Source organism: Blastococcus haudaquaticus, from assembly GCF_900230285.1.
Classification (GTDB): Bacteria; Actinomycetota; Actinomycetes; order Mycobacteriales; family Geodermatophilaceae; genus Blastococcus_B; species Blastococcus_B haudaquaticus.
This window is the reverse complement of the sequence record NZ_OCNK01000004.1, coordinates 281539-336839: the sequence shown is the minus strand read 5'-3', so window position 1 is coordinate 336839 and position 55301 is coordinate 281539. Positions and strand designations below refer to the sequence as shown.

The 55301-nt window shown below is 72.9% G+C and carries 58 protein-coding genes, 1 tRNA gene and 1 pseudogene (2 of these 60 only partly in view); 37 read left to right on the top strand and 23 right to left on the bottom strand.

Annotated elements, in window-relative coordinates; genetic code table 11:
• The 6 genes and pseudogenes from hsdR to CRP30_RS17730 form a co-directional block, all read left to right on the top strand.
• Positions 1-1342: the 3' portion of an EcoAI/FtnUII family type I restriction enzme subunit R gene (hsdR, locus tag CRP30_RS17750; RefSeq protein WP_097185311.1), read on the top strand. The gene continues 1133 nt to the left of window position 1, outside the view; the window shows 1342 of its 2475 coding nt (coding positions 1134-2475); its start codon lies off the left edge, out of view; the stop codon is at positions 1340-1342.
• An 82-nt stretch (positions 1343-1424) separates the two neighbouring features.
• Positions 1425-2021, top strand: a complete 597-nt coding sequence (locus CRP30_RS17745) for a type IV toxin-antitoxin system AbiEi family antitoxin domain-containing protein (RefSeq protein ID WP_097185310.1) — start codon at positions 1425-1427, stop codon at positions 2019-2021.
• 142 nt (positions 2022-2163) lie between these two features.
• A pseudogene (locus CRP30_RS23380) lies at positions 2164-2571 on the top strand (nucleotidyl transferase AbiEii/AbiGii toxin family protein); the annotation flags it as partial.
• Between the two features lie 62 nt (positions 2572-2633).
• Positions 2634-2864: a hypothetical protein gene (locus CRP30_RS23120; protein WP_097185309.1), complete on the top strand. Its 231-nt coding sequence runs from the start codon at positions 2634-2636 to the stop codon at positions 2862-2864.
• 75 nt (positions 2865-2939) lie between these two features.
• Entirely contained in the window at positions 2940-4388 is a 1449-nt protein-coding gene (locus tag CRP30_RS17735) for a class I SAM-dependent DNA methyltransferase (protein ID WP_200814833.1), read from the top strand.
• Positions 4385-5530: a restriction endonuclease subunit S gene (locus tag CRP30_RS17730; protein ID WP_097185307.1), complete on the top strand. Its 1146-nt coding sequence runs from the start codon at positions 4385-4387 to the stop codon at positions 5528-5530. The genes CRP30_RS17735 and CRP30_RS17730 overlap by 4 nt, the downstream gene beginning before the upstream one ends.
• 6 nt (positions 5531-5536) lie before the next feature.
• Here the strand turns inward: CRP30_RS17730 and CRP30_RS17725 are convergent, their stop codons facing one another.
• Positions 5537-6202, bottom strand: a complete 666-nt coding sequence (locus tag CRP30_RS17725; protein WP_097185306.1) for a JAB domain-containing protein — start codon at positions 6200-6202, stop codon at positions 5537-5539.
• 96 nt (positions 6203-6298) lie between these two features.
• Between CRP30_RS17725 and CRP30_RS17720 the strand changes: the two genes are divergently transcribed.
• Positions 6299-6616, top strand: coding sequence for a DUF3024 domain-containing protein (locus CRP30_RS17720; RefSeq protein WP_439647027.1), 318 nt, complete (start codon positions 6299-6301; stop codon positions 6614-6616).
• 114 nt (positions 6617-6730) lie between these two features.
• On the top strand, positions 6731-8158 hold the full coding sequence (locus tag CRP30_RS17715; RefSeq protein ID WP_097185304.1) for an ATP-binding protein: 1428 nt from the start codon (positions 6731-6733) through the stop codon (positions 8156-8158).
• A 3-nt stretch (positions 8159-8161) separates the two neighbouring features.
• On the opposite strand, the gene CRP30_RS17710 is transcribed toward CRP30_RS17715, so the two are convergent.
• The 8 genes from CRP30_RS17710 to CRP30_RS17675 are packed head-to-tail and all read right to left on the bottom strand — an operon-like array spanning position 8162 to position 14673.
• Positions 8162-9280 carry an NAD-dependent epimerase/dehydratase family protein gene (locus CRP30_RS17710; protein WP_097185303.1) on the bottom strand — a complete coding sequence of 373 codons (1119 nt, stop codon included), beginning with the start codon at positions 9278-9280 and terminating at the stop codon, positions 8162-8164.
• Positions 9281-9319: 39 nt separating this feature from the next.
• Positions 9320-10606 carry an MFS transporter gene (locus CRP30_RS17705; protein ID WP_159961784.1) on the bottom strand — a complete coding sequence of 429 codons (1287 nt, stop codon included), beginning with the start codon at positions 10604-10606 and terminating at the stop codon, positions 9320-9322.
• Complete coding sequence (locus CRP30_RS17700; protein ID WP_097185391.1) at positions 10603-11184, bottom strand: winged helix-turn-helix domain-containing protein; 582 nt, start codon at positions 11182-11184, stop codon at positions 10603-10605. The genes CRP30_RS17705 and CRP30_RS17700 overlap by 4 nt, the downstream gene beginning before the upstream one ends.
• A gap of 53 nt (positions 11185-11237) precedes the next feature.
• Positions 11238-11432: a helix-hairpin-helix domain-containing protein gene (locus tag CRP30_RS17695; protein WP_097185301.1), complete on the bottom strand. Its 195-nt coding sequence runs from the start codon at positions 11430-11432 to the stop codon at positions 11238-11240.
• Between the two features lie 18 nt (positions 11433-11450).
• The gene (locus CRP30_RS17690; RefSeq protein WP_097185300.1) at positions 11451-11783 is read right to left on the bottom strand and encodes a cytoplasmic protein; all 333 of its coding nucleotides are present in this window, start codon (positions 11781-11783) and stop codon (positions 11451-11453) included.
• A gap of 53 nt (positions 11784-11836) precedes the next feature.
• Positions 11837-13189 (bottom strand): MFS transporter, encoded by a 1353-nt coding sequence (locus CRP30_RS17685; RefSeq protein ID WP_097185299.1) that lies wholly within the window; start codon positions 13187-13189, stop codon positions 11837-11839.
• A 7-nt stretch (positions 13190-13196) separates the two neighbouring features.
• Positions 13197-14027: an alpha/beta fold hydrolase gene (locus CRP30_RS17680; RefSeq protein WP_097185298.1), complete on the bottom strand. Its 831-nt coding sequence runs from the start codon at positions 14025-14027 to the stop codon at positions 13197-13199.
• A gap of 37 nt (positions 14028-14064) precedes the next feature.
• The gene (locus tag CRP30_RS17675; protein WP_097185297.1) at positions 14065-14673 is read right to left on the bottom strand and encodes a TetR/AcrR family transcriptional regulator; all 609 of its coding nucleotides are present in this window, start codon (positions 14671-14673) and stop codon (positions 14065-14067) included.
• 52 nt (positions 14674-14725) lie between these two features.
• On the opposite strand from CRP30_RS17675, the gene paaA reads away from it, so the two are divergent.
• From paaA to CRP30_RS17630, 9 genes are all read left to right on the top strand, one after another.
• Complete coding sequence (gene paaA, locus CRP30_RS17670) at positions 14726-15718, top strand: 1,2-phenylacetyl-CoA epoxidase subunit PaaA (protein ID WP_235003510.1); 993 nt, start codon at positions 14726-14728, stop codon at positions 15716-15718.
• The gene (gene paaB, locus CRP30_RS17665; RefSeq protein WP_097185296.1) at positions 15715-16077 is read left to right on the top strand and encodes a 1,2-phenylacetyl-CoA epoxidase subunit PaaB; all 363 of its coding nucleotides are present in this window, start codon (positions 15715-15717) and stop codon (positions 16075-16077) included. The genes paaA and paaB overlap by 4 nt, the downstream gene beginning before the upstream one ends.
• Positions 16078-16171: 94 nt before the next feature.
• Positions 16172-17083: a 1,2-phenylacetyl-CoA epoxidase subunit PaaC gene (paaC, locus tag CRP30_RS17660; protein ID WP_097185295.1), complete on the top strand. Its 912-nt coding sequence runs from the start codon at positions 16172-16174 to the stop codon at positions 17081-17083.
• Positions 17080-17619: a 1,2-phenylacetyl-CoA epoxidase subunit PaaD gene (gene paaD / locus CRP30_RS17655; protein WP_235003509.1), complete on the top strand. Its 540-nt coding sequence runs from the start codon at positions 17080-17082 to the stop codon at positions 17617-17619. The genes paaC and paaD overlap by 4 nt, the downstream gene beginning before the upstream one ends.
• Positions 17619-18716 (top strand): 1,2-phenylacetyl-CoA epoxidase subunit PaaE, encoded by a 1098-nt coding sequence (gene paaE / locus CRP30_RS17650; RefSeq protein ID WP_235003508.1) that lies wholly within the window; start codon positions 17619-17621, stop codon positions 18714-18716. Before paaD ends, paaE begins: the two co-directional genes overlap by 1 nt.
• A 40-nt stretch (positions 18717-18756) precedes the next feature.
• Positions 18757-19287, top strand: a complete 531-nt coding sequence (idi, locus tag CRP30_RS17645) for an isopentenyl-diphosphate Delta-isomerase (protein WP_235003507.1) — start codon at positions 18757-18759, stop codon at positions 19285-19287.
• A 129-nt stretch (positions 19288-19416) separates the two neighbouring features.
• Positions 19417-20247, top strand: coding sequence for a polysaccharide deacetylase family protein (locus tag CRP30_RS17640; RefSeq protein WP_097185293.1), 831 nt, complete (start codon positions 19417-19419; stop codon positions 20245-20247).
• A 78-nt stretch (positions 20248-20325) separates the two neighbouring features.
• Positions 20326-21105, top strand: a complete 780-nt coding sequence (locus tag CRP30_RS17635; protein WP_097185292.1) for an SDR family NAD(P)-dependent oxidoreductase — start codon at positions 20326-20328, stop codon at positions 21103-21105.
• A gap of 22 nt (positions 21106-21127) precedes the next feature.
• Positions 21128-21466 (top strand): hypothetical protein, encoded by a 339-nt coding sequence (locus CRP30_RS17630; RefSeq protein WP_235003506.1) that lies wholly within the window; start codon positions 21128-21130, stop codon positions 21464-21466.
• A 63-nt stretch (positions 21467-21529) separates the two neighbouring features.
• Here the strand turns inward: CRP30_RS17630 and CRP30_RS17625 are convergent, their stop codons facing one another.
• Complete coding sequence (locus CRP30_RS17625; protein ID WP_097185291.1) at positions 21530-22159, bottom strand: biliverdin-producing heme oxygenase; 630 nt, start codon at positions 22157-22159, stop codon at positions 21530-21532.
• 45 nt (positions 22160-22204) lie between these two features.
• Positions 22205-23335: a PucR family transcriptional regulator gene (locus CRP30_RS17620; protein WP_097185290.1), complete on the bottom strand. Its 1131-nt coding sequence runs from the start codon at positions 23333-23335 to the stop codon at positions 22205-22207.
• Positions 23336-23505: 170 nt separating this feature from the next.
• Between CRP30_RS17620 and CRP30_RS17615 the strand changes: the two genes are divergently transcribed.
• Entirely contained in the window at positions 23506-24435 is a 930-nt protein-coding gene (locus CRP30_RS17615) for a proline dehydrogenase family protein (protein WP_200814832.1), read from the top strand.
• 56 nt (positions 24436-24491) lie between these two features.
• Positions 24492-26117 (top strand): L-glutamate gamma-semialdehyde dehydrogenase, encoded by a 1626-nt coding sequence (gene pruA, locus CRP30_RS17610; protein ID WP_097185288.1) that lies wholly within the window; start codon positions 24492-24494, stop codon positions 26115-26117.
• A gap of 33 nt (positions 26118-26150) precedes the next feature.
• Here pruA and CRP30_RS17605 read toward each other — a convergent pair whose 3' ends face one another.
• The gene (locus CRP30_RS17605; protein ID WP_097185287.1) at positions 26151-26672 is read right to left on the bottom strand and encodes a DUF488 domain-containing protein; all 522 of its coding nucleotides are present in this window, start codon (positions 26670-26672) and stop codon (positions 26151-26153) included.
• Between the two features lie 54 nt (positions 26673-26726).
• Between CRP30_RS17605 and CRP30_RS17600 the strand changes: the two genes are divergently transcribed.
• On the top strand, positions 26727-27896 hold the full coding sequence (locus tag CRP30_RS17600) for an MFS transporter (protein WP_097185286.1): 1170 nt from the start codon (positions 26727-26729) through the stop codon (positions 27894-27896).
• Here CRP30_RS17600 and CRP30_RS17595 read toward each other — a convergent pair.
• From CRP30_RS17595 to CRP30_RS17575, 5 genes are all read right to left on the bottom strand, one after another.
• Complete coding sequence (locus CRP30_RS17595) at positions 27818-28243, bottom strand: hypothetical protein (protein ID WP_200814831.1); 426 nt, start codon at positions 28241-28243, stop codon at positions 27818-27820. The two genes, CRP30_RS17600 and CRP30_RS17595, sit on opposite strands and share 79 nt — an antisense overlap.
• A gap of 50 nt (positions 28244-28293) precedes the next feature.
• A complete protein-coding gene (locus CRP30_RS17590) occupies positions 28294-29127 on the bottom strand; it encodes an ABC-2 transporter permease (RefSeq protein WP_097185285.1) in 834 nt (277 codons plus the stop codon).
• Positions 29124-30059 carry an ABC transporter ATP-binding protein gene (locus CRP30_RS17585; RefSeq protein WP_097185284.1) on the bottom strand — a complete coding sequence of 312 codons (936 nt, stop codon included), beginning with the start codon at positions 30057-30059 and terminating at the stop codon, positions 29124-29126. The genes CRP30_RS17590 and CRP30_RS17585 overlap by 4 nt, the downstream gene beginning before the upstream one ends.
• 144 nt (positions 30060-30203) lie before the next feature.
• Entirely contained in the window at positions 30204-31283 is a 1080-nt protein-coding gene (locus CRP30_RS17580; protein ID WP_097185283.1) for an FAD-dependent oxidoreductase, read from the bottom strand.
• Positions 31284-31333: 50 nt separating this feature from the next.
• Complete coding sequence (locus tag CRP30_RS17575) at positions 31334-32497, bottom strand: MFS transporter (RefSeq protein ID WP_159961782.1); 1164 nt, start codon at positions 32495-32497, stop codon at positions 31334-31336.
• 81 nt (positions 32498-32578) lie between these two features.
• Between CRP30_RS17575 and CRP30_RS17570 the strand changes: the two genes are divergently transcribed.
• Genes CRP30_RS17570 through CRP30_RS17560 form a run of 3 tightly spaced genes read left to right on the top strand, consistent with a single transcriptional unit; the run spans position 32579 to position 35122 of the window.
• Positions 32579-32965 (top strand): DUF6394 family protein, encoded by a 387-nt coding sequence (locus tag CRP30_RS17570; RefSeq protein ID WP_097185281.1) that lies wholly within the window; start codon positions 32579-32581, stop codon positions 32963-32965.
• Between the two features lie 12 nt (positions 32966-32977).
• The gene (locus tag CRP30_RS17565) at positions 32978-34816 is read left to right on the top strand and encodes a potassium channel family protein (protein WP_097185280.1); all 1839 of its coding nucleotides are present in this window, start codon (positions 32978-32980) and stop codon (positions 34814-34816) included.
• A 9-nt stretch (positions 34817-34825) separates the two neighbouring features.
• Positions 34826-35122: a hypothetical protein gene (locus CRP30_RS17560; protein WP_097185279.1), complete on the top strand. Its 297-nt coding sequence runs from the start codon at positions 34826-34828 to the stop codon at positions 35120-35122.
• A gap of 6 nt (positions 35123-35128) precedes the next feature.
• Here CRP30_RS17560 and CRP30_RS17555 read toward each other — a convergent pair whose 3' ends face one another.
• Entirely contained in the window at positions 35129-35368 is a 240-nt protein-coding gene (locus CRP30_RS17555) for a hypothetical protein (protein ID WP_097185278.1), read from the bottom strand.
• An 88-nt stretch (positions 35369-35456) separates the two neighbouring features.
• A tRNA-Lys gene (locus tag CRP30_RS17550) sits at positions 35457-35529 on the bottom strand.
• Positions 35530-35707: 178 nt separating this feature from the next.
• Here CRP30_RS17550 and CRP30_RS17545 point away from each other — a divergent pair.
• The 4 genes from CRP30_RS17545 (at position 35708) to CRP30_RS17530 (ending at position 38866) form a co-directional block, all read left to right on the top strand.
• On the top strand, positions 35708-36877 hold the full coding sequence (locus tag CRP30_RS17545; RefSeq protein WP_235003505.1) for a L,D-transpeptidase: 1170 nt from the start codon (positions 35708-35710) through the stop codon (positions 36875-36877).
• Between the two features lie 75 nt (positions 36878-36952).
• Positions 36953-37369 (top strand): hypothetical protein, encoded by a 417-nt coding sequence (locus CRP30_RS17540; RefSeq protein WP_200814830.1) that lies wholly within the window; start codon positions 36953-36955, stop codon positions 37367-37369.
• A gap of 136 nt (positions 37370-37505) precedes the next feature.
• Complete coding sequence (locus CRP30_RS17535; protein ID WP_097185276.1) at positions 37506-38588, top strand: WD40/YVTN/BNR-like repeat-containing protein; 1083 nt, start codon at positions 37506-37508, stop codon at positions 38586-38588.
• Positions 38585-38866 (top strand): ubiquitin-like small modifier protein 1, encoded by a 282-nt coding sequence (locus CRP30_RS17530; protein WP_097185275.1) that lies wholly within the window; start codon positions 38585-38587, stop codon positions 38864-38866. The genes CRP30_RS17535 and CRP30_RS17530 overlap by 4 nt, the downstream gene beginning before the upstream one ends.
• Before the next feature lie 100 nt (positions 38867-38966).
• Here CRP30_RS17530 and CRP30_RS17525 read toward each other — a convergent pair whose 3' ends face one another.
• Together CRP30_RS17525 and CRP30_RS17520 are read right to left on the bottom strand one after the other, a co-directional pair.
• Positions 38967-39209: a hypothetical protein gene (locus CRP30_RS17525; RefSeq protein WP_097185274.1), complete on the bottom strand. Its 243-nt coding sequence runs from the start codon at positions 39207-39209 to the stop codon at positions 38967-38969.
• Between the two features lie 251 nt (positions 39210-39460).
• Entirely contained in the window at positions 39461-41251 is a 1791-nt protein-coding gene (locus tag CRP30_RS17520) for an AMP-dependent synthetase/ligase (RefSeq protein WP_097185273.1), read from the bottom strand.
• Positions 41252-41376: 125 nt separating this feature from the next.
• On the opposite strand from CRP30_RS17520, the gene CRP30_RS17515 reads away from it, so the two are divergent.
• The 9 genes from CRP30_RS17515 (at position 41377) to CRP30_RS17475 (ending at position 52791) form a co-directional block, all read left to right on the top strand.
• Complete coding sequence (locus CRP30_RS17515) at positions 41377-42519, top strand: acyl-CoA dehydrogenase family protein (RefSeq protein WP_097185272.1); 1143 nt, start codon at positions 41377-41379, stop codon at positions 42517-42519.
• 64 nt (positions 42520-42583) lie between these two features.
• Positions 42584-43798 carry an acetyl-CoA C-acetyltransferase gene (locus tag CRP30_RS17510; RefSeq protein WP_097185271.1) on the top strand — a complete coding sequence of 405 codons (1215 nt, stop codon included), beginning with the start codon at positions 42584-42586 and terminating at the stop codon, positions 43796-43798.
• 13 nt (positions 43799-43811) lie between these two features.
• Complete coding sequence (locus CRP30_RS17505; protein ID WP_097185270.1) at positions 43812-45962, top strand: 3-hydroxyacyl-CoA dehydrogenase NAD-binding domain-containing protein; 2151 nt, start codon at positions 43812-43814, stop codon at positions 45960-45962.
• 80 nt (positions 45963-46042) lie between these two features.
• Entirely contained in the window at positions 46043-46591 is a 549-nt protein-coding gene (locus CRP30_RS17500) for a TetR/AcrR family transcriptional regulator (RefSeq protein WP_159961780.1), read from the top strand.
• A gap of 226 nt (positions 46592-46817) precedes the next feature.
• The gene (locus tag CRP30_RS17495; RefSeq protein WP_097185268.1) at positions 46818-47708 is read left to right on the top strand and encodes a branched-chain amino acid ABC transporter permease; all 891 of its coding nucleotides are present in this window, start codon (positions 46818-46820) and stop codon (positions 47706-47708) included.
• A complete protein-coding gene (locus CRP30_RS17490) occupies positions 47705-48907 on the top strand; it encodes an ABC transporter substrate-binding protein (RefSeq protein ID WP_159961778.1) in 1203 nt (400 codons plus the stop codon). The genes CRP30_RS17495 and CRP30_RS17490 overlap by 4 nt, the downstream gene beginning before the upstream one ends.
• Positions 48904-50637, top strand: coding sequence for a branched-chain amino acid ABC transporter ATP-binding protein/permease (locus tag CRP30_RS17485; protein ID WP_159961776.1), 1734 nt, complete (start codon positions 48904-48906; stop codon positions 50635-50637). Before CRP30_RS17490 ends, CRP30_RS17485 begins: the two co-directional genes overlap by 4 nt.
• Positions 50634-51323, top strand: a complete 690-nt coding sequence (locus CRP30_RS17480; protein ID WP_143278488.1) for an ABC transporter ATP-binding protein — start codon at positions 50634-50636, stop codon at positions 51321-51323. The genes CRP30_RS17485 and CRP30_RS17480 overlap by 4 nt, the downstream gene beginning before the upstream one ends.
• 55 nt (positions 51324-51378) lie before the next feature.
• Positions 51379-52791 carry an amidase gene (locus CRP30_RS17475; protein ID WP_097185264.1) on the top strand — a complete coding sequence of 471 codons (1413 nt, stop codon included), beginning with the start codon at positions 51379-51381 and terminating at the stop codon, positions 52789-52791.
• A gap of 7 nt (positions 52792-52798) precedes the next feature.
• Here CRP30_RS17475 and CRP30_RS17470 read toward each other — a convergent pair whose 3' ends face one another.
• Both CRP30_RS17470 and CRP30_RS17465 read right to left on the bottom strand, forming a co-directional pair.
• The gene (locus tag CRP30_RS17470) at positions 52799-53773 is read right to left on the bottom strand and encodes a helix-turn-helix domain-containing protein (protein ID WP_097185263.1); all 975 of its coding nucleotides are present in this window, start codon (positions 53771-53773) and stop codon (positions 52799-52801) included.
• A gap of 106 nt (positions 53774-53879) precedes the next feature.
• Positions 53880-55019: an acyl-CoA dehydrogenase family protein gene (locus CRP30_RS17465; protein WP_200814829.1), complete on the bottom strand. Its 1140-nt coding sequence runs from the start codon at positions 55017-55019 to the stop codon at positions 53880-53882.
• Between the two features lie 112 nt (positions 55020-55131).
• Between CRP30_RS17465 and CRP30_RS17460 the strand changes: the two genes are divergently transcribed.
• Positions 55132-55301: the start of a TetR/AcrR family transcriptional regulator gene (locus CRP30_RS17460; protein WP_097185261.1), read on the top strand. The gene runs 442 nt beyond the window's last position; 170 of the gene's 612 nt are visible here — the first part of the coding sequence; the start codon lies at positions 55132-55134; its stop codon lies off the right edge, out of view.

Genomic DNA, 55301 nt, shown 5'->3' with positions numbered 1-55301 from the left:
GTTCGACGTCGACGCGGACGGGCTGGAGGTCGTGGAGGGGCAGCGCGACAGCAACGGCCGGCTCATCCCAGCGGGCACGTACGGCACCCGCGACTACGAGCGACGTCTCCGGCTGCCGGATCGCACGCAGGCCATGGCGCGGCGGATTGTCGCTGTCATCGGCGACACCGACAACCGGGCCGTCGTCTTCTGCGTCGACGCGGCCCATGCCCTGACCATGTGCGAAGAACTGCGCAATCTCCGGCCGGACCGCACCCGTCGGGATCCGGAGTGGGTCGCCCGGATCATGTCGGCCGAGCGCGAGAAGGACCGCCTGCTGGAGCAGTTCACCGATCCGGAGCGGGACGTGCCGCAGATCGCCGTCACTTCGAGCCTGCTGTCCACCGGCGTGGACATCGAGGACCTCAAGTACGTGGTCATCGGTCGGACGATCGGTTCGATGGCCGAGTTCAAGCAGATCATCGGGCGCGGCACCCGGCTCTACCCCGAGAAGGGCAAGACGGAGTTCGAGATCATGGACTTCGTCGGCGCGACGAGGCTCTTCCGTGACCCCACCTTCGACGGTCCGCCGCTTCGCCCGCCGGCCACCGAGACGGTCGGTCCCGACGGCGGTCTGGAGGACGGCACGGTCGAGACCTCCGATGAAGGCACCCTGACCGAACCGCCGGAGCCGTCGGTGACGGTGTCCGAGCCCGAACCCGACTACCGCGGCGGCGGTTCCTCGGATGCTGGCGAGCCTGGGTCCGACGACGCTCCGCCGCAGGAGAAGTTCGAGCTGCGGGGCGTATCGGTGACCATCACCAGTGAGGGTTTCTGGGTGCACGACGTCTCGACCGGCCAGCCGCGACTCGTGAGTTATGTGGACTGGGCCGGCGAGCGGATCCTGGACCGTTTCGACGAGCCGGAGGCGCTGCTCCGCGCGTGGGCCGATCCCCGGTCCCGGTCGGACGTGGTGACCTTCCTCGGCAGCAATCACATCGACCCCGTGCGGTTAGCGGAGGAGCTGGGGCGAGTGGGAGATGCGGAGGTGGACACCGTCGACCAGCTCCTGCACCTCGCGTGGGGGATGCCGACCATGACCCGGGCCGAGCGCGCAGGGCGCGCGCTGACTGCCCACCGTGCCGAGCTGGACGCCTATCCCGAACAGGCGCGTGCGGTCCTCTCCCTCCTGCTGGACAGGTACGCCGAAGCAGGTATCGAAGAGATCTCCGCTCCGTCAGTGGTACAGGTGCCGCCGCTCTCGGCCATCGGATCGCCGGCGCAGATCGCTGGCCGGTTCGGAGGAGCCGACGCGTGGCACCAGGCGCGAGCCGCTGTGCAGGAATGGCTGTACATCGCCTGATGCCCGAACTGTAGTTTCGTGACCGGGCGGAGGAGCGAACTAAAGATCTAGTTTAGTTCGCTGGTGATGTAGGGTCTGGCGCATGTCCGACCGGCTAGATCTGCGTCGCAGGCTGCACGAGGTGGCCTTCCGGCAGGCCGGCTATGTCTCGGCCGCACAGGCGCTCGGGGTCGGCTACACCTATCAGGCTCAGAAGTACCACGTCGACCGCGGCAACTGGGTGAGGATCGACCGTGGCCTCTTCCGGCTCGCCGAATGGCCGGCGGCTATCGACGACGGCTACGCCCGGTGGACCGTCTGGTCCGATGGTCAGGGCGTCGTTTCCTTCCAGTCCGCCGCAGACGTCCATGACCTCGGCGAGTTCGACCTGGGTGACGTGCACCTGACGCTTCCAGCATCCCGGCCGGCCACCGACGGGGTGGTGGTTCACGTCGCCGACCTGCACGACGGCGACATCGAGGACCGAGCTTCCTTCCGGGTGACAACCGCGGCGCGCACCCTGTTCGATCTGGCGACGACTGCCGTCACCCAGGAGCAACTGACCTCCGCAGTCGGCGATGCCCTGTCGGCGGGATCGGTGACCCGGGGAACACTGCAGCGCCGGATGGACGCCTTCGGCGCCGCCGCCGCCCTGCGCCTCGAACGCGCACTGGCCGCGCTGCCCCAGGTCAACGAGTGACCCCCGTGTCGGCAGCCGCGATGCGGGCGGCCCTGGAGGCGCGGCTGGTGAACCAGGCCGTGGGTCTCGGCACCGAGGCCGGTCGACTCCGGCGCCGGTTGGTCTTCCAGCGCATCATGCGGCGGCTGTCGGACGACGAGCGGTGGGTGCTCAAGGGCGGCTACCTGCTGGAGTCTCGCCTCGAGCACCGGGCCGCACGACCCGTGATCTCGATCTGGCCAGCGCCCTGGCCATCGACGTGGAGCCGCTCCGCGACGCGCTCGCGGAGGCCCTCGATCGCGACCCGGACGGTGATTTCTTCCGGTTCGCCATCACGGGAGCATCAGCGCTCCGACCGGACGACGCGGGCCAGGGCGGGTGGCGGTTCAGCGTGGAGGTCCGGATGGCCGGCCGGGTATTCGACCGCGTGCGCGTCGACGTCGTCGCGCGCGTCGGCGAAACCTTCGGCGGCACGGAGCTGGTCGACCTCCCGACGCCGCTGGCCGGCGTCGACCTGGGGCCGGCCAGGGTGCTCGCCGTCGACGTCGCCCAGGATGCGGCGGAGAAGTCCACGCGAACTGCCGGAGCTACGCGGGGAACCGGCCGAGCACCCGGGTCAAGGATCTCGTCGACGTGGTGCGTCTGGTCGAGTCCAGGCTGCTGCCCGATCCGCGCCTTGCCGAGCGGCTCCGGTCGCTCTTCGCGGCACGGGACGGCCGGGAGCCACCCCCTGGGCTTCCGGATCCACCGGCGTCCTGGGCCCGCGATTACGAGGCGATCGTCACCGACGTCGGGGCCGCGACCGGTTCCGTGTCGGCGGCCATGTCGCTCGCCACCGAGGTGTACCGACAGGCCCTTTCCTGAGTTTCCTCCCAACGTTCCGCTCTACACAGAAAGCAGCGCATGTCTGTAGCCAAGCCCCCCGCCAGTCTGTCCGCCGTGATCAAGAGGGCCCGGGACGTCATGCGCAAGGACGCCGGGCTCAACGGCGACGCCGACCGCATCCCACAGTTCGCGTGGCTGCTCTTCCTCAAGGCGCTCGACGACCTCGACGAGTCCCGGGAAGTGACCGATCCGGGCTACCGGCCGGCCATCGTGTCGCCGTATCGCTGGCGCGACTGGGCCGCGAACTCGACCACCCGGCGCAGCGGTGATGCGCTGCTCACGTTCGTCAACCAGAACCTGCTGCCCCACCTGGCCCAGCTGACGGGCAGCGGGGCGGCCGGTGACACCCGCGAGACGGTCGCCGCGATCTTCCGGGACACGCGGAACCGGATGCTGTCGGGCTACCTGCTCGCCGACCTCGTCGACGAGGTGAACAGGGTCAGCTTCGTGTCCGCCGACGACGTCCACACCATGGCCCACCTCTACGAGTCGATGCTGCGCGAGATGCGGGACGCTGCCGGTGACGCCGGCGAGTTCTACACCCCGCGGCCGGTCATCCGGTTCATGGTGGGCCGGCTGGACCCGCGACCCGGCGAGGTCGTGATGGACCCTGCTGCGGGAACGGGCGGGTTCCTCGTGGAGGCCTGGGAGCACATGGTTCACGCTGCCGACGCCTCGGCCACGCCGGCTCAGCAGCGTGCCGCCTTGCGCGGGACGTTGCGGGGGTTCGAGAAGAAGCCCATGCCGTACCTGTTGGGGCAGATGAACCTGCTGCTGCACGAAGTCGACTCGCCGAGGATCACCCGCGGGAACGCACTCACCTTCTCGGCGGCCGACCAGCGCCGGGACGGCGTCGACGTGGTCCTCACCAACCCACCGTTCGGTGGCGAGGAGGAAGCTGGGGTCAAGGACTATTTCAAGACCGATTACCGGACGGCGGAGACGTCATGGCTGTTCCTGCTGTCGGTGATGGAGCGGATCACCCGGTCGAAGAGCGGACGTGCCGCGGTGGTCGTACCGAACGGGGTGCTCTTCGACGAGGGCATCGGCGGCCGGATCAAGGCGAGGCTGCTGGAGGAGTTCAACCTGCACACGATCGTGCGGCTGCCCAACGGCACGTTCTCCCCGTACACGCTGATCCCCACCAACATCCTTTTCTTCGAGCGCGGGGGGCCGACCAAGGACATCTGGTTCTACGAGCACCCGACCCCGGACGGGCGCAAGAACTACACGAAGACCAAGCCACTCCGGTACGAGGAGTTTGCCGACTGCGAGGCATGGTGGGGCGGCAGCGAGCGGAACGATCGCGTGGAGACGGCGCACGCATGGAACGTGTCTGTCGCAGACGTGAAGAACTTCAACCTCGACCTGCACAACCCGAACCGGCCCGACGACCTGGCTCATCGGCCACCCGCCGAGCTGATCGCTGAGTTGATCGACAGCGAGAGGCGGATCTTGGCGCTGCTGGAGCAGCTTCAGACTGAGGTTGCTGACGTTCAGTGACTGTCCAACACGTCCGCGTGGGGGATGCCCTGCGACTGGAGCGCCGCCCAGTACAGGTCGACCCCACCGCCCAGTATTCCCCGATTGGCGTCAGGTCCTTCGCGAAGGGATTAATTCGGTATCAGGCGTGCACCGGAGCCGAACTAAGCAAGCTGCGCTACTTTGAACTTCCAGCGGAGTCTCTGGTGGTCAGCAATATCAAGGCTTGGGAAGGCGCTGTCGCTGTTGCTGGCAAGGGGGACGTTGATCTGGTCGCGTCGAATCGATTCCTAGCCTACGTTCCGGTGATTGATGACTTGTGCGTGCGCTACATCTGGCATTATTTCGCCTCAGATGCGGGAACAACTGCTTTGTCGAAGGCTTCCCCAGGATCGGCAGATCGCAACCGTACGCTCGGCATTAAGGCGTTCGAAGCGCTTTCCGTTCCCCTGCCCAGCCTGCCAGAGCAGCAGGAATATGTAGCATACCTAGATCGTTTGTTCGCAATGTCGGCTCAGAGTGAAGAGGCAACGAATTCGGCCGTAGCGGTCGTCGCTTCGCTTCGAAATCAGCTCGTGCGGAATTCTGATCATATTGAAGTTGGGCTTGGGGAACTCGCGAGCCAGGTTCAACGTCCCCGCGCAGTACTGCCGAACGAGACATTTCGAACAGCCGGGGTTCGATGGTATGGCGAGGGCTTGTTCGAGCGCGATGTCTTGCCAGGGTCGGCGATCGAGGCGAAGCTGCTATACGAGGTCAAGCCCGGAGACTTGGTTTATAATCGTCTATTTGCCTGGAAGGGGTCGTTCGCGCTTGCATCCAAGTCCCATGATGGACTGGTAGTTTCGAGCGAGTTTCCTACTCTTCGTATCGATGAAGACAGGGTGCTCCCAGAATTCTTACGTGAATGGTTGGCGCTGCCGTCGGTGTGGGATCGGGTCATATCGCTGAGTTCTGGTGGGACGCCAACCAGTCGTAATCGGCTGAAGGTTGAAGCCCTTCTCACCCTGAAGGTCCCGTTGCCGAGTCTGGCGGCGCAGCGGACAATCGTTGCCCGACTTGAGCGGTGCCGTGAGACGTTGGTGGCCGTCAGGCGCCGTACGGAGCTGTCTGACGCCTTGCCTCAGGCGGCGCGAAACGAGGTATTCTCGAAGCTGGACTAACTGAAGTCAGATCGCTCGCCAGTCCTCGCCGGCGACGACCAGGTGGTCGAGGAAGCGCAGACCGCACGCCTCGGCGGCGGCTCGAACCTGAACCGTCGTCGTCCTGTCGGTGGGGCTCGGTTCCAGGGACCCGCCCGGGTGGTTGTGGGCCAGCGCGAATGCCTGGCCGCCGCGCGACAGCACCGTCCGCAGGATGTCCGCGGTCGGTGCTGTCGCGTGCGCCGTCGTCCCCTCGGCGAGGGTCACGACGTCGAGCACCCGCAGCCGCCGGTCCAGCACGGCGACGACCATCCGTTCGCGATGGCGGTCCTGGAGGTGAGGGAGCACCGCAGCTGCGACGCCGGCGGATCCCGAGAGGGTCGGGGGTGCAGCAGCGAGCGCTGCGCGTCGGCGAAGCTCGGTGGCGGCCATGATCCGCCCGGCCGCCGCCGGGCCCAGCCCGGCCACCCGCTCGACCTCGTCGACCGTCGCCGTTACGAGGCCCGCAACTCCGCCCACGCTGTCGATCAGGTCCCGTGCCAGGTCGACGGCATTGCGATGGGGACGGCCGGCTCCGATGAGGATGGCGACGATCTCGGCATCGGTGAGAGCGTCAGCGCCGAGCCGGCGCAGTCGCTCCCGGGGGCGCTGATCAACCGGCAGGTCGGTGATTCGTTGCCGATCGCTGCCCACGGTTGAAGGCTAGGGATAGGGACGGCTGGTCCCGTGTCGTCCTGTGGACAGCGCCGACGGGCAGGATTTCGAGCGTGGCGGAGTTCGCTGCTGGACATGGCGCGTGTGCGGCGATGGTGCCGGGACCGAGTGCCCGAGCGCGCTCGTGACCAGGTGCGGGTGGAGGCCGACGTCTCCGGCCGCGACGTGACGATCGTGGAGCGTCGCCCGCCGTGGAGCCAGACCGCGGGGGACGACTGGACCACCATCCCGGTCGCGCGATTGCGATACCTCACGTCGCGCGGCGTCTGGCGGCTGTACTGGCGAGACCGGGACGAGCGTTGGCACGAGTACGCCGACCTACCCTTCGCGGCCACCGTGGACGAGCTCCTGGCGGAGCTCGACAGCGACCCGACCGCGCTGTTCTGGGGCTGAATTCTCGCTGGACCGAATCCGCTGCGTACCGCTACCGTCCGCCCCTCGACGAGGCAGGAGAACGCATTGGCGCGAGCAGGTTGGAGTGCCTATCCCGGAGCGTTGCCCGGCGCCGTGCCGGGACCGCTGGACGGGGACGTACGACCGGAACTCGCCGATGTCGGGCGGCTGGCCCGCCGGGGCCTCCGGGCCGTGATCGGCGCGGCGCGGGCCGGTGAGCGGCCGCGGCTGTCGAGGATCCTCGGCGACCACCTCGGCCCCGCGGCGACCACCCTGGACGTGGTCGAGGAGACCTGGCCCGCGTACGACCACGTCAACGTCCAGGCGGGCCTCGACGCGTGGCTGGCCGACCCCCGCCGGAGCTGGGAGCTCGTGGGCGTCACCAACTTCCAGCACACGATGTTCGGCCTGGGTGACCTGCTCTCCGCCGAGGAGGGGCCGCACCACCCGATGGGACTGCGGCCGGGCAACCCGGCCACCGTCAACCTGGCCTGCGGACCCGACGGCGAGTCCCGCGCCTGTCAGCGCTGCGGGATCTACCTCGTGCGCGAGGGCGACGTGCGCACGGCCCTGCTCCTGCGCGGCGCTACCCCGGAGTTCGGCACGAACCACGTGTCGGTGCAGATCGTGAGCACGGCGGACGGAGCCGCGGCCGAGGTGGCCGCCGCGGTCAGGCAGGCGACACTGGACCGGAACGTCTTCCGCGGCCAGGTGCTCTCGTTCGGCCAGGAGGTCTTCGGCCACGGCCAGACGCTCCTCCAGTTCCACCGCCGGCCCACGATGACCGCCGAGCAGCTCGTTCTGAGCCCGGAGACCCTGGCCGAGGTGCGACGTCAGGTGGTGGACGTCGCGCGGCACAAGGAGCGGCTGCTCGCCGCGGGCCAGCACCTCAAGCGGGGACTCCTGCTCTACGGTCCGCCGGGGGTCGGCAAGACGCACACCGTCCGGTACCTCACCAGCAGCCTCGTGGGGACGACGGTCATCCAGCTCACCGGGAACGCGCTGCACCTCATCGCCGAGGCGTGCTCGGTGGCGCGGGCTCTGCAGCCGGCCATGCTGGTCATCGAGGACGTCGACCTCATCGCCGAGGACCGCGGCATGCACCCGGGGCAGCACCCGCTGCTGTTCCAGCTCCTCAACGAGATGGACGGGCTCGCCGAGGACGCCGACGTCGTCTTCGTGCTGACCACGAACCGGGCCGATCTGCTGGAGCCGGCGCTGGCCGCCCGCCCCGGACGGGTCGACCAGGCGGTGGCCCTCGAGCTGCCGGACGCCGCCGGCCGGCGGTCGCTCTTCGAGCTCTACCGGGGTGAGCTGCGCGTCGACACGTCGGGGCTGGACGACGTCCTGGCCCGCACCGAGGGGGTGACGGCGTCCTTCCTGAAGGAGCTGCTCCGCCGTGCCGCGCTGCTCGCCGCCACGCGCACCGCGACCGACGAGGAGCTGGCCGTCTCCGCGGCCGACCTCACCGCGGCCCTCGACGAGCTGCTCGACACGCGCAACGCGATGACCCGCACGCTGCTGGGCAGCACTCCGGGCTGAGGCTCAGTCGGCGCGCGGCCCAGGGGCGTTCGCCGGGTCGCCCGACGGGTCCAGCGAGCGGCCGCCCGCCGGCTGCAGCAGGGAGCCCGGTGCGCCGTCGCCCCGGCCCAGCGCTGCGACGAACTGGGCCAGCACGTCGTCGCTGCGGTGAGCAGGCGCCCAGCCGAGCAGCCGCCGGGCGCGGGCCGTGTCGAGGGCCGGCACGCCGGTCCCGATGTCCAGCCAGCCCGGCTCCGTCGGCACGACGTGCGCGGCGAACGCCGCGTGCAGCGAGGCGCGGACGGCCGCTGCCGGGACGGGGATCCGCACCGTGCCGAGTGCCCGGGCGATCGCGTTCGCGTCGAGCACCGGTTCGGCGGCGATGTTGAAGGGGCCGTCCGCGCGGCGGTCCAGCATGCGCACCAGGGCGTCGGCGACGTCGTCGGCGTGCACGAAGGAGAGCGCGAGCGACGGCAGCGGCAGCGGCAGCCGGCGGGCGACGGCCCCGGGCAGCATCCGCGCGGCGCCGAACACCAGCGGCCCGAGGAAGTACCGGCCGATCTCGCTGCCCGCCTCCGGCTGCAGGACCAGCGTCGGGCGGACGACGGTCAGTGCGAGGTCGGGATGCCGGGCCGCGACCTGGCGGACCAGCCGCTCCGCCTCGGACTTGTCCCGGCTGTACTGGGCGCTGGGGATGCCGGTCGTCGGCCAGTCCTCGGTCACCTTCTGCCCGACGGCACCGGCGGCGTAGGCGCCGATGGACGACATGTGCACGAACTGCGAGATCCCGGCCGCCGCGGCGGCCCGGACGACCCGCAGGGTCCCCTCGACGTTGACCCGCCGGAGGTCGTCGGGGCGCCGGCCGGGTTGCAGGGCCCACGCCAGGTGGACGACGGCGTCGACGCCGTCGAGGAAGCCGGTCAGCGCATCCTCGCTCCCGGTCTCCCCGAGGTCGGCCAGGTGCCACCGGACCCCCGCGTACGGCGGGACGTCCGGCGGCTGCCGGCGGGCCAGCCCGCGGACCTCCGCGACGCCGGAGCCCGGGGCGGTGAGCCGGCGGAGCAGCGCGGTGCCGACGTTGCCGGAGGCGCCGGTGACGGCGACGCGCAGCCCGTCGAGGTGGCCGGGGGAGGTATCGGGCATGAGGTGCCGCTACCCGACCGGATCGCGCCCAACCGGTGGTCACCCCGCGACGGCCGACCTCTGCGCCGGTCGGCCGACTCCGGCGGGCCGTGCCCGCAGCCCCAGCGACACCAGGGCCAGGAGCAGCATCCCGGCGGCTCCGGCGAGGAGGCCGGTGGGCAGCCCGGCGGAGTCGGCCAGCCGGGGGAGGAGCAGGTTGCCGAGGATCCCGCCCACCATCAGGGCCAGCGACGACGCCGACACCGTCGTCGAGCGCTGCGACGACGTCGTCTGGTCGTGCATGAGCTGCTTGCGCAGCGGCCAGGCCGCCCCGTTGAGCAGGTAAAACGCCGAGTAGGCGACGGCGGCGAGGACGACGCCCGGTGCCACGGCGAACGCCGCGATCGCCCCGGCCGCGAGCACCGAGGTGACCGCACTGACCAGCACCACCGAACCCCCGGCGGCGCGGCCCGCGGCCGGCGCGAGCAGCGATCCGACGGCCGCCGCGGCGAAGGAGATCGCGGTGACGACCCCGAAGACCGCGGACCCCACCTCCGGGGACCCGGCGAGCTCGGCGAAGTGCAACGGCCCGAGCAGTTCGAGGGAGGTGAGCACGATCCCGACGAGCAGGGAGACCGTGAGCAGCAGCCGGAGCAGCCGGTCGCGCAGCACCAGCCGCACGGTCGACGACACGACGAGGGGGACCTCGCGCACGCCGGCCCGCAGCGCGCCGAGGCTCGACGCGCGGTCGGGGGAGACGGGGACGACGAGCAGCAGGACGGCCACCACGTGCCCCATGGCGAACCCGGCGGCGAGCAGCAGCGGCAGCGCCAGCGCCGCCGCACCGTCGCGTCCGGCGAGCAGGGGGAGCACGCCCCCGAGGACGGCGCCGAGGGTGAGGCCCGCGGCGTCGGCCGCGCCCGCGCGGGACAGCCCCGGAGTGAGGTCGGCATCCGGGTCGGTGCGGTGCACGGTGTCGACGTACCAGGCCTCGAGCGGCCCCGAGTCGAGCGCGCGCGCCACCCCCTTGAGCGCCCAGGCGACGGCGAACAGGAGCACGGAGTCGGCGACGGCCATGGTCGCCAGGCCGGCGGTGGTGAACAGCCCGGAGAGGGCGAGCACCGGCCGGTGGCCGATCGCGTCGGCCAGCCCGCCGGTCGGCAGCTCGAGCACGAGGGTCACGGCTCCGTAGAGGGCCACGACGAGGCCGATGTCGGCCGGGGAGAGGCCGCGCGCCGTCGCCAGCAGGACCGAGACCGGCACCGCGACGCCGACGGGGAGCCAGCGGAGCGCCGTCAGGCCGACGAACCGGCGGCGGGCCTGGTCGGGCGTCAGGACGGCGGTCACAACGGGTAGTCCTGCAGCGGGAAGAGGTCGAGCAGCACGTGCACGAGGGGCTGGTCGGGCTCCTCCTCCTCGTCCCGCCAGCGCTGCAGGACGCCGTTCAGCTCGTCCATGAGCTCCCGCGCCCGTGCGGGGGAGATCCGCAGGGCCCAGTCGTTGAGCGAGGCGGCCGCCCGCCACGCGGCGTCGGCCCGTTCGCGCTCGGCCGCGAACGCCGCGAGCATGCGGCGCTGGTGGGCGACGAGCCGGTCGGTGAGCTCGTCGACGATCTCGGGGCCGCCCGGCTCGTCCAGGAAGTCCTCGGTGTTCCAGCGGGTACTGCGGTGCAGGGCGCGCCACCACCGTTCGCGGGTGGTGCCCTCGTCCGGTACCTCCTCGACGAAGCCGAAGCCCGCCAACTGGCGCAGGTGGTAGCTGGTGGCGCCGCTGCTCTCACCGAGACGCTCGGCGAGCCGGCTCGCGGTGGACGGACCGTCGCTGCGCAAGGTCGCCAGCAGGCTCATGCGCAGGGGATGGGCGAGGGCGCGCAGGGCCCGCACGTCGTGGACGTCGATCGCTGCGCCGGGAGGCGGGTCTGCCATGCCGGTGACGGTAGCTTGCAAAGCAACCTTTGCAAAGAAGTCTTTGCATGTAGTCAGGTCAGGGAGAGCCCGCGGGCCGCGAGGGCCTCGCGGAGCACGGCGACCGCCTTCGGGCCGACGCCGTGGATGTGGAGGAGGTCGGCCTCGGCCACGCCGTCGAGCTCGGCGAGGTCGGTGTACCCGGCGTCGAGCAGGGCGGCTGTCGCGGGCCGGCCGATGGCACGGGGGAAGCCGTCGGGTTCGGTCATGCGCGGGATGATGCCGGGTCAGGCGGGACCGAGGGAGGTGCCCGAGGCACCCCTCGCCTCCTTGAGCTCGACGAACAGCACATGGGTGGGTGTGTCCCCGATGTTCTCGCCGCTGTGCTGCTGCGCGGGCAGCCACCCGGTCAGGCCCGCCGGCATCTCGACGTCGCGGTGGTTCCCGCCCGAGTGCAGCCGTCTCCGGAACGCGCTCAGGGTGTGCATGACGCTGTCCGGGTGCTCGTGGGGCGTCGTCCGGTCGCCGGGCTGGTCGGTGTACTCGAGCACCCGGACCCGGTCGTTCTCGTAGACGACCGCGTAGTGCCGGGGATTCGTCGCGACCGGATCGAGGGTCATGCCCGCAGACTGTGCTCCACGGGCCGCCCGGCGGACAGGTGTTCCGGTGCGGCTCAGCTTCCGCGGGCGGCGGAGGGAGGCCGGACGTCCTCCAACGCCCGACCCCGGCGCTCCGGCAGCCACCAGGTGGCGATCCCGCCGAGGACGAAGAAGGCCGCGAACGTGCCGAACACCGTCCCGGTCCCCCCGGCGTCCAGCAACAGCGGGACGCACAGCGGGGCCGCGATCGACGCGAGCCGGCCGAAGCCCGCTGCCGCACCGGCGCCGGTCGCCCGGAGCACGGTCGGGTACACCTCAGGGGTCACCGCGTAGAGCGCGCCCCACGCGCCGAGGTTGAAGAAGGACAGGACCATGCCGGTGACCAGGACGGCGGTCTCCCCGTCGGCGGCGGCGAAGAGACCGGCGCCCACCGCCGAGCCGGCCAGGAAGGTGGCGAGCGTCGCCCGCCGGCCCCACCGCTCGATGAGGACGGCGGCGACCGCGTAGCCCGGGAGCTGGGCCAGCGTGATGACCAGCGTGAACCCGAACGACCGGACGAGGGAGAACCCGTTCGCGACGAGGAGCGTCGGCAGCCAGATGAAGGCTCCGTAGTAGGCGAAGTTGATGCTGAACCACACGACCCAGAGGGCCGCCGTCCGCGTCCGGGTGCCGACGGCCCACAGGGCCCGTGGCCCGGGGGACGGCGTCGGCTCGGCCACGGGCGACTCCACCGGCGGCACGCCGGCGGCGTGCTCGAAGCGCCGGACCGCGGCCTCGGCCTCCTCGACGCGGCCGCGGGTCTCCAGGAACCGCACCGACTCCGGCAGGCTCCGCCGGACGAACGCCGCGTAGAGCGCGGGCAGCGCGCCGATCGCCAGCGCCCACCGCCAGCCGTCGTCGCTGCCCGGGACGACGAAGTAGCCGATGAGCGCCGACAGCGTCCACCCCACCGCCCAGAACGCCTCGAGCAGCACCACCATGCGGCCGCGCACCCGGGCGGGGGCGAACTCGCTGACCAGGGTCGAGGCCACCGGCAGCTCCGCGCCCAGGCCCAGCCCGATCAGGAAGCGGAACACCAGCAGCGCGCCGACCGACCAGGACAGCGCGGCCGCGCCGGTCGCCACCCCGAAGACCAGCAGGGTGATCGCGAAGACCTGCCGCCGTCCGAACCGGTCGGCCAGCAGTCCGCCCAGAGTGGCCCCGATCGCCATCCCGGCGAAGCCGATCGACCCGATCCACGACAGCTCGGTGGCCGACAGCTGCCACTCCACGGCGAGGGCGGCCATGACGAAGGAGATGAGCCCGACGTCCATGGCGTCGAGCGCCCAGCCGAGCCCCGACCCCACCACCAGGCGGCCGTGCTCCCGGGTGAAGGGCAGCCGGTCCAGCCGCTCGGCGCGGGAGAGCGGGGCCGGCGTCGTCGTCACGAGCGGCTCAGGCGGTGCGCACGTGGGCGGTGACCAGTTCCGCGACCCGGTCGGGCGCCAGCTCGGGGATCCAGTGGTTCACGTCGTCGAGCACCTCGAGGCGGTAGGGCGCGCTCACGAACTGCTCGGTGGCCTCCGTCGCCGCGCGGCCCAGGAAGGCGTCGCCGGTGCTCCACACGTGCAGGGTGGGCACCCGGACGCGGCCCACCGGGTCCCGCCCGCTCCACGGGAGGGCCCGGTACCAGCCCAGCGCCGCCGACAGGGCGCCCGGCTCGCGCATCCGGGCGACGTAGCGGTCGACGGCGTCGTCGGGGACGCCGCCGTGGGCGAGCAGCCGCCGCAGGGCCGCCCCGTTGCCCGCCAGGAGCAGCTGCTCGGGGATCACCGGCAGCTGGAAGAAGCCGACGTAGGAGGAGCGCAGCGCCTGGTCGCTGGAGACCATCGCCTTGCTCATCGCGGCAGGGTGCGGCACGGAGAGAGCGGTGAGCGTGCGCACCCGGTCGGGGTGCCAGGCGCCCAGCGCCCAGCCCACGAGTGCGCCCCAGTCGTGGCCGACGACGTGGGCGCTCTCCAGTCCGGCGGCGTCGAGCAGGGCGAGGACGTCGGCCGTCGTCTCGCGGAGGGTGTACCGGGACCGCCCGTGGGGTCGGGCCATGGGGGAGTAGCCCCGCTGGTCGGGGGCGAGGGTCCGCAGCCCGTGCTGGTGGAGCGCCGGGCTCACCCGCGCCCAGGCGGTGGCGTCCTGGGGGAAGCCGTGCAGGAGGACGACGGGCTCGCCGTCGGAGGGGCCGGCGTCGAGGACGTCGAAGGTCAGGCCGTCACGGCGGAAGCTGTCCACGGGGGAACTGTGCCCCGGTGGCCCGCCGCTCCATGCATCAGGTGGTGCGCAGGCCGGAGAACGCCGTCGCGATCACGGCGTCGGCCACCGCCTCCGCGGACAGCCGGCCGTCCGGGCGGTACCACTCGGTGAGCGAGTTGACGGTGCCGAACAGCAGCCGGGCGACCACGCCCGGGGGGACGTCGTCGCGCACGCTGCCCTCCGTCGCGGCCAGCCGCACGAGGCCGGTGACGACGCGGTCGAACTCCCGCCGTCGCTCCAGGGCCGCACGTTCCACGTCGGAGTTCCCGCGGACCCGCAGCAGCAGCGTCACGAAGGGCAGCTCCGATGTGAGCACCCGGACGGAGCCGCGCACGACGTGCTCCAGGCGGTCGATGGCGGGGCCGGTGACCGCCCCGGGCTCCCGGACGACGGCGAACAGGCCGTCCAGGGCGCGGTCGAGCGCCAGCCGCAGGAGCTCGTCCTTGCGCGGCACGTGGTGGTAGATGGCCGACTTGGTGACGCCGAGCCGGCCGGCCAGCTCGTCCATGCTCGTCGCCTCGAAACCGCGCTCGATGAAGGCGTCGACGGCGACGGCGAGCAGCGAGTCGAGCGAGTGACCGGGCCGTCCGCGTCGGCGGGCGAGGGTGTGTGACTCAGGTCTCATGACCGGGTAGACTTTACCGACCACCTGGTCAGTAAATGCGGAGGAGGGTCGTTTGTCGATCGCATCGCCCCCCGTTCCCGCTCCCGCGGCAGACCCTGGGACCACCCCTGACATCGAGGCGCTCCAGCGGCACTTCGACGACACCATCGCCGCCGAGCACCGCATCGAGCCGCGCGACTGGATGCCCGACGGCTACCGCAGGACGCTCGTCCGCCAGATCGCCCAGCACGCGCACTCCGAGATCATCGGCATGCAGCCGGAGGGCGACTGGCTGCTCAGCGCCCCCAGCCTCCGCCGCAAGGCGATCCTGCTGGCGAAGGTCCAGGACGAGGCGGGTCACGGGCTGTACCTCTACTCGGCCGCCGAGACGCTCGGCGCCGATCGGGCCGACCTCACCGACAAGCTGATCGAGGGCCGGCAGAAGTACAGCTCGATCTTCAACTACCCGACGCTCAGCTACGCCGACGTCGGGGTGATCGGCTGGCTGGTCGACGGCGCGGCGATCTGCAACCAGGTGCCGCTGTGCCGCAGCTCCTACGGGCCCTACGCCCGGGCGATGATCCGCATCTGCAAGGAGGAGTCGTTCCACCAGCGGCAGGGCTACGAGCTGCTGCTGACGATGATGCGGGGCACCGACGAGCAACGGGCGATGGTGCAGGACGCCGTCGACCGGTGGTGGTGGCCCTCGCTGATGATGTTCGGCCCGCCCGACGCGGAGAGCCCCAACACCGCGCAGTCGATGGCGTGGGGGATCAAGCGGCACACCAACGACGAGCTGCGTCAGCGCTACGTCGACATGACCGTGCCGCAGGCGGAGTTCCTGGGCGTCACGCTCCCCGACCCCGAGCTGTCCCTCGACCCGGAGACGGGCCGCCACCGGTTCGGCGCCATCGACTGGTCCGAGCTCAAGCGGGTGATCAGCGGGGAGGGCGCGATGAACCGCCTGCGCCTCGCCCGCCGCCGCGCGGCCCGCGACGACAACGCCTGGGTGACCGAAGCGGCCACGGCCTACGCGGAGAAGCACGCAGCAGAGAAGCGCGCATGAGCGAGATGACCGCCGAAGGTGGCCACGGCGCCGTTCCGCTCTCCGGTGTCCCGGTGCAGCCCGAGCCGACGGTGAGCCGCCGCGACTGGCCGCTCTACGAGGTGTTCGTCCGCGGCAAGCGCGGGCTCAACCACGTGCACGTCGGCTCGCTGCACGCACCCGACGCCGAGATGGCCGTGCACGCCGCGCGCGACCTCTACACGCGCCGCAACGAGGGCGTGAGCATCTGGGTGGTCCGCTCCGCCGACGTCACCGCCTCGAGCCCCGACGAGAAGGACCCGATGTTCGCGCCGAGCGGCGACAAGGTCTACCGCCACCCGACGTTCTACGACATCCCCGACGACGTCCCCCACATATAGGACCCCCTTCCTCCCCGCCACCTCGTACCTCGGCGGCGGGCCCCTGGAAGGGGGCCTTCCAGCCTCCCGTCAGCCAGCAAAGGAGCGTTGCGCCATGGGTCACCAGGAGACCGTGTACGACGCGCTCACCGCGGCTCATGGCGACGAGGCGCGCTGGGCGTTCGGCACCGGCTTCGACGACCCGCTGGCCGGCGTCGACGCCACGGTCCCCGACGCCGTCGACCCCGCCGACCTGGGCGCCTACTGCCTGATGCTCGGCGACGACGCGCTCGTCCTCGGCCAGCGGCTCACCGAGTGGATCACCCGCGCCCCGGAGCTCGAGGAGGAGGTCGCGCTGGCCAACATCGCCCTCGACCTCCTCGGGCAGGCGCGGCTGCTGCTGTCCCGGGCGGGGTCGGCCGGCGTGCTGGGCCGCTCGCGGGAGCGCGCCGGGCCCGGGGTGCCCGACGAGGACGCCCTCGCCTACTTCCGCGACCCGGACGAGTTCCGCTGTTCCGCCCTGGTGACGGCGCCCGACGGCGACTTCGCGCACGTCGTCGTCCGGCTGCTGGTGGCCGCCACCTGGCGGCTCGCCCTCGCCGCCCGGCTCCGGACCTCCCGCGACCCGGTGCTGGCCGCCGTCGCGGCCAAGGCCGTCCCCGAGCTGACCTACCACCGCGACCACGCCGCCCGCTGGGTCCTGCGCCTCGGCGACGGGACGGCGGAGTCGCACCGGCGTGCCCGGACCGCCGCGGACGCCGTCTGGCCGCTGACGGCGGACCTCTTCACCGCCACGCCCGTCGAGCGGCGGCTCGCCGACGCGGGCGTGGGGATCGACCCGGCAGAGCTGCGGGACGAGGTGCGCGGCGTCCTGACCCAGGTGCTGACCCGGGCGACGCTGGCCGTTCCCGCCTGGCCGGCCGACGCCCCGCCGCGCGGGCGGGCCGGGGAGCACGGTCCGGAGCTGACCGTCCTGCTGGACCGCCTCCAGGACGTCGCCCGCGCCCATCCCGGAGCGACGTGGTGAGCGGGCGGACCCTGCGGCGGTCGGCGGGCGACACCGGCCCGGCCGTCGAGCCGCGGACGGTGGCCGAGACCGTCGTCGACCCCGAGCTGCCGGTCCTCACCCTGGCCGACCTGGGGGTGCTCCGGGACGTGCGCCGCGAGCACGACGGCACCGTGGTCGTCGAGCTCACCCCGACCTACTCGGGCTGCCCCGCCATGGGCGTCATGCGGGCCGACCTGCTGCACGCGCTGCACGACGCGGGCTTCGACCGGGTCGACGTCCGCACCGTGCTCTCCCCGGCCTGGAGCACCGACTGGATCACCGACGAGGGCCGCCGCAAGCTCGCCCAGGCCGGGATCGCCCCGCCCGGTGCGGCCCCCCAACGCCTCCCGGGTCCCGTTCCCCTGGACCTCGGCCCCTCCCGCCGGGCGGCCGCGTGCCCGCTGTGCGGGTCACCCGACACCGAGGAGGTCAGCGAGTTCGGTGCGACCGCGTGCACGGCGCTGCGCCGGTGCCGCGAGTGCCGCGAGCCGTTCGAGCACGTGAAGGAGATCTAGTGGGCGCCGCTCCGGTCAGCTTCGCCCCCGCCCTTCCACGGCACCGGACGTTCCACCGGCTGACCGTCGCCCGGGTCGACCGGCTGACCCACGACGCCGCGGCCGTCACCTTCGACGTCCCACCGGAGCTCGCGGACGAGTTCGCCTTCCGGCCGGGGCAGTCGCTGACCCTGCGCCGGCTCGCGGACGGCCGCGACGAGCGCCGCGACTACTCGATCTGTGCATCCGCCGGAGCGCCGCTGCGCATCGGCGTCCGGGAGGTGCCCGGCGGCCTGTTCTCCTCCTGGCTGGTGCACCAGGTCGCGCAGGGGGACCAGGTGGAGGTGCTGCCGCCGTCGGGCCGGTTCACCGCCGACCTCTCGACGCCGGGCGAGCACGTCTTCGTGGTGGCCGGTTCCGGCATCACGCCCGCGCTCTCCCTCGCGGCCACGGCGCTCGCCGACGGGCGATCCACCGTCACGCTGCTGTACGGCAACCGGCGGGCGGACACGGTCATGTTCGCCGACGACCTGGCGGACCTGAAGGACCGCCACGGCCCGCGGTTCACGCTGCTGCACGTCCTCTCGAGGGAAGCCCGCGACGCCGACGTGACCAGCGGCAGGCTCGGAGGGGAGCGGCTGCGCCGCCTCGTCGGGGCGCTGGTGGACGTCCGGCACGTGGACCACTGGTGGCTGTGCGGCCCCCACGGGCTGGTCACCGATGCCCGGGCCGCGCTCGTGGAGCTCGGGGTGCCGCGGGAGCGGGTGCACCAGGAGCTGTTCTACGTCGACGACGTCCCGCCCGAGCCGGTGCGCGGGGACGCCGCCACGGTCACCGGTCCGGCCAGCGAGGTGACCGTCGTCCTCGACGGCCGGGCCACGCCGCTGACCCTGCCCCGGGACGTCCCGGTGCTCGACGCCGCGCAGCGGGTGCGGGGCGACCTCCCCTTCGCCTGCAAGGGCGGCGTGTGCGGCACCTGCCGCGCGCGGGTCACCGACGGCGAGGTGCGGATGCGCCGCAACTACGCCCTGGAGCCCGCGGAGGTGGCTGCCGGCTACGTGCTCACCTGCCAGTCCCTGCCGGTCTCGGACCGGCTGACCGTCGACTACGACCAGTGACGCCCGCGCCGGGTGGCCCCCGCCGTGGACAATGCAGGTCATGCAGGAACTGATCGTCCTCGTGGACGACGAGGGACGGTCCATCGGCACCATGCCCAAGCCGCTGGTGCACCACGGCGAGACGCCGCTGCACCGGGCCTTCTCGGCCTATCTCTTCGACGACGAGGGCCGCCTGCTCATCACCCGCCGCGCCGTGGACAAGGCGACCTTCCCCGGCATGTGGACCAACACCGTCTGCGGCCACCCCGGGCCCGACGAGGACGACCCCACCGCCATCGCGCGGCGCGCCCGCTTCGAGCTCGGCCTCGGCGTCGCCGACATCCGGCCGGCGGTGCCCGGCTACCGCTACCGCGCGGAGTTCCGGGGCGTCGTGGAGAACGAGATCTGCCCGGTGTACCTCGGGCGCTTCACCGGGGCGCCCGAGCCCGACCCCACCGAGGTGGAGGAGTGGGAGCTGCTGGACTGGGCCGGTTTCCGTCGCCGCCAGGAGACCGAGGGGGACGCGTGGTCGCCGTGGTGCCGCGAGCAGGCGCGCCTGATCGAGGGCGCCGGACTGGTGCCCGCCGCCTGACCGGCAGCCCCCCGCATTGCGCAGCCACCCGATCTCACCGGGTGACTGACACGGGGCCGGCGGCGGTGGACCGGCGCGTCGTCGGCGGCTCTCGCCCGACCCGCCCCGTCGTCTCCCTACCTTCCCGGCATGGAGCGACGGACCTTTCTGCTGGCCATCGCCGCAGGCCTGGCCGGCGCGGCGGTCGGCCGGGGTACGACGGGGCTGGTGGACACCCGCCCGGCGCCCACGTCACCGCCGATCGCGGCGGCGTCCGCGGCCACGGTCGAGGCGCCCGTGCCGGCACCCCTGCTGCCGCCGACCGGCGTCGTCCAGGGCCTGCCGGGTGACGGCGTCTCGCTCGCGCTCACCATCGACGACGGGACGAGCAGCGAGGTCGTGGGCGCGTTCGCCGCGTTCGCCACCGAGACCGGCACCCGGCTGACCCTCTTCCCGAACGGTTGCTACCGGTCGTGGGAGGAGAACGCGCCGGCGCTGCGCCCGCTCGTCGAGTCCGGCCAGGTGGCGCTGGGCAACCACACCTGGTCCCACCCCGACCTGACCACGCTCGGCGATCGCGAGGTCGCCGAGGAGATCGGCCGCAACCGCGAGTTCATGCGCACCGTGTTCGGGGTCCGCGACAGCCCCTTCTTCCGGCCGCCGTTCGGCGCGCGGAACGAGCGCATCGACCGGATCGCCGCCGACCAGGGGCACCCGACCGTCGTCATGTGGAACGGGACGCTCGAGGACTCGCGGGTCCTCACCGCCGACGAGCTGTTGGCCGCCGCGCAGAAGTGGTTCACCGCCCAGCGCATCGTCGTCGGGCACGCCAACCACGCGACGGTGACCACCGTCTACGGCGACCTGCTGGCACTGATCGCGGAGCGCGGACTGCGCACCGTCACGCTCGCCGACGTCTGGTCGACGCCGGCGCAGCGATTGCGTGGCGCCCGGGCCGCGGGGAGCGCCGTCCCGGCCTGACCCGATCTGCCGACCTGCGCCCGGCCGTGTCTTCGGAGAGGCTGTGGGGGACAGGATTCGGCGGGAGACGGAGGGTCGATGGAGGACAGCGGTGCCCTGAAGGGCCGGGTCGCACTGGTCACCGGCGGGGCCAGCGGGCTCGGCCGGGCGACGGCGGTGGCCCTGGCCGAGGCGGGGGCGCACGTCGTGATCGCCGACATCGACCCGGCCGGGAGCGAGCAGACCCGGGCCCGGGTGGCGGACTCGGGCGGCTCGGCGGAGGTCGTGCCCCTGGACGTCACGGACGACGCCAGTCGGCGCGACGTCGTCGCGGACCTGTTCGACCGGCACGGCGACGCGTTCGACGTCCTGGTCAACGTGGCGGGCATCGACCGGCCGGGCTACATCACCGACATCGACCTCGACGACTACCGGCGGGTGCAGGCGGTCAACTGCGAGGGGCCGGTCTTCCTGACCAGCGAGTTCATGAAGCGGGCCCAGCACCTGCCCGAGGGCCGCACCGCCGACGTGGTGCACGTGGTCTCGCTCTCGGCCATCACGTCGGGCAGCGGAGCGATCGCCTACAACGGTTCGAAGGCGGGCTTCCTCAACGCGACGCGGTGCATCCAGCGGGAGCTGCGCGAGAAGGCCGTGCGGCACCCCGACGGCAGCGAGCGGCCGTTCCCGTGCCGCGTGCAGGCCGTCATCCCCGCCGCCATGGACACCCCGATGATGGAGCAGTGGGGCATCCCGTCCCACCTGATGATGCCGCCGTCCGCCGTCGCGGAGATGGTGCGCACGCTGCTGCTGCTGCACCCCTCGGCGTTCGTGCCGGAGATGCAGATCGTGCCGCGGCTCGAGCCGAACTTCCCCCGATGAGCGCACCGAAGGAGGCGATCCGATGAGCATGGCCGGACCCCACGGAACGGATCCCGACAGCGGCATGGCGTCCGGGTCCGACGGCGGCATGGCGTCCGGGTCCGACGGCGGCATGGCGTCCGGGTCCGACGCGGGTCAGCCGGGCGGCCACCTGGGCCCCGGCGACCTAGCCCCCGACGAGGAGCGGCTGCTGGCCGCCCTCGAGCGCGATGCGCGGGGACTGCGGGAACCCACCGTCGAGGAGACGCTGCCGCAGGTGCGGGCGGCCGAGGACGAGGCCCCCCTGCCCGCGCGGGGCGGACCGCCGGATGACGGGCTGACCCCGGTGTTCGCCGAGCCGGACCTGGACGAGCGGAGCTGAGCCGCTGCGCGTCCCGCGGGCGGAGCCGGACGGCGACGAGCGCGTCGTCGTCCGCGGCACCCGTCAGGCGGTGGCGCTCAGCGCCGGGGCGACCGGTCGGCACCAGGCGGCGAGCGCGGCGAACGTGGCGCGGGCGGCGTCGACCATGACCGCGGCGTCCCCGCCGGCGGTCACGTGCTCACGCGTGACCCGCCGGAAGGCGGCCCACATGGATCCGGTGTGCTCGCCGTACGGCGAGAAGGCGGCCACCCGCACGTCGGCCAGGGCGGGCAGCGCGGCGAGGTGCCGGTCGATGAAGACGCCGCCGAGCGTCGAGCCCTCCAGCACGTAGAGGCGGCCGAGGGCCTCGTCGGTGCCGTCGAGCGGTGGCAGCTCCGGCACCGCGGCCGACGGGGCGGAGCCGAGCGCGTGCAGGTCGGCGGCGAACGACGCGGCCCGTCGACGGCGGGGCCAGTCGACAGCTCGCGCGTCCGCCACGGAGCCGGCGGCCCACCGGTCGAGCCCCGCCTCGGCCGCCACCCAGAAGCCGTGCATGCGGTCGAGGATCGCGGTCAGCCGGTCGCGGTCGAGACCGGCGTCGAGCAGGTCGAGCGTCCGCTCGACGTCCTGGTGCTCCGACGCGGTGCCGAGGCGCAGCCGGCGCAGCACGTCGTCCCCGCGGCGATCGCCGACACCTGTGCCCCCCGCCGCCATCCGGTCGAGCGTAGGTGACCGGTGGCCGGGGCGTCCGGTGGGCAGTCAGTGCGCGGCGAGACGCGCCGCGCGCAGCGACGCGTGCAGCAGCAGCCGGGCGCCGCCGTCGGCGAGGTCCAGCCCGGTGAGCTCCTCGATGCGGGCGAGCCGGTAGTACAGCGTCTGCCGGTGGACCCGCAGCTCGGCGGCGGCCCGGGAGGCGCTGCCCGCGCAGTCGAGGAAGACCTCCGCGGTCCGGGCGAGCGCCACGTCGGACAGCAGGGGGACCACGACGGGATCCGGGCCGGTGAGCGCGCTCGCGGTGCGCCAGGCGCCCAGTTCCGCCCAGTGCGCGACGGGGGACAGCTGCGGCACGGCTCCGGCGACGCGCGCGGCCGCGCGGGCCTGCCCCCACTGCGCGGCCAGGTCCGCGACGCCCTCGCGCACCTCGGAGACCCCGGCTGTGCTCCCCGTGGGGAGGCCGGCGAGCGACGCGGCGGCGAGCGCGCCCGCCGGCCGGAGGTCCGCCGACCCGGTGAGGGGCACGAGCACGGCGCCCACCGGACCGGCCGGGTCGTCGAGGACGGTGGCGACCGCCCCCGCCCCCGGCCGACGCCAGCGCTCGGGCAGCCCCGGAGGGCCGGCGACCAGCGCGACGACGACGAGGGGGAGGGCGTCGCCGAGCGCGTCGGTCAGCTCGCGCACCCCCCGGGTGCGGGCGTTGCCGGTGCCGGTCAGAGCGGCGGAGAGCGGTCGCCCGAGGTCGTCGGGGGCGGCGGCGCGGTCGGCCAGCAGCCGGCCGGCGTCGGCCGCGAGCTCCACGGCGGCCGCCAGCGCCGGATCGCCGTCGTCGTCGGGGTCGATGCGGCCGTCGTCGAGCAGCCACAGATAGCCGCGGGTGCGGCCGGCATGGCGCACCGGCAGGACCAGCCGGGTGAGGATGCCCGCCACCGGGTCCGCGGGCGTGCGCAGCGGTCCCTCGGCCGACGCGATGCCGAACTCCTCGAACCACGCGCGGGTGGGCGCGGGCGATCCGCGGGTCAGGATCGAGCGCGTGCGGACGGCGTCCATCGCCCCCGCGGTGCTGTCGTCGTGCGCGCAGAAGGCCAGCAGCGTGAAGTCGGCGTCCTCGAGCGTGGCAGGGGCGGCGAGCACGCGTGAGACCTCGTCCACCAGCTCCTGCAGGTCGTCCCGCATCGCGCACCCTCCTCACGGCCTCAGTGGCCACGAAGGCCCTGCCTCTGTACATCTGTATGAGAGCACGGCCGCCAGGTCTGGACATCTGTCCCTGGCTCGAAGGGGTGGCGGTGCCTAGCGTCGTAGGTGTCCGCCGTCCGACGCCGTCTCCCCGCTGCCCGGAGGTACCCGTGGTCCTGCAGAAGGCTCTGCTCGCCGCATCCCGCCGTCCCGGGCTGCGCCGCGCGGTCACCGGCAACCCGGCGACCCGGCGGGTGGTCGACCGGTTCGTCGCGGGGGAGACCCTCGACGAGGCCCTGTCCGTCGTGCGTGCGCTGCACGCCGACGGCGTCGCCGTCACCCTCGACCACCTCGGGGAGGACATCACCACCCGGGCCGAGGCCGAGCGCTCCCGGGACGCCTACCTGGCGCTGCTCGACGGGCTGACCGCGCTGGGGCTCGGGGCGGACGCGGAGGTGTCGGTCAAGCTGTCGGCGTTCGGACAGGCGCTCCCCGACGGACACGACCTCGCGCTGGAGCTGGTGCGGCCCGTCGTCGAGGCGGCGACCGCGATCGGCACGACGGTCACCCTCGACATGGAGGACCACCGCACCGTCGACTCCACGCTGGCCGCCCTCGCGGAGCTGCGCAAGGAACACCCGGGCACCGGCGCCGTCCTGCAGGCGATGCTCGTCCGCACCGAGGACGACGCCAAGGCGCTCGCCGTCACCGGCTCCCGTGTGCGGCTGGTGAAGGGCGCCTACGACGAGCCGCCGACGGTCGCCCACGAGAAGAAGAAGGACGTCGACGCCGCCTACGCCCGCTGCCTGGAGATCCTCATGGCCGGCCCCGGCTACCCGATGGTCGGCTCGCACGACCCGGCGATGATCGCGCTCGCGCACGAGCTGGCCGCCCAGCACTCGCGGGCCGCGGACTCGTGGGAGGTGCAGATGCTCTACGGCATCCGGCCCGACGAGCAGCGCCGGCTGGCTCACGCGGGGACACGCGTGCGGGCCTACGTCCCGTACGGCGTCGACTGGTACGCGTACTTCATGCGCCGGCTGGCCGAGCGGCCCGCCAACGTCGGCTTCTTCCTCCGCTCCCTCGTCACGAAGTCCTGACCCGCCCCAGGGCCAAAGTGGCCACTTTGGCCCTTCCCAACCGGAAGGCCCCGTCCATGGACGCCGTCACCCGTGTCCCGGCTCCGCGCAACGAGCCGGTCCTCAGCTACGCCCCCGGCTCGGCCGAGCGCGCCGAGCTCGAGTCCCGCCTGAAGGCCTTGGCCTCGGAACCCCTCGAGCTGACCAGCACGATCGGCGGCCGCCGGCGGATGGCGTCGGGCGAGACGTTCGAGGTCGTCCAGCCGCACCGGCACGCCGCCGTCCTGGGCACCTCCGCGCAGGCCACGCACGCCGACGCGCAGGACGCGGTCCGCGCCGCGAAGGAGGCGGCGCCGGGCTGGCAGGAGCTGTCCTTCGACGACCGCGCCGCGGTGTTCCTCAAGGCCGCGGACCTGCTGGCCGGACCGTGGCGGCAGACGCTCAACGCCGCCACGATGCTCGGCCAGAGCAAGACCGCCTACCAGGCGGAGATCGACGCGGCCTGCGAGCTGATCGACTTCTGGCGGTTCAACGTGCACTTCGCGCGGCAGATCATGGCCGAGCAGCCGGAGTCCTCGCCGGGCGTGTGGAACCGCGTCGACCACCGCCCGCTCGAGGGCTTCGTCTACGCGATCACGCCGTTCAACTTCACCGCGATCGCCGGCAACCTGCCCACCGCGCCGGCCCTCATGGGCAACACGGTCGTCTGGAAGCCCTCGCCGACGCAGCAGTTCGCCGCGCACCTCACGATGCGGCTGCTGGAGGCCGCGGGCCTGCCGCCGGGCGTCATCAACCTGGTCACCGGCGACGGCATCCCGGTGTCGGAGGTGGCCCTGGCCGACCGCGACCTGGCCGGCATCCATTTCACCGGGTCGACGCCGGTGTTCCAGCACCTGTGGCGGACCGTGGGGGAGAACATCGCGGGCTACCGCGGCTACCCGCGCATCGTCGGCGAGACCGGCGGCAAGGACTTCATCGTGGCGCACCCCTCCGCCGACGTCGACGTGCTGCGGACGGCGATGATCCGGGGCGCCTTCGAGTTCCAGGGCCAGAAGTGCTCGGCGGCGTCCCGCGCCTACGTCCCGCGCAGCGTCTGGACCCGGCTGAAGGACGACCTGGTGGCGACCACCGAGTCGCTGTCCATGGGCGACGTCACCGACTTCTCGAACTTCATGGGCGCCGTCATCGACCGGAAGTCGTTCTCGAAGCTCTCCGGCGTCCTGGACCGGGCGAAGGACGACGACGCGCTGACCGTCGTCGCCGGAGGGACGGCGGACGACAGCGAGGGCTTCTTCGTCCGACCGACGATCATCGAGGGCACCGACCCCGCGCACGAGGTGTTCAGCACCGAGTACTTCGGCCCGGTGCTGGCGGTGCACGTCTACGACGACGCGGAGTACGACGCGGTGCTGACCCAGATGGAGTCGGTGGCGCCGTACGCGCTGACCGGCTCGATCATCGCGCAGGACCGGACGGCGATCGCGGCCGCGCAGCGGTTCCTGCGCAACGCGGCGGGCAACTTCTACGTCAACGACAAGCCGACCGGGGCCGTCGTCGGCCAGCAACCCTTCGGCGGCGGTCGGGCGTCGGGCACCAACGACAAGGCCGGCGCCCCGCAGAACCTGCAGCGCTGGACAAGCACCCGGTCCATCAAGGAGACGTTCGCCCCCGCGACCGACCACACCTACCCGCACATGGGCTGAGCCCCGAAGGGCCCTTATGGCGATAAAGGCCCTTCAGGCCGGCCAGGTGAGGACGCCGTCGGCGAGGACGGCGCCGTCGGAAGCGCGGTGCGGGGCCAGCCGGCCGTCGGGCATGAGGTGCGTGACTGGCACGCCCCGCGCCAGGGCGGCGACGTCGGCGACCAACCGCCGGTGGCAGCGCCACCAGAGGCTCTCGCTGCACATCACCGCGACCACGGCCCCGGCCGCCTCCTCCAGCACCTCGTCCAGCGCGGCCGAGAACTCCGGCGTCCGCGTGTGGGTGGCGTAGGCGGCGAACTGCGCGACCGTCCACCAGTCGTCCTCCACCGGCTCCCCGGGCGGCAGCCGGCGCCGCCCGCCGAGCCGCTCCTCCCACCGGTAACCGATGCCGGTCTCCGGGAGCCACTGCTCGAGGGACTCCCGGCTCACGTCGGGATTGTTCCGGCTGCCGGGGAAGCGCCGGATGTCGACGAGCCGCTCGACGCCGGCACCGGTGAGGCGCGCGCCGAGGGCCGCCCGGTCCTGCGGGCCGTGACCGACGGTGAGCAGCGGCATGCGCTCTGACTACCCGGTGGCCGCGTCCCGCGAACGGGCGGGGAGACTCGAGGGGTGAGTGGGGGAGTGGCAGAGGTGCGGACGGCCCTGTGGCGCAGCCGCGGCATGCAGGCGTTGATCGGTGTGACGGTGCTGGGCTTCGCCAGCTTCTGCCTGACCCTGGCGTCCCTCCCCGTGTACGCGGTGGGCGGTGGCGCGGCCGCGAGCACGGCGGGCCTCGTCACCGCCGTCTTCCTCGTGGTGACCGTGGCCTTCCAGGCGACGATCCCGGCGCTGACCACACGCTTCGGCGTGGGGCCGGTCCTCGTCGCGGGGCTGCTGGCGATGGGCCTCCCGTCGCCGTTCTACGTCGTGGACGACGGCCTCGCCTGGATCTGCGCACTCTCCGCGGTGCGCGGTGCCGGCTTCGCCGTCCTCACCGTGCTGGGCGCGACGCTGGCCGCCCGGGTCGCCCCGCCGGAACGCCGCGGCGAGTCCGTCGGCCTCTACGGTCTCGCGATCGCGATCCCCAACCTGGTCGCCGTACCTGCCGGGGTCGCCCTGGTGCTCGACGGTCACGTGGGCTGGCTCTCCTGGCTGGCGGCCTCCCCGGTGCTGGGCGCGTTCCTGGTGCCGCGGCTGGTCCGGTCGGTGGGACCGCAGCCCGGCCCGGGACCTGCCGGTTCCGGACGCGCCGCGGTGCGGGCAGCCCTGCTGCCGTCGGCGGTGCTGTTCCTCGTCACCATGGCCGGCGGCGGGCTGGTCACGTTCCTGCCCATCGAGCGTCCGGACGGCGTGCTGGCGACCGTCGCCCTGCTGGTGTTCGGCGTGACCGGCGCGGTGACCCGCTGGCGCTCGGGCACGCTGTCCGACCGGCTCGGAACCGGCCTGCTCCTGCCACTGGCGCTGGTCGTGGCCGCGGTCGGCATGGTCGTCACCGCCGTCGGGCTGGACGCGGGGGCGGGCTGGGTCCTGGCCGGCGCCGCCGTGTTCGGCGCGGGCTACGGCGCCGCGCAGAACCTCACGCTCGTCGCGGCGTTCGCCCGGGCCGGGGAGGGCGGGACGACGACGGCCAGCGCGATGTGGAACGCCTCCTTCGACGCGGGCACCGCGATCGGCGCCCTGGCCCTGGGCTTCCTCGCCGCCGGGATCGGGCTGGACTGGACCTACGTCGTCGTCGCGGCGTTGCTGGCGGGAGCCGTGCCGCTGGCCTCGGCCGCTGCCCGGGTCGCCATCCGCTCCTGATCGGCGATCTCCAGGCGGTCGGCGATCGTCTGCTGCGAGCGGATCAGCAGGATCTCCTCGCCGGCCCGGCGCAGCCACGTCCGCAGTCCCGCGGGGTTGCTGCGGTTGGCGTCGCGGAGCACGCCCAGCCGGAGCTGGCGGGTGTTGGCCTGTGCGCGCTGCGCCGGCGGCAGCGAGCGGGCCTCGCTGCGGGCGACAGCGCTGAGTCCGGCGCCCAGGAACACCAGGTCGCGGATCTCGGCGAGGCTCTCGAGCAGCTCGCCCGCGGCGGTGTCGTCGGTGGCGAGCAGGGTCAGGAAGTGGTCGGCGCGACGGGCGCCCTCGACCAGCGGATCGGGTGAGGTCACGACACCACTGTGCCCCGGCCGGGAGGGCCGGGGCACAGGCGGGGCGGGGGTCAGGCGTCCCGGCGCCGGAAGGTCACCCAGGCGATGACGAGCACGACGGCGACCTCGCCGGCGAACACCGCGAAGCCGATCCAGGGGTCGAGCAGGTCGGGGTTGAAGGACACCGGGGCGGCGACACCCGATCCGGCGTTGCCCGGCATCAGCTTGCCCGCCCACTCACCCCAGGCGCCGGGGAGCAGGAACACCATGTTGCCGACGACGAAGACCAACGCCAGGACGGTCGACAGCGCGGCCGCGGTGTGCCGCAGCAGCAGCCCGACGCCGGCCGCGAGCAGGCCCAGACCAGCCATGTACAGGCCGCTGCCGAACATCGACCGCAGCACTCCGTCGTCGCTCAGGGCCAGGCCGATGCCCTCGTTGCCGAGGAACCAGTTCCCGCCGAGGTAGCCCGCGAAGGCGGTGACGGTGCCGGCCACGAAGAGCGTCCCCGTCAGCACCAGCGCCTTGGCGGCGAGGACGGCACCGCGCCGGGGTGTCGCGGCCAGCGTCGCCCGGATCATGCCGGTGCCGTACTCGGAGGTGACGGCCAGCGTGCCCAGGACGATCGCGGTGATCTGCGCGAACGTCATGCCGAAGGTGATGAAGGAACCGGGGTGCTCGTCGGCTCCGTCGCTGGCCAGCCATTCGGCGTTGGTGGCGCAGACCAGGACGGTCAGGCCGACCCCGATGACGAAGAGCATCGCCGCCGACCAGAACGTCGACCGCACCGACCAGAACTTGATCCACTCCGCCCGCAGGGTGTGCCCGAACCCCGGCCGGGGGGCGCCCGGCACGTTGCGGTCGGGGTCGAGGTCGACGGTCCGGGAGAACTCGGTGGTGGTCATGCGGGGATCCCGGTGGTCGTGGTGGTGGGCACGGAGTGGGCGGAGTACTCCACGCTGTCCGCGGTGAGCGTCATGAAGGCGTCCTCGAGCGATGACCGGACGAGGGTCAGCTCGTGCAGGAGCAGCCCGTTCTTCCCGACGAGCTCACCCACGGACGCGGCGTCGAGCCCCTGGACGCGGAGCTCCCCGTCGTGGAGGGCGACGTCGAGCCCCTGCCGGCGCAACAGGTCGGCGACCTCGCTCCGCTGAGGGCTGGCGACCCGCACGTAGGACGTGGCGTGGTCGGCGATGAAGTCGGTCATCGAGCAGTCGGCGAGGATCCGGCCGCGGCCGACGACGACCAGGTGGTCGGCGGTCAGCGCCATCTCCGACATGAGGTGGCTGGACACGAAGACCGTCCGGCCCTGCGCGGCCAGCTCGCGGGCGAGGGTCCGGACCCAGCGGATGCCCTCCGGGTCCAGTCCGTTGACCGGCTCGTCCAGGACGACGACCGGCGGGTCACCGAGGAGCGCCACGGCGATGCCGAGTCGCTGGCCCATGCCGAGCGAGAACTTGCCCACCCGCTTGTCGGCGACGGACTCCAGCCCCACGAGCCCGAGCACCTCGTCGACCCGCGTGCGGGGGATGCCGTTGCTCGCGGCCAGCCAGCGGAGGTGGTCGCGTGCCGAGCGCCCCGGGTGCAGTGCGCGCGCCTCGAGGAGCGCTCCGACCTCGCGCAGGGGGGCCGGGTAGTCGGCGTAGCGACGGCCGTTCACCAGCACGCGGCCGGAGGTCGGCCGGTCGAGCCCCAGCACCATCCGCATCGTCGTCGACTTGCCGGCGCCGTTGGGGCCGAGGAAGCCGGTGACCCGTCCGGGTTCGACGGTGAAGGAGATGCCGTCGACCGCGGGCTTGTCGCCGTAGATCTTGGTCAGCCTCTGGGCGGTGATCATGCGAGCGATCCGCGGCCGGCGTGGGGAGAAGTCATGCCAGGAACGATGGCGGTGCGGGCACCCCGGATACATCGGGGAGAGCCCTGAACCGACCCTGAACGGACCCTGAAGGTCTCCTGTGGGACCCGCCGGGGGCGTCCCTGGTCAGGCGGTGCGGGGGAGTTCCGGGTCGTGCAGCAGTCGGCGCAGCTGGCGGGCCGCCGCCTGGCCCGCGCGGTTGGCGCCGATCGTGCTGGCCGAGGGGCCGTAGCCGACGAGGTGGACCCGCGGCTCGTCGGCCACGTGCGTGCCGTCCATGCGGATGCCCCCGCCCGCCCCCCGCAGGTGCAGCGGGGCCAGGTGCTGCACCGCTGCCCGGAAGCCGGTGGCCCAGAGGATGGCGTCGGCCCGCACGAACCGGCCGCCGTCCCCGTCCCAGGCGACGCCGTCCTCGGTGATGCGGTCGAACATCGGCAGCCGGTCGAAGACGCCCCGCTCGAGCCCGTCGGCGATGTACGGGGTGGAGACCAGGAGGCCGGTGAGGCCGACGACGCTGCCGGGGCGGCGGCCCTCCCGCACGGCCTGCTCCACCTTCGCGACCACCTCGCGGCCGGCGTCCTCGTCGAACACCCCGTCCCGCCAGACGGGCGGGCGGCGGGTGACCCAGGTGGTCGACGCGACCCGGGAGATCTCACCCAGCAGCTGGGTGGCCGAGGCGCCGCCGCCGACCACGACCACGTGCTGTCCGGCGAAGTCCTCCGCCGCGCGGTAGTCGACGGTGTGCAGCTGCCGGCCGCGGAAGAGGTCCTGGCCGGGGTACCGCGGGACGAACGGGCGGGTCCAGGTGCCGGTGGCGTTGACGATCGCGCGCGCCGTCCACTCGCCGGCGTCGGTCTCGACGCGGAACCGGTCGTCGTCGGTGCGGTGGACGGCGCGGACGCGGACCGGCCGGTGCACCGGGAGGTCGAAGCGACGCTCGTACTCGGCGAAGTAGGCGGGGACGGAGTCGACGGCAGGTGTGGTGTCGTCCGGGGGCTCGAACCGGAGACCGGGCAGGTCGTGCACGCGGTGCGTGGTGCCGAGGGTCAGCGACGGCCAGCGGTGCTGCCACGCCCCGCCGGGTGCGTCGTCGGCGTCGAGGACGACGAAGCCGGTCTCCGGCGCGAAGCCCTGCCGGGCCAGCGACCAGGCGGTGGAGAGTCCTGCCTGCCCGGCGCCGATCACGACGACGTCGACGTCCCGCATGCCCTCCACGACCGCACCAACGCCGCGGCAGCGCGCGGGCTTCCCCGGGGTCAGTCGGGCACGGTCCGCCGCAGCTCGGACCACAGCCACACGGCGAGGCCGGCGGGGACCGCGACGAAGGCGGCGAGCGCCGGCACGGCCCCGAACGCCGACGTCAGCCAGGCGAGCAGCAGCGGCGTGCCGAAGCCGATGTAGGCGAAGGCGTAGAAGGCGCTGTTCATCGCGCCCCTCGTCTCCGCGGGTGCCAGCCGTGCGGTGAGGGTGAGCCCTGCGGTGAGGCACAGGCCGCCCCCGGCGCCCAGCAGCACCGCCGAGGGCAGCAGCACGGGCTCGGACTCCAGGACGACGGCGACGACCCCGACGGCGAATCCGACCGCGCCCAGCGCCATGCCCAGGGGCGCCCCCCGCTCCGCCGTCCGGCCGACCCGGGCAGCCACCGCGCTCGAACCCAGCGCGAGCCCGCCGAGGAGCCCGGCGTAGGCGACGCCCACGCCGTCGGGGACCACGAGGAGTGGCAGCAGTGTGGCCGCGACCGCGGGGAACGCGAAGATCCCCAGCGCGGTCGGCGCCAGCAGCGCCCGGAAGGGCCGGCGCGCCTCCCGGGGGAGGCCGAGGTGCATCAGCCGGCCCGGGCGGCGCTCGTGCACCGTCTCCGGCACCCCCCGCAACGCGGCCAGCCCCAGCACCAGGACACCCACGTGCACGAGGTAGGGGAGTGCGGTCGGCGCCGGGCCGTACTGCGCCAGGACGCCGCTCATCGCGGGGGCGATGGCGAAGCCGAGCGACGTCGACACCGCGCCGCGGGTGGCCGCCGACTGCTGACCCTCCGGACCGGCGAGCTCCTGCAGCCAGGCGTTGGCCACTGAGAAGACGACGCCGGAGACGGCGCCCTGCAGCAGCCGCCCGGCGTAGAGCAGGGGCAGGCTCTCCGCGGCCGGGATGAACAGCAGCGAGACCAGGCCGGCGACGACGCCGAACGGGATGACCAGGGCCCGTCGTCCGAACCGGTCCGATGCCGCCCCGGAGACGCTGAGCGCCAGGATCAGGCCGACGGCGTAGCAGCCGAAGATCGCGGTGAGGTCGGACTCCGACAGCTCCAGGGTGTCCCGGTACACCAGCAGCAGGGGAGTGGGCACGTTGGTGCCCAGGGCCACTGAGAACAGGGCGAAGGTCAGGGCGTCCAGCTGCCGTCGACCCGCAGTCGCCCCCCGCACGGCCGGGACGCTACGCGGCCCGACGCGCGGAATCCGGGACGGCGGGCCAAGATCGTCGCCAGGTGGACGGGAGGGTCGCGCATGAACCTGGAGAAGGTGGTCTTCGGGTTCTTCGTGCTGCTCGCGGCCACGCTGAACTTCGGCTTCTTCATCGGCGACATCGACGACCCCGACCTGCACAACCCCTACGAGCTGTTCGCGGCCGTCGTCGTCAACCTCATCGCGACGGTGCTGAAGTTCGGTGACCGGACGCAGATCGGCGCGGTGCACCTGGCCACCAGCCTGGTCGCCGACCTCCAGCTCATCGGCGCCGCACTGCTGTTCGGCTACGCCACCTACGTCTCCACCGCGGGGATGAACGAGAGCTGGACGGCCAGCGTCGTCTCGCTGTCGGGCGGCGCGCTGCTGGCCAACATCGTCTCCGTCGTCCTGCTCGTCGTGGAGACGGTCTCCTTCCGCCGCGGCTGAACGGGTGCAGCCATGAGCAACCCGCTGCTCGCCTTCTGGAAGAACATCTTCGGCCGCGACGACGACGAGCGGCGGATCCGCCGGGCGACCATCCGCGTCGCCGCCACCTCGGCCGCGCAGGCCTCGGCGACGATCTTCCTGATCCTGCGCCGCATGCGCGCGCCGCTGATCGTGCTCATCGTCATCTTCTCGGTCAGCGTGCTCGGGCTGACGGTGATCCCCGGCCAGGACGCCGAGGGCGACCCGATGCGGATGGGCTTCTTCGACGCCTTCTACGTCATGAGCTACACCGCGACCACCATCGGCTTCGGCGAGATCCCGTACCCGTTCACCTACAGCCAGCGCATGTGGGTGACCATCTCGATCTACCTGACGGTGATCGGCTGGGCGTACGCGATCGGGTCGCTGCTCGCGCTGCTGCAGGACCGCTCGTTCCGGTCGGCGCTGGCGCTGCAGCACTTCAGCCGGAAGGTCACCCGGCTGCGTGAGCCGTTCCTGCTCATCGCCGGCTACGGCCGCACCGGGGAGCTGCTGGGGCACTCGTTCGACAAGCTGGGCCGCCGGTTCGTCGTCCTCGACATCGACGACGAGCGCATCGACGACCTGGAGCTGGGCAGTTACCACGCCGACGTACCGGGTCTCGCCGCCGACGCCCGGGTGCCGGGGCACCTCGCTGTCGCGGGGCTGGGCCACTCCTGCTGCGAGGCGGTGGTCGCCCTGACCGACGACGAGGAGGCCAACCTCGCGATCGTGATGGCCGCGGCCCTGCTCCGGCCGGAGATCCCGGTGATCGCGCGGGTGACCTCGCGGGCGATCACCGAGCGCATGCAGGCCTTCGGGAGCCCGAGCACCGTCAACCCCTTCGACCGGTTCGGCGACCACCTGCGCCTGGCCCTCCGCGCGCCGGCGTCCTACCAGCTGATGGCCTGGCTGGAGAGCGGACCCGGCGCGGCCCGCCCCGAGCGTGGGTCCCCTCCGCGCACCGGGCGGTGGATCATCTGCGGCTACGGCCGGCTCGGCCGGGAGCTGACCAAGGATCTGCGTGCCGAGGGCCTCGACGTGACCGTCATCGAGGCGGCGGGCGCGCAGGTGGAGGACGCCGACCTGCTGGAGGGCGACGGTTCGGACCCCTGGGTGCTGGCGCAGGCCGACCTCGACCGGGCGGTGGGGCTCGTGGCCGGGACGGACAACGACACCACCAACCTGTCGCTCGTGGCCGCCGCCCGACGCAGCCAGCCAGGGCTCTTCATCGCCGCCCGGCAGAACCGGGTCGCCACCGCGCCGCTGTTCGCGGCGATGGAGATCGACGCCCTCCTCGTGCCCACCGAGGTCGTGGCGCACGAGGTCTACGCCCAGCTGTCCACGCCGCTGCTGTGGCGCTTCCTGCGCGAGATGCCGGCCAAGGGGGACGCCTGGGCGGCCGAGATCGTCGACCGGCTCAGCGAGCTGTGCGGTACGCAGCTGCAGACCTTGTGGAAGGTCCGCCTGACACCGCAGGAGGCGCCGACGCTCGGGGCGTGGCTGGATTCGGGCCGGGCGACGGTGGCCGGCCTGCTGCGCAACCCGGAGGACCGCGAGCCCCTGCACGCCCTCGTGCTGCTCGTGCTGCGCGACCGCGAGGTCACCCTCGCGCCGGACGGGGACTTCGTCCTGCGTCCGGGTGACGAACTGCTGCTCGCCGGGTGGTCCGCCGCCCGGCGCGCGCTGGACACGGTGCTGCTCGTCCCCGGTGTCCTCGAGTACCTCGTCACCGGCCGCCGGGTGCCGTCGGGCTGGATCTGGCGGCGCCTGACGAGAGCGGAGGAGACGGTGGAGGCGCCACCGGGTGCACGCGCGGGCCGCCGGGCCTAGCCTGCTGGGATGGTCAACAAGGACCTGCAGGACCTCGTGCGCCGCCGTCTCTGGGAGCTCGCCCGGACGGCGGACGATGCGTCGCGCCTGTCCCGCTGGGTGATCCCGCCGGAGACGCTCAAGCGCATGGCCCGTACCGGCGGCACCAGCTTCATCAGCGAGGGCATGGCCGAGTTCCTGGCGCGTGCCCTCGACGTGCCGGAGAACCGGGTGCGCCGAGCGGCCGGTCTGCCGCTGGTCCCGGACGAGCGGGACAGCATCACCACCCGGCCGCACCTGCGCCTGGTGCGGCGCGAAGAGGGCTGACCGCCGTCAGGCGTTCGACCGGTCCAGGGAGATCATCCGGTCGATGACCTCGGTCCAGGCCGCCTGCACGTGGCCGGGCTGGTCGCTGACCAGCGTGCTCACCTGGGCTGCGGTGCCCCGGCCCTCGCTGACGATCGCCTCGAACCCGAGCCGGAACAGCAGGTCCCGGATGTGGTCCAGACCGACGCCGGCGTCGAGCAGGGGACGGATGACCCACTCGTGCTGCTGCGGGGAGAGCGACCTCACGAGAGACATTCGTGCGCAGCGGCCCGATCGGATGCATGGCGGAACGCAGAACGGCCCGGTCCGCGCGGACCGGGCCGTTCCGAGAGGGTGCGCCATCAGGGACTCGAACCCCGAACCCGCTGATTAAGAGTCAGCTGCTCTGCCAATTGAGCTAATGGCGCGTGTCGCCCGGCGTGCTGGGCGACGAGGGAGAACGATACCAGCGCCGCCCCGGGCCGGTCCGGGCGCCCGGCGTGACACTCGACTCGTCCGTCTCGTTGCGCCGCCGTGGACACTGGTGCGCAGGTGGACGGCCCGGACCTCGATCGGTCCGTGGCCCAGGGGAGAGGACGGCGCAGCGTGCGCAGGACAGCAGCCATGATCACCGCGGGCGCGATGATCTTCCTGGCGGGGTGCAGCGGCGATGACGCCGGCAGTGGCTCGCAGGAGTCCGCCGCGCCGGCGCCGGATGCCCAGGTGTCGCTCGCCCTGGTCGACGGCTCGGTCGACGTCTCGCCCGTGACCCCGCTCGAGATCGCGGTGACCGACGGCGAGCTCGCGGGCGTCACGCTGGTCGACGCCGCCGGTACCGCTGTGCCCGGCGCCGCGGTCGAGCCGGAGGGTGGGGAGTCCGCCGTCTGGACGCCCGAGGCCCCGCTGGCCTACGGCACCCAGTACACGCTGACCGCTTCGGCGGTGAACGCGGACGACGAGGAGACCTCGGCGTCCACCACCTTCACCACCGTCACCCCGGCCGCTGTCTCGACGCCGTCGGTCGGCCCCCTGGACGGCCAGACGGTCGGCGTCGGCATGCCGATCCGGGTGTACTTCGACGACCCGGTGGCCGACAAGGCCGCCGTCGAGAGCCACCTCGTGGTCACCAGCTCCACCCCGACCGACGGCGTGTGGAACTGGGTCGACGACGCGGAGGTGCACTTCCGGCCGTCGCAGTACTGGCCGGCGAACACCGACGTGCGCCTGGACGCCAACCTGTACGGCGTGAACTTCGGCGAGGGCATCTGGGGCGAGAAGAACCGCACCGTGTCCTTCTCCATCGGCGCCAAGCACGTCTCGATCGCCGACGCCTCCACCCACACGATGGAGGTCTACGACGGCGACCAGCTCGTGCAGAGCTGGCCGATGAGCGCCGGGAGCCCGGACAACCCGAGCTACAACGGCGCGCACGTGGTCACCGAGATGAACCGCGACCGCGTCATGGACTCGAGCACCTACGGGGTGCCGGTCGACAGCCCGGACGGCTACCGCACGCCGGTCGAGTACGCGGTCCGCATCTCCGACAGCGGTGAGTTCGTGCATGCGGCCCCCTGGTCGGTGGCGCAGCAGGGCAACAGCAACGTGTCGCACGGCTGCATCAACCTCTCGACCGACCGCGCCGCCTGGTTCTTCAACTTCTCCATCCCGGGCGACGTCGTGGAGGTCCGCGGCTCCAGCGCCGGCACGCTCAGCTCCGACATCGACGACTGGACGATCCCGTGGGACCAGTGGCAGGCCGGCAGCGCGCTGAAGTGACCGGCTGACCCGCCCCGGCGTTTCCCCGCTCGGGCTCCCGGGCACAAGATCCCCGCTTCCGAAGGAGGGGTCGCCGTGGAGACCTGGGTCATCATCCTGATCGTCGTCGTCGCGATCGTCGTGCTCCTGGCACTGGCGGTCGCCCTCAGCAAGCGCTCCAAGGTGAGCAAGCTGCGCAAGCGCGAGCAGGCGCGCGACCACCTGCAGGAGGCGCAGCTGCGTGGCGCCCAGGCGGAGAAGGAGCAGGCGCTCGCCGAGGAACAGGCCGCGCGTGCCCGCCGCGAGCGCGCCGAGGTGGAGGAGCGCACCCGGCTCGCCGAGCAGGAGGCGCGCGAGCGCGCCGCCCGCGCCGGCGAGGCCCGCTCCGAGGCCGACCAGCTGCGGGCCAAGGCCGAGAAGCTGGCCCCCGACCTGGCGCAGGACGGGCACACGCAGCGCACCGGTGTCCCGCACCCCGACCACCCCGGTGACGGCGGCGCCACCCGCCGCTGAGTTCCGGCGCCCCGCACGGTCTGCCCTCCTGTGAGGGCGTGCGCGGGCACGAGCACCGCGCCGGATGCCGTCGATCCCGACGGCATCCGGGCCTACGGTCGCCCTCACGTCGATCCGTCGACCGTGGAGGGGCGCCATGACAGACCTGCTGGCCATCGGGACGCGCAAGGGGCTGTGGCTCGCCCGCAGTGACGACGACCGACGGACCTGGACGGTGAGCGCACCCCACCTCCTGGCGCAGGAGGTCGCCGCCGTGTCGATCGACACCCGGCGGTCGGCCCCGCGGGTGCTGGCGGGCATCCAGTACGGGCACTGGGGGCCCACCGTGATGCGGTCCGACGACCTCGGCGCCACCTGGGACGAGACCGACCACGGCGCGATCAGCTTCCCGCAGGACACCGGCGCCGCCCTGGCCCGCGTGTGGCAGCTGCGCCCGGACAGCGCCGACCGGCCGGACGTCGTCTGGGCCGGGTGCGAGCCGCACTCGCTGTGGCGCAGCAGCGACGGCGGCTGCTCCTTCGAGCTGGTGCGTGGGCTGCACGACCACCCGCACCGGCCCACCTGGGAGCCCGGCGGAGGGGGAGGGGCCGTGCACACGATCCTCCCGGACCAGGCCACGGACCGCGTGACGATCGCGATGAGCACCGGCGGCGTCTACGTCAGCCCGGACGGCGGCGAGTCGTGGGAGCCGCGCAACCGCGGCATCACGGTGACCTTCGGACCCGACCCGCTGCCCGAGTACGGCCAGTGCGTGCACAAGGTCGCCGTCGACGCGGGCGACCCCGACCGGCTGTACGCGCAGAACCACTTCGGCGTCTTCCGCAGCGACGACGCCGGGAGAGCGTGGACGTCGATCGCCGACGGGCTGCCGGTCGACTTCGGTTTCCCCATCGTCTCCTCGCCGCGGACCCCGGGCACCGCCTGGGTCATCCCGCTGGTCGCCGACATGCAGCGGGTGCCCCCGGACGGCCGGCTCCGGGTCCACCGCACGCGCGACGCCGGCGACAGCTGGACCGAGCTCGGTGACGGCCTGCCCGACGGGAACTGGAGCGCCGTCATGCGGGATGCGTTCTGCGCCGACGACCACGAGCGCACCGGGATCTACTTCGGCACCCGGGACGGCTGCGTGTACGCGAGCGCGGACGAGGGCGACACCTTCACGCTGGTCGCCGACCACCTGCCCGACGTCCTGACCGTGCGCGCGGCCCGGCTGCCATGAGCGTGCAGGTGCTGCTCCCCGGTGCGCTGGCCTCGCTGACCGGAGGCGCCAAGCACGTGGACGTCGAAGCGGGGGGCGGGACGCTGGCCGATCTGCTGGACGCGCTCGCCACCGAGCACCCCATGCTCGGCCGGCGGATCCGTGACGAGACGGGCGCGGTGCGCCGCTACGTGAACGTCTACGTCGACGGCGACGACGTGCGCTACCAGGGGGGACTGGCCGCGCCCGTGCCGGACGGCGCCGAGGTCCAGGTCCTGCCCTCGGTCGCCGGCGGCTGAGCCGGGCCGCTGGAGGGGCGCTGCGCTGGTGGCGGTGTCCCTCAGGCGGTCATTCCGGGCCGCCGGATGTCCGCCTCAGGGACGACGCCGCGGGCCTACGTCAGAGGGCGGCGAGCTCGGCGCAGGCGTCGCAGAGCTGCTGGGCGTCGTGGTTCTCCGGCGGCCACGGCTGCTGCTCGTCGATGGAGACGTAGGCCCCGCAGAGCGCCTTGCGGCTCTGGCCGCTGACCCGGCCGATGGTGGCGTGTGCCGGGCCGATCTGCCGCGGCTTCAGGCCCTCGGCGCCGAAGGAGCCGACCATCACCACCGCGTGGGCTGTTCCGTACGCGTAGACGCTGGTCATGCCTCCAGAGTCCGAGGCGCACGCCCCGCACGCCAGCACCGCCGGTCACGTGTCGACCGCACGCGTCCCACCGACCCCACCCGTCGCCGGGACAGCCACCGTGCAACCGCCGGAGCCGGTCTGCACGGTGGCTGTCGTGGTTGCGCGCCGGCTGTCGACCGCGCCCCCGGGCGGCCGACCGCGCGGTGGACCGCGAGGATCGCTGCGATACCGCGAGGACGACGACACGCCCATGGGCGGATCGCGACGCGTCAGTCGGCGTAGATCTTCTCGACCTCGCCGGCGAACTCCTTCATGACCACCGACCGCTTCAGCTTCAGCGACGGGGTGAGCTGGCCGCCCTCCACCGTCCACTCCACCGGCAGGATCTCGAAGGACCGGATCGACTCCGCCCGCGACACCTGCTTGTTCGCTGCGTCGACGGCGGCCTGGATCTCGACCAGGACCTCGGGGTCGCGGACCAGCTCGGTCATCGGGGTGTCACCCGCGCGACCCCGGCTCTCCAGCCAGCCGGGCAGGGCCTCGACGTCGAGGGTGATCAGGCAGCCGATGAAGGGCCGGTTGTCGCCGACGACCATGCACTGGCTGACCAGGGGGTGCGCCCGGATCTTGTCCTCGAGCACCGCGGGGGAGACGTTCTTGCCGCCCGAGGTGACGATCAGCTCCTTGATGCGCCCGGTGATGGTCACGTAGCCCTCGGCGTCGATCTCGCCGATGTCGCCGGTGGCGAACCAGCCGTCGCGCATGGTGTCCGCCGTGGCCGTCGGGTTGTTCCAGTAGCCGGTGAACACCTGCGGGCCGCGCACCTGGATCTCGCCGTACTCGGCGATGCGCACGGCCGACCCGGGCGCCGGCCGCCCGACGGTGCCGACCTTGAGGGTGTCCGGGCCGCTGACGGTCGCCGGTCCGGTGGTCTCGGTGAGCCCGTAGCCCTCGAGGATGGTCACCCCGATGCCACGGAAGAAGTGGCCCAGCCGCTCGCCGAGCGGGGCTCCGCCGGACAGCGCGTACTCCACCTTGCCGCCCATGGCCGCCCGCAGCTTGCCGTAGACCAGGGTGTCGAACAGCTTGTGCTGCAGGGTGAGGCCGAGGCCCGGCCCGCCGGTGTCCTGCGCCTTCGACCAGGCGACGGCGACCCGCTCGGCCCGGTCGAAGATTGCGCCCTTCCCGCCGGCATGGGCCTTCTGCCGGGCCCCGTTGTAGACCTTCTCGAACACGCGGGGCACCGCGACGAGGAACGTCGGCTGGAAGGTGCCCAGGTCCGCGAGCAGCTGCGCGAGGTCGCCGGTGTGCCCCAGGCGCGCGCCGTTCTGGATGCAGCTGACCTCGATGATCCGGGCGAAGACGTGGGCCAGGGGCAGGAAGAGCAGCGAGCTGGCGTCCTCGGCGCGCATGGCCGGGATGACGGTGGGCGCCAGCTCCGCGACGTAGAGCAGGTTGCCGTGCGTCAGCTCGCAGCCCTTGGGCCGCCCGGTCGTGCCGGACGTGTAGATGATCGTGGCGAGCGAGTCGGTGTTCACGCCGGCCCGGCGGGTGGCCACCTCCGACTCGGGCACCTCGGCGGCGTGCGACGCGACGTCGTCGAGGTCGCCGGCCTCGATCTGCCAGACGTTCCGCAGCCCCGGCAGCCCGTCGCGCACGGACTCCACCAGCTCCTGGTGAGCGGCGGTCTCGATGACCACGGCGACGGCACCGGAGTCCGACAGGATCCACTGCGCCTGCTCGGGGGACGACGTCTCGTAGATCGGGACGGCGACGCCACCGGCGGTCCAGATGGCGTAGTCGGCCAGCGTCCACTCGTAGCGGGTCTTGCTCAGGATGCCGACGCGATCGCCCGCCTGGACGCCTGCCGCGATCATCCCGCGAGCCAGTGCCGTCACCTGGTCGGCGAACTCCCGGCTGGTGACGGCCACCCATTCCCCGCCGACGTTGCGGCTCAGCGCGACGTGGTCGGGGGTGGCCGCGGCGCGTTCGGTGACCGCGTCGGGGAGTGCGGCGGTGGGTGCGATCTCGAATGCGGTGGGGCTGGAGTACTCCTGCACGGGGGCTCCTGTCGTGGGCACGGCGCTGTGACCTGGGTCGCGAACATACAGAACGGATGGTCTGTATGTTGAGGTTTCCGGCATTCCTTGTGGCCGCGAACGATCACGCTCCCCGGAGGGTTCCTGTGCAGTCCACGCTCTACGAGGCCGACCACGAAGCGTTCCGCGCCATGCTGCGGGATTTCCTGGCCACGGAGGTCGTCCCGCACCACGCCGCCTGGGAGGCGGCCGGCGTCGTCGACCGGTCGGTCTGGCTCCGGGCCGGTGAGCAGGGCCTGCTCGGCATGGACGTGCCCGAGGAGTACGGCGGCGGCGGGGTCAAGGACTTCCGCTACAACGCGATCCTCTCCGCCGAGATCAGCCGGGTCGGGGCCAGCGGCCTGGGGTTCACGCTGCAGAACGACGTCGTCGCGCCGTACCTGATCGGGCTCACCACCGAGGAGCAGAAGCAGCGCTGGCTGCCCGGGGTCGTCAGCGGCGCGATCATCACCGCGATCGCCATGACCGAGCCGGGCGCCGGGTCGGACCTGCAGGGCCTGACGACGACCGCCCGCCGGGACGGCGACGAGTGGGTGCTCAACGGGTCGAAGACGTTCATCACCAACGGCATCAACGCCGACCTGGTGATCGTCGTCGCCCGTACCGATCCCGAGGCCGGCGCCCGTGGTTTCTCGCTGCTCGTCGTCGAGCGGGGGATGCCCGGTTTCGAGCGCGGCCGCAACCTCGAGAAGGTCGGCCTCAAGGCGCAGGACACCGCCGAGCTGTTCTTCGAGGACGTGCGGGTGCCGGCGGCCAACCTGCTCGGCACCGAGGGGCACGGCTTCTTCCACCTCATGGAGAACCTGCCGCAGGAGCGGCTCTCGATCGCCGCGGGCGCCGTCGCCTCGGCCCGGATCGTGCTCGACCTGACCGTCGGGTACTGCAAGGAGCGCACCGCGTTCGGCAAGCCGATCGGGAAGTTCCAGAACACCCGCTTCGAGCTCGCCGAGATGCACACCGAGGTGTCGATCGCCGAGACCTACCTCGAGAAGGCGATCCTCGAGCACAACGCCGGCCGGTTCACCGTCGAGGACGCCGCGATGGCGAAGTGGTGGACGACGGAGCTGCAGAAGCGCGTCATCGACCGGTGCCTGCAGCTGCACGGGGGTTACGGCTACATGCTCGAGTACCCGGTCGCGAAGGCGTTCGTCGACTCCCGCATCCAGACGATCTACGGCGGGACGACCGAGATCATGAAGGAGATCATCGGCCGCTCGCTCGGCGTCTGACCCCGACTCACCCAGGGCCGAAGTGGCCACTTTGGCCCTTCCGGAACATTCCGAGAGGACCCGCATGACAGCCGAGGCGTTCATCTACGACGCCGTGCGCACGCCGCGCGGCAAGGGCAAGAAGACCGGTGCGCTCCACTCGGTCAAGCCGATCAGCCTCACCACGGGCCTGATCGACGCGGTCCGCGACCGCAACCCCGGTCTGGACCCCGCGCTGGTGGACGACGTCGTCCTCGGCGTCGTCTCGCCGGTCGGGGAGCAGGGCGCTGTCATCGCGCGGACCGCTGCGCTCGCCGCCGGACTGCCCGACACCGTTGCCGGCGTGCAGATCAACCGGTTCTGCGCGAGTGGTCTGGAGGCCGTCAACCTGGCCGCGCAGAAGGTGCGCTCCGGCTTCGAGGACCTGGTCCTCGCCGGCGGCGTCGAGTCGATGTCGCGCGTGCCCATGGGTTCCGACGGCGGCGCCTGGCCGATGGACCCGGAGACCGCGTCGGCCACGAAGTTCGTGCCCCAGGGCATCGGCGCCGACCTGATCGCCACCCTCGCCGGCTGGAGCCGCGAGGACGTCGACGCCTACGCCGCCGAGTCCCACGCCCGGGCCGCGAAAGCGTGGTCCAACGGCTACTTCGAGCGCTCCGTCGTCCCGGTGACCGACCGGAACGGGACCGTCGTGCTCGACACCGACGAGCTGGTCCGGCCCGGCACGACCGTCGAGTCGCTCGCCGGGCTGCCCTCGGCGTTCGCCGGCATCGGCGACATGGGCGGCTTCGACGCCGTCGCGCTGAACGAGTACCACTGGGTCGAGCGGATCGACCACGTGCACACCGCCGGCAACTCCAGCGGCATCGTCGACGGCGCCTCGCTGGTCGTCGTCGGCACCGAGGAGGCGGGCACCCGCAACGGGCTGACCCCGCGCGCCCGGATCCTGAGCGCCGCCGTGTCGGGCGCCGACCCGGTGATCATGCTGACCGGGCCGGCGCCCGCCACCTTCAAGGCGCTGGCCAAGGCCGGCCTCACCGTCGACGACATCGACCTCGTCGAGATGAACGAGGCCTTCGCCGCCGTGGTCCTCCGCTTCATGGCCGACACCGGCTTCGACCACGAGCAGGTCAACGTCAACGGCGGCGCGATCTCGATGGGGCACCCGCTGGGCGCCACCGGCGCGATGATCCTGGGCTCGCTCGTCGACGAGCTCGAGCGGCGCGACCTGCGCTACGGCCTGGCCACCCTGTGCGTCGGCGGCGGCATGGGCATCGCCACCGTCGTCGAACGAGTCTGAGGAGTACGACCAGATGTCTGACAGCACGATCAGCTGGGAGCAGGACGCCGACGGCGTCGTCACCCTCACCCTCGACGACCCCTCGTCGTCGGCCAACACCATGAACGACGCGTACGTGCGGTCGATGGGCGAGACCGTCGACCGGCTCGAGCGCGAGAAGGAGTCGGTCCGGGGGGTCGTGCTCACCAGCGCGAAGGAGACCTTCTTCGCCGGCGGCAACCTCGGCAGCCTGATCCGGGCAACCCCGGACACCCGTGACCAGGTCCTCGCCCAGGTGACGCTCGTGAAGAGCCAGCTCCGCCGACTGGAGACCCTGGGCATCCCGGTCGCCGCCGCGATCAACGGCGCCGCCCTGGGCGGCGGTCTGGAGATCGCGCTGGCGGCCCACCACCGCGTCGTCCTCGACGACCCGAAGGTCAAGCTCGGCTTCCCCGAGGTGACGCTCGGCCTGCTGCCCGGTGGCGGCGGCATCGTCCGCTCGGTGCGCCTGCTCGGTCTGACGACGGCGCTGCTCGAGCTGCTGCTCCAGGGCCAGCAGCTGCGCCCATCGAAGGCGATGGAGCTGGGCCTGGTCCACGAGCTCGCCGCCGACCGGGACGAGCTGCTGGCCAAGGCGAAGCAGTGGGTCCTGGCGAACGAGTCGGCGCGGCAGCCCTACGACGTCACGGGCTACAAGGTGCCCGGCGGCACGCCGTCGTCGCCGTCGCTGGCGTCGACCCTGCCCGCCTTCCCGGCGAACCTGACCAAGCAGCTCAAGGGGGCGCCGTACCCCGCGCCGTACGCGATCCTGTCCGCCGCCGTGGAGGGCCTGCAGGTGGACGTGGACACCGCGTTCACGGTCGAGGGCCGGTACTTCGTCGACCTCGTCGTCGGCCAGGTCTCGACCAACATGATCCAGGCGCTGTGGTTCGACCTGAACCGGATCAACGGCGGCGGCTCCCGGCCGGCGGTGTCGGAGACGTTCGCGGCGTCGAAGGTCGGCGTCCTGGGCGCCGGGATGATGGGCGCGGGCATCGCGCACGCCTTCGCCAATGTCGGCGTGGACGTCGTCCTCAAGGACGTCGACCTCGAGGGGGCGGAGAAGGGCAAGGCGCACGTCGCCTCGCTGGTCGGCAAGCAGGTCTCCCGCGGCCGCATGACACAGGAGAAGGCGGACGCCGTCCTCGCGCGGATCACCCCGACCGGCGACGCCGCCGACCTGGCCGGCTGCGACGTCATCGTGGAGGCCGTCTTCGAGGACCAGGCGCTCAAGCACCGGGTGCTCGGCGAGGCCGAGGCCCACGCCCTGCCCGACGCCCTGCTCGCGTCCAACACGAGCACGCTGCCGATCACCGGGCTGGCCGAGGGTGTCCAGCGGCCGGCCGACGTCGTGGGCATGCACTTCTTCTCGCCGGTCGACAAGATGCCGCTGGTCGAGCTGATCGTGGGGGAGCGGACGTCGGACACCGCGCTCGCCCGGGCCTACGACGCCGTCCGGCAGATCGGCAAGACGCCGATCGTGGTCCAGGACAGCCGGGGCTTCTTCACCAGCCGGGTGTTCGGCACCCTGGTGATGGAGGGCGCGTCGCTGCTGGCCGAGGGCCTGGCGCCGATGAGCGTCGAGCGGGCGGCGCTGCAGGCCGGCTTCCCGGCCGGGCCGCTGACCCTGCTCGACGAGGTCACGCTGACCCTGCCGCTGAAGATCCGCGACGAGGCGGCCAAGGCCGGCGCGACCGACGACCACCCGGGCGTCGCCGTGCTGCGCGCGCTGGTCGAGCACGGGCGCACCGGTAAGTCCGCCGAAAAGGGCTTCTTCGACTGGGAGCCGGAGAAGCGGGTCTGGTCCGGCCTCACCGAGCTCTTCCCGTCGTCCGACGCCGTGCCGTTCGCCGACGCGCAGGAGCGGCTGCTGTTCGCCATGGCCGTCGAGACGGCGCGCTGCGTCGAGGAGAAGGTCTTGAACAGCGTCGAGGACGCCAACATCGGCTCGATCATGGGCATCGGCTTCCCGCCCCTGTACGGCGGCGTGCTGCAGTACGTCGACCAGTACGACGGCGGTGTCGCCGGGTTCGTGGCGCGGGCCGACGAGCTGGCCGACGCCTACGGCGAGCGGTTCCGGCCACCGGCGATCCTGCTCGAGCGGGCCGTCCCGGCGGGCAGCCTCCGGGCAGCAGTGGCGAACTGACCGAGATCGCGATCCGCGGGTCCCGCCCGCCGCTCCGCCGCACCCAGGCGGAGCGGCGGGCGGCGACCCGCGCTGCCCTGGTGCGCGCGACGGTCGAGTCGCTCGTCGAGCTCGGCTACGCCCGCACGACCACCCAGGAGGTGCAGCGCCGGGCGGGGGTCTCCCGGGGCGCGCTCACCCACCAGTTCACGTCGAAGGCGGAGCTGATGCTGGCCGCCGTCGACCACCTCTACGAGGAGTTCAGCGCCAGCGTCCGCGAGGCCGCCGTCGAGCTGCCGGAGGAGTCGGCGGCACGCGTCCGGCTCGGCGTCGAGCTGGTCTGGGAACGGTTCCACGGCCCGCTGTTCGTCGCGGCCATGGAGCTGTGGACGGCGGCCCGCACCGACCCCGAGCTGCGGGTGGCGCTGCTGCCGCACGAGCGCCGGCTCGGCGTCCAGCTGCGGGCCCTGGCGTTCGAGGTCTTCGGCGAGGAGGTCGCCCGGCACCCGGCCGCCGAGGCGATGTACCAGGTGCTGCTCACCTCCATGCGCGGGCAGGCCATGACCTACGCGCTGCAGCCCGACGCTCCGCGCGGCCTGTTCCTCCACCACTGGCTGACCGTCATCGAGGCGCTGACCCCGACGTCCTGACGTCCGGTCCCACGGCACGGCAGGGCCCCTCCGCGGCTACGGCGGAGGGGCCCTGCGCTGTCCCGGGTGCACGACGTCACCGCTGGGCGCGGATCGACGACTGCGGTGCGCTCTGCCACAAGAACGAAAGGACGCCGGCTGGTGGAGTGAGCCACCGCGCAGCCACGGCGGTGCGTCAGACCAGTCCCCGGCCGGAGGAGCGGATGACCGTGCAGCGATCCGCACGATGAGGGCGCTGGTGGAGCTGGCGCTCTCCTGCATCACCCAGCTGGGGCTCTACGCCCTGCTCGCGCTGTCCCTGGCCCTCGTCTTCGGCGTCAGCCGCATCGTGAACCTGGCGGTCGGCGACCTGGCGGCGGTCGGCGCCTACGCCATGGTCGCGACCGCGGGTCTGCCGTTCGGGCTGCGGATCGTGCTCACCCTGGTCGTCCTGGCGCCGGTGCTCTACCTGCTCGAGCGCGGACTGCTCGGCCGCATCCGTGACGGGCTGGCCGGGATGCTGGTCACCTGGGGCATCGGCCTGGCCATCCGGCAGGTCTTCGAGGTGGTCTACACGGCGAGGCCGCGCTCGGTGACCGAACCGATCGCCGGGTCGACGACCGTCCTGGGCTCGGTGTACCCGACCTACCGGCTGGTCATCGCCGCGGTGGGTCTGGCCGTGGTCGTCGCCGTCCTCGTGGTCGCCTACCGCACCCGGGCCGGCCTCCGTCTGCGCGCGGTCGCCGACAACGTCGAGATGGCTGCCCTGATGGGCACCCGCCCCGCCCGGACCCGCGCGCTGGTGTTCGCCGTCGCCGGCCTGCTCGCCGTGCTCGCCGGTGCGCTGTACAGCCCGCTGCTCGGTGTCACGCCGGCCATGGGGTTCTCACTCCTCATCCCCGGGTTCGTCGCCGTCCTGCTCGCCCGCCCGGCGTCGTTCCGCGGTGCCGTGCTGGCCGTCGCGCTGGTCGTCGCCCTCCAGGTGACCCTGCGCCGGTACTTCTCCGACACGGTCGCCGACTCCCTGTTCTACGTCGTCGTCCTCGTGGCCGTCGTCGTCCGCGCCAACCCCCACACCAGGAGGCTCCTGTCATGGTCCGCTCGTCCGGCACGCCCCGCGCGCAGCGTCCCCGCGTGAGCGGCAGGACGCAGCTGCGCCGCGCCCTCCCCGCCGCGCTGCTGCCGCTCTCGCTCGTCCTCGCCGCGTGCGGATCGAGCGTCGGGGGCGCCGAGGAGGCCGAGGGCGACGACCTGAAGATCGGCTTCATCGTCCCGGCGACCGGCCTGGCCTCGGCGACCGGCCTGGCGATGCAGGCCGGGTTCGAGCTCGCCGTCGAGCGGATCAACGCCGACGGTGGCGTCAACGGCCAGGACGTCACCTACGAGATCCAGGACGACGCGGGCGACCCGGCCACCACCTCGCAGATCGCCCGGCGCTACAGCCAGGACAACGCGGTCGACATGCTGTTCGGCACCATCACCGGCGACACCGCCGCGGCCGTCCAGCCGATCGCCGACGAGGCAGGCATGCCCTTCGCCACCGCGATCCTCGGCGACCCGCCGGTCTGCTCGCCCTACGCCTGGCCGTTCGGCGAGTCCAGCCGTCAGCTGCTCGCCATCCAGGTCGCGAACCTGATGGAGGACTACGGCCCGCGCATCGCCTTCGTCGGCTCCGACTACAACTTCCCCCGCGACTACGCCGAAGCCGCCAAGGAGCTGATCGAGGCCAACGGTGGCGAGCTCATCGCCGAGGAGTACAGCCCGCTGGGCACCACCGACTTCGAGTCGACCATCGGCCGGCTCTCGGCGGCTCAGCCCGACGCGATCCTCGCCATGGTGGTCGGCAGCGACGCGGTCACCTTCACCCTGCAGGGCGCCCAGTTCGGGCTCCTGACCCCGGAGATGGGCTACGAGGGTGCACCGCTGGACAGCGACTACTTCGGCGCGGTGTCGGCGGTGACCACCGGCCGCGAGCACGTCGTCCGGTGGGCCGACGGCCTCGAGGACGAGGACAGCCAGGCGTTCGTCGAGGACTACGTGGAGGAGACCGGACTGCAGGTGCCGGTCTCCGAGGTCGCCGCCAACGCCTACTACGCGATGCTCTTCATCGCCGGAGCCATCAACGACAGCGGAGCCGGCACGCGCGAGGAGATCAACGAGGCGCTCGCCGGGTTCTCCTTCGATTCCCCGCTGGGCGAGGGCACCCGGTTCGTCGACACCGAGGGCGGCGGCCACCTGTTCCAGGCGGACATGCTGACCGCGACGGTCACCGAGGACGGCTACGCCGTCGCCGAGGACCACGGCGTCGTCGACGACGTCACGGTCAGCTGCCAGTGACGGCCACCGCCGTCGCCGCGCCGGCCCACGACCGGGCGACCCGTGCCCGCGGGCCGGTCGTCCGGCGGTGGGCCGCCCCGCTCGCCGCCGCCGCGGTCGGGGTCCTGGCGCTCGCGCCGTTCGGGCTGGCGCCGCACGCGCTGGGCATCCTCACCCTCGGGCTGGTCTACGGGCTGTTCACCTACGGCCTGGACCTGGCCTGGGGCCGCGTCGGGCTGATCAGCGTCGGGCAGGCCGCCTTCTTCGGCGCCGGCGCCTACGCCGTGGTCATCGGCACCGACGCGGGGCTCTCCCTCCCCGTGGCCGGCCTGCTGGGCGTGGTGGCCGGGGCGCTGCTCGCGGCACTGATCGGCGCGGTCGCGCTGTCGGTGCCGGAGGCGACCGGCGTGCCGCTGCTCATCCTGCTCACGCTGGGCGCCAGCCAACTGCTGCAGCGGACGGCGACCTCGCTGCGGAACCTCACCGGCGGCGCGAACGGCGGTCTGGCGCCGGTGTTCGACCTGGTCCAGGGCTACTACGTCGTCCTCGCCAGCTGCGCCGTCGCCGTGGCACTCACCGCCGGCCTGCTGGTCAAGGGCCGGCGCGGGCTGTTCCAGCTGACCTCCCTCGTCAACCCGCTGCGGGCCGAGCACCTCGGCGTCGACCTGCGGGCGACCCGCTGGGTGGCGTTCACAGCGGCCGGCGCGGTCTCCGCGCTGGCAGGTGTCCTGTTCGCGCCGGTCTCCGGCATCGTCACCCCGGCGTCGCTGGGCCTGGCGCTGTCGGCGAGCGTGCTGGTGTGGCTGGCCGTGGGCGGCAAGGGTTCGATCGCCGGGCCCTTCCTCGGCGCGGGACTGCTCACCATCGGCACGCAGACCCTCGGAGGGACGCTGCAGAGCTGGTACGTGCTCGGCACGGCGGCGCTGTTCATCCTCGTCGTCCAAGTGGCGCCGGACGGGCTGGCCGGCCTGGTCCGGAGAGCACTGCGTCGCGGGCGGGACGTGCCGGCGCTGCCGCGTCGGATCCGGCCGGTGCACCGGCCGGCCGCACCCGAGACGGCGGGTGACCGGGTGCTGGAGGTGCGCGACGTCGAGGTCTCCTTCGGCGGCACCCCGGTGCTCCAGGGCACCTCGCTGACCGTGGACCGCGGCGAGGTGGTCTGCCTGATCGGCCCGAACGGCGCCGGCAAGTCCACCCTGCTCGGCGCGGTCGCAGGCACCGTCGAGGTGGCTCGTGGCTCGGTCTGGTTCGAGGGCGTGGACGTGACCGCTCAGCCCACCCACCGCCGGGTGCGGCACGGCATGGCGCGGATGTTCCAGGTGCCCCGCGTCTTCGACCAGCTCTCGGTCGCCGACAACCGGCGGGCCGCGGCGGTCATGGCCGGGGTCGGCGCCGAGGACCTCGCGGTGCACGCCGGCGAGGAGGACCGGGTGGCCGGCGAGCTGTCGATGGCCGATCGGCGCCACCTGGAGCTGGACATGGTGCTCACCGGGTCGCCGGAGCTCCTGCTGCTGGACGAGCCGGCCGCGGGCCTGTCGCACGACGAGACCGGCGCGCTCGCCGCGCGGATCCGCGCAGTGGCGGCCGCCGAGCGCTGCGGCATCGTCGTCGTGGAGCACGACATGGAGCTGGTCCGCCAGCTGGCCGACCGCGTCGTCGTGCTGTCCCGCGGTGCGGTGATCGCCGACGGGTCGATGGACGAGATCGTCGCGCACGACAGCGTGCGCACCGCGTACCTGGGGGTCCCGTGACGCTGTTCCGTCTCACCGGCCTGACCGGAGGCCAGGGTGCCGTGCCGTTCGTCCGGGACGTCGACCTGGAGGTCCGGCCCGGTGAGCTGGTCGGCCTGGCCGGACGCAACGGCATGGGCAAGTCCACGACGCTGCGGACGGCTTTCGGACTGGCCACCCGCTTCGGCGGCGAGGTCGTCGTCGCCGACACCCCCGTGCCGCCGCGCCGTCCCGACCTCCCCGCGCGGCTGGGCGCCAGCTTCATGCCCGAGGACCGCGGGGTCTTCCCCACGCTGAGCGTGGCGGAGAACCTCGAACTCGCGCGGCGCCGCGGCTACCGCCCCGCCGTCGATCCGCGGGACGTGTTCCCGTTGCTCACCGAGCGCGCGGGGCAGCCGGCCGGCACCCTCTCCGGTGGCCAGCAGCAGCTCGTGGGCTTTGCCCGCGCCGTGCTCGCCGGCTCCCGGCTCATCGCCGTCGACGAACTCACCCAGGGCCTGCAGCCCTCGATCGTGACCCAGGTGCTCGAGGTGGCCACGCAGCTCGCCGCGGCCGGCGTCGGCCTGCTGCTGGTGGACCAGTCGCCCTCGGTGCTCACGCAGTGGTGCTCCCGCGTCCTGGTCATGGAGGCCGGCCGGCTGGTGCTCGACGAGGTGGTCACCGAGGAGACCGCCGCCCGGGTGTCCGACCTGCTCGTCCTCCGCTGAGGACCCGTTCCCGTCCCGAGCCGTCCGGCTCCCACCCCACCGTCCGGAGGACTCCGTGTTCGACCCGTTCCTGCCCGCCACCGAGATCGCCGCTCTGATCCGCCGCCGCGAGCTCACCTCCGTGGAGGTCGTCTCCGGCTACCTGGACCGCATCGAGCGGCTGAACCCCGGGATCAACGCCGTCGTGTGGGTGGATCCCGAGGCCACGCTGGCCGCCGCCCGGGCGGCGGACGCGGCCCTGGCCGGCGGCGCCGAGGTCGGCCCGTTCCACGGCGTCCCGGTGCCGATCAAGGACCTCACCCCGGCCAAGGGCCAGCCCTGCTACTTCGGCTCGCTCGGCACGCCGGACACGCCGGCGGAGGAGAGCGAGCCGGTCGTCGACCAGCTGCTGACCGCCGGCTTCGTGCTCATGGGCCGCACCGCCGCCCCGGAGGCCGGGACGATGTCGGTCACCGAGAGTCGCCGGTTCGGCATCTCCCGCAACCCCTGGGACCCGACCCGCTCGCCCGGCGGTTCCAGTGGCGGCGCGGGCGCGGCGGTGGCCGCCGGCCTGGCGCCGGTCGCGCACGCCTCGGACGGCGGCGGATCGATCCGGATGCCGGCGTCCAGCTGCGGGGTGGTCGGGCTCAAGCCGAGCCGTGGTCGGGTGCCGGCGTCGGTGTCGGGCTGGGAGCACGCCGCCACCGACGGCGCGGAGACCCGCACGGTGCGCGACGCCGCCGCCGTCCTCGACGCCATCAGCCACCCGGACCCGCTGGCCCTCTACAACGCCCCGCCGCTGGCCCGGCCGCTGGTCGACGAGCTCGGTGCGGCGGCCGGCCGGCTGCGGATCGGCCTGGTGATCGACGCCCCGACCGGCGTGCCGGTCGACGAGGACTGCGTCGAGGGGGCCCTCCGGGCGGCGAAGGTGCTCGAGGAGCTGGGACACACGGTGGAGCCGGCGACCCTCGCCGGCTACAGCCAGGAGGCAGTCGTCGGCTACCTGACCCACGTCATGGACGCCTCGGTCACGGCGCTGCCGTACGAGCGCCCGGAGCTGGCCGAGCCCTACCTGCAGTACCGGATGGAGCGGGCCCGTCGGGCGTCGGCCGCGGACTACGTGGCCTCGGCGCACCGGCTGCAGCGGGAGAGCCGTCAGGTGGTGGCGCAGTTCGGCCGTGACTTCGACGTCCTGCTGACCCCGACCATGGCGACCGTCCCCGTGCCGGCCGGGAAGCTGGTCGACGAGGCCAACGCCGACCCCGAGGGACCGCGGTTCACCGAACTGCGGATGGTCTCGTTCACCAGTTGGGTGAACCTGGCCGGCCTCCCGGCGATCTCCTTGCCGCTGCACGTGGCCGGCGACGGCATGCCGATCGGCGTGCAACTGGTCGCCGGGCCGTGGCGGGAGGACGTGCTCGTCCGGCTGGCCGCCGCCCTGGAGCAGGCGATGCCGTGGGCCGACCGCCGGCCGCCGGGCTTTCCCTGATCCCGGGTCAGCCCGCCCCTCCGGTGAGCAGGCCGTCGTCGGCGAGGACCGTGGCGGCCTGCTCGCGGAAGCCACGGGGGGTGGTGCCGTACCGGCCGCGGAACGCCTTGCTGAGCTGGCTGGCATCGGTGATGCCCCAGCGACGGCCGAGAGCGGAGACCGAGACGTCTCGCAGACCCGGGTCGCCCAGATCCCGCCGGACCAGCTCCAGTCTGCGTGCCCGCACGTAGCCGGCCACGGTCAGTGCCTGCTGGTTGAACAGTTTGTGCAGGTACCGCGTGGAGATGTGGTGGGCGGCGGCGATCCGGTGCGGTGACAGGTCCGGATCGCCGACCCGCTCCTCGATCCACAGCAGGATCTCGTCGAGCGGACCGCGGGCGGCGCACGGAGTGGTCCCCGCACGCAGGTGACCGGCCAGGAGCGAGGTGACCGCGTCACCCGCCTGCATCCGTAGCGCCGGCGACATCCGCGGCGCGAGGCTCGACAGCTGACCGAGGAGGCCGGTGAGCAGGGCTGCCGACGGCGCGGCCGCGAGCTCCTCGCTGGTGGTGGCGCCGGCCAGCAACGACTGGTGCACGCCCAGGGCCTCCGGAGTCACCTCGAGCACGAGGTAGTGGTACGGCCCGTTGATCTGCAGGCGGAACGGGCGCATGCGCGAGTAGATGCCGACCCGGTCGGCACCGAGCGTGATGGTGTGCTCGGCACCGTCGGCCCCCGGCTGGGTGAGCGTGCCCCGGCCTTCCAGCAGAACCCCGAGGTAGTACCCGGGGAAGCGGCGGGTCGCCAGTGGCGTCACCACGACGTCCGCGGTGTCGAGGAAGCCGCACGCGGCGATCCGGCCGATCTGCCAGGGGTGGGCCCGCATGTGCGGCTCGGGTTCGGCCGAGCGCACGAGGACGGCGTCGTGCGGCTCCGTCGCCGTCGGCCGGGAGTTCAGATAGGCCTGGACGACGGTTCCGCGGGGTCCTGCCAGCAGCTCCATGCCTGTCTCCGGTGGTTCGCCGGGCCGGTGCGCGATGTGGCGAGAGTAGGCATGCCTCGTCACGGGGAGGTCACGCCGGGGCGAGGCCCCGCGCGCGGGAGTCGGATCAGGCCAGGAGGAGCTTGGCGACGATCTCGGTCATGATCTCGTTCGTCCCGCCGCCGATGCCGAGGATCCGGCTGTCGCGGTAGTGCCGCTCGACCTCGGTCTCGCGCATGTAGCCCATGCCGCCGAACAGCTGGACGGCGTTGTCGACGACGAAGTCGCAGGCCGCCACCGCGGTGTTCTTCGCCATCGCCACCTGGCGGAACACGTCCTCGCCCGCCTGCCAGTCGTCGATGACGGCGCGGGTGTAGGTGCGGGCGACGTCGGTCTGCCGGGCCATCTCGGCCACGCGGTGCTGCACCACCTGGCGGCTCGACAGCGGCCGGCCGAACGTCTTCCGCTCCCTGACCCAGGCGAGGGTGAGGTCGAGGCAGCGCTGCGCCGTCGCGTAGGCCTGGACGGCGAGGCTGAGCCGTTCCGCCGCGAACTGGCCCATGATCGCGTAGAAGCCCTCGTTCTCCGTGCCGATCAGGTTGCCCACGGGGACGCGGACGCCGTCGGAGGTCAGCTCGGCGGTGTCCGAGCACAGCCAGCCCATCTTCTGCAGCGGCGCCGACACTGTCAGGCCCGGCATGCCCCGCTCGAGCAGCAGCAACGAGATCCCGCCCGCGCCGTCGCCCCCGGTGCGGACGGCGACGGTGAAGAAGTCCGCCCGGGTCGCCGAGGTGATGTAGAGCTTCGCCCCGGTGACGACGTACTCGTCGCCGTCCCGCACGGCCCGGGTGGTCAGGCCGGCGACGTCGGAGCCGCCGTCGGGCTCGGTGACCGCGAGCGACACGATCCGCTCGCCGGCGAGCACGGGCTTCGCGACCTTCTCGATCAGTGCCGGGTCGCCGGCCTCGATGAGGTGCGGCAGGCCGATGCCGTGCGTGAACAGTGCCGCGACCAGACCGCTGGAGCCGCCTGCCTGGATGAGCTCCTCGGCGATCACCCAGGTGTCGATCGGCGTCCCGCCCTGCCCGCCCGCGGACTCCGGGAAGCCGACGCCGAGCAGTCCGGCCCGAGCGGCCTTCCGGTGCAGCTCGAGCGGTAGGGCGCCGGCAGCCTCCCAGGCACCGAGGTTCGGGACGATCTCGGCCTCGGCGAAGCGGCGGACCGAGGCCCGCAGTGCCGTGCGCTCGTCGGTGTCCCAGGTGCTCACGTCGCTCCTCCTGTCGGCTGCCCGGCAGGACCGGGACGTGGCGGTCGCAACATCTTGTACGAGCCATTTCATCTTGTACAGTTCCGCTCAAGATGCTGTCCGGGAGGTGACCATGGCGGAGCGGGTGTACGGCGGCATGAGCGCCGAGGAGCGCTCCAGGCGGCGGCGCGAGCAGTTCCTCGCCGCCGGCCTGGAGGTCTTCGCCGCCCGCGGGTGGTCGACCACGACGGTGGGTGACGTCTGTCGTGAGGCAGCGTTGAGCCCCCGGTACTTCTACGAGCT

What these genes read in the sequence shown, in the direction of transcription:
- CRP30_RS17745 (WP_097185310.1), top strand. Translation starts at nt 1,425, where the DNA reads ATGTCCGACCGGCTAGATCTGCGTCGCAGGCTGCACGAGGTGGCCTTC.
- CRP30_RS17720 (WP_439647027.1), top strand. Translation starts at nt 6,299, where the DNA reads ATGGCGCGTGTGCGGCGATGGTGCCGGGACCGAGTGCCCGAGCGCGCT.
- CRP30_RS17710 (WP_097185303.1), bottom strand. Translation starts at nt 9,280, where the DNA reads ATGCCCGATACCTCCCCCGGCCACCTCGACGGGCTGCGCGTCGCCGTC.
- CRP30_RS17700 (WP_097185391.1), bottom strand. Translation starts at nt 11,184, where the DNA reads ATGGCAGACCCGCCTCCCGGCGCAGCGATCGACGTCCACGACGTGCGG.
- CRP30_RS17695 (WP_097185301.1), bottom strand. Translation starts at nt 11,432, where the DNA reads ATGACCGAACCCGACGGCTTCCCCCGTGCCATCGGCCGGCCCGCGACA.
- CRP30_RS17690 (WP_097185300.1), bottom strand. Translation starts at nt 11,783, where the DNA reads ATGACCCTCGATCCGGTCGCGACGAATCCCCGGCACTACGCGGTCGTC.
- CRP30_RS17675 (WP_097185297.1), bottom strand. Translation starts at nt 14,673, where the DNA reads ATGAGACCTGAGTCACACACCCTCGCCCGCCGACGCGGACGGCCCGGT.
- paaB (WP_097185296.1), top strand. Translation starts at nt 15,715, where the DNA reads ATGAGCGAGATGACCGCCGAAGGTGGCCACGGCGCCGTTCCGCTCTCC.
- paaC (WP_097185295.1), top strand. Translation starts at nt 16,172, where the DNA reads ATGGGTCACCAGGAGACCGTGTACGACGCGCTCACCGCGGCTCATGGC.
- idi (WP_235003507.1), top strand. Translation starts at nt 18,757, where the DNA reads ATGCAGGAACTGATCGTCCTCGTGGACGACGAGGGACGGTCCATCGGC.
- CRP30_RS17640 (WP_097185293.1), top strand. Translation starts at nt 19,417, where the DNA reads ATGGAGCGACGGACCTTTCTGCTGGCCATCGCCGCAGGCCTGGCCGGC.
- CRP30_RS17635 (WP_097185292.1), top strand. Translation starts at nt 20,326, where the DNA reads ATGGAGGACAGCGGTGCCCTGAAGGGCCGGGTCGCACTGGTCACCGGC.
- CRP30_RS17630 (WP_235003506.1), top strand. Translation starts at nt 21,128, where the DNA reads ATGAGCATGGCCGGACCCCACGGAACGGATCCCGACAGCGGCATGGCG.
- CRP30_RS17625 (WP_097185291.1), bottom strand. Translation starts at nt 22,159, where the DNA reads ATGGCGGCGGGGGGCACAGGTGTCGGCGATCGCCGCGGGGACGACGTG.
- CRP30_RS17620 (WP_097185290.1), bottom strand. Translation starts at nt 23,335, where the DNA reads ATGCGGGACGACCTGCAGGAGCTGGTGGACGAGGTCTCACGCGTGCTC.
- pruA (WP_097185288.1), top strand. Translation starts at nt 24,492, where the DNA reads ATGGACGCCGTCACCCGTGTCCCGGCTCCGCGCAACGAGCCGGTCCTC.
- CRP30_RS17605 (WP_097185287.1), bottom strand. Translation starts at nt 26,672, where the DNA reads ATGCCGCTGCTCACCGTCGGTCACGGCCCGCAGGACCGGGCGGCCCTC.
- CRP30_RS17590 (WP_097185285.1), bottom strand. Translation starts at nt 29,127, where the DNA reads ATGACCACCACCGAGTTCTCCCGGACCGTCGACCTCGACCCCGACCGC.
- CRP30_RS17585 (WP_097185284.1), bottom strand. Translation starts at nt 30,059, where the DNA reads ATGATCACCGCCCAGAGGCTGACCAAGATCTACGGCGACAAGCCCGCG.
- CRP30_RS17580 (WP_097185283.1), bottom strand. Translation starts at nt 31,283, where the DNA reads ATGCGGGACGTCGACGTCGTCGTGATCGGCGCCGGGCAGGCAGGACTC.
- CRP30_RS17570 (WP_097185281.1), top strand. Translation starts at nt 32,579, where the DNA reads ATGAACCTGGAGAAGGTGGTCTTCGGGTTCTTCGTGCTGCTCGCGGCC.
- CRP30_RS17565 (WP_097185280.1), top strand. Translation starts at nt 32,978, where the DNA reads ATGAGCAACCCGCTGCTCGCCTTCTGGAAGAACATCTTCGGCCGCGAC.
- CRP30_RS17560 (WP_097185279.1), top strand. Translation starts at nt 34,826, where the DNA reads ATGGTCAACAAGGACCTGCAGGACCTCGTGCGCCGCCGTCTCTGGGAG.
- CRP30_RS17535 (WP_097185276.1), top strand. Translation starts at nt 37,506, where the DNA reads ATGACAGACCTGCTGGCCATCGGGACGCGCAAGGGGCTGTGGCTCGCC.
- CRP30_RS17530 (WP_097185275.1), top strand. Translation starts at nt 38,585, where the DNA reads ATGAGCGTGCAGGTGCTGCTCCCCGGTGCGCTGGCCTCGCTGACCGGA.
- CRP30_RS17525 (WP_097185274.1), bottom strand. Translation starts at nt 39,209, where the DNA reads ATGACCAGCGTCTACGCGTACGGAACAGCCCACGCGGTGGTGATGGTC.
- CRP30_RS17510 (WP_097185271.1), top strand. Translation starts at nt 42,584, where the DNA reads ATGACAGCCGAGGCGTTCATCTACGACGCCGTGCGCACGCCGCGCGGC.
- CRP30_RS17505 (WP_097185270.1), top strand. Translation starts at nt 43,812, where the DNA reads ATGTCTGACAGCACGATCAGCTGGGAGCAGGACGCCGACGGCGTCGTC.
- CRP30_RS17495 (WP_097185268.1), top strand. Translation starts at nt 46,818, where the DNA reads ATGAGGGCGCTGGTGGAGCTGGCGCTCTCCTGCATCACCCAGCTGGGG.
- CRP30_RS17470 (WP_097185263.1), bottom strand. Translation starts at nt 53,773, where the DNA reads ATGGAGCTGCTGGCAGGACCCCGCGGAACCGTCGTCCAGGCCTATCTG.